General features: G+C 60.0%; 65 protein-coding genes and 2 tRNA genes (1 of these 67 cut by a window edge). 36 read left to right on the forward strand and 31 right to left on the reverse strand.

What is annotated here, in order from left to right:
- Positions 1-39: 39 nt before the first annotated feature.
- Positions 40-261, forward strand: a complete 222-nt coding sequence (locus HY247_00005) for a hypothetical protein (protein ID QQG48746.1) — start codon at positions 40-42, stop codon at positions 259-261.
- Here the strand turns inward: HY247_00005 and HY247_00010 are convergent.
- Entirely contained in the window at positions 247-1572 is a 1326-nt protein-coding gene (locus tag HY247_00010) for a site-specific integrase (protein QQG48747.1), read from the reverse strand. The genes HY247_00005 and HY247_00010 overlap by 15 nt on opposite strands.
- A gap of 203 nt (positions 1573-1775) precedes the next feature.
- Between HY247_00010 and HY247_00015 the strand changes: the two genes are divergently transcribed.
- Both HY247_00015 and HY247_00020 read left to right on the forward strand, forming a co-directional pair.
- On the forward strand, positions 1776-1994 hold the full coding sequence (locus HY247_00015) for a ribbon-helix-helix protein, CopG family (protein QQG48748.1): 219 nt from the start codon (positions 1776-1778) through the stop codon (positions 1992-1994).
- Entirely contained in the window at positions 1984-2235 is a 252-nt protein-coding gene (locus tag HY247_00020) for a type II toxin-antitoxin system RelE/ParE family toxin (protein ID QQG48749.1), read from the forward strand. Before HY247_00015 ends, HY247_00020 begins: the two co-directional genes overlap by 11 nt.
- 189 nt (positions 2236-2424) lie before the next feature.
- On the opposite strand, the gene HY247_00025 is transcribed toward HY247_00020, so the two are convergent.
- From HY247_00025 to HY247_00035, 3 genes are all read right to left on the reverse strand, one after another.
- Positions 2425-3222 carry a hypothetical protein gene (locus HY247_00025; GenBank protein ID QQG48750.1) on the reverse strand — a complete coding sequence of 266 codons (798 nt, stop codon included), beginning with the start codon at positions 3220-3222 and terminating at the stop codon, positions 2425-2427.
- A gap of 606 nt (positions 3223-3828) precedes the next feature.
- Complete coding sequence (locus HY247_00030; GenBank protein QQG48751.1) at positions 3829-4824, reverse strand: hypothetical protein; 996 nt, start codon at positions 4822-4824, stop codon at positions 3829-3831.
- A gap of 273 nt (positions 4825-5097) precedes the next feature.
- Positions 5098-5988, reverse strand: a complete 891-nt coding sequence (locus HY247_00035; protein QQG48752.1) for a cupin domain-containing protein — start codon at positions 5986-5988, stop codon at positions 5098-5100.
- A gap of 294 nt (positions 5989-6282) precedes the next feature.
- On the opposite strand from HY247_00035, the gene HY247_00040 reads away from it, so the two are divergent.
- Together HY247_00040 and HY247_00045 are read left to right on the forward strand one after the other, a co-directional pair.
- Positions 6283-7269 (forward strand): hypothetical protein, encoded by a 987-nt coding sequence (locus HY247_00040; GenBank protein QQG48753.1) that lies wholly within the window; start codon positions 6283-6285, stop codon positions 7267-7269.
- A 143-nt stretch (positions 7270-7412) separates the two neighbouring features.
- Positions 7413-7670, forward strand: coding sequence for a hypothetical protein (locus HY247_00045; protein ID QQG48754.1), 258 nt, complete (start codon positions 7413-7415; stop codon positions 7668-7670).
- Positions 7671-7726: 56 nt separating this feature from the next.
- Here the strand turns inward: HY247_00045 and HY247_00050 are convergent, their stop codons facing one another.
- The 5 genes from HY247_00050 to HY247_00070 all read right to left on the reverse strand — a co-directional run bounded on the left by HY247_00050 (position 7727) and on the right by HY247_00070 (position 12327).
- Positions 7727-8491, reverse strand: coding sequence for a nucleotidyltransferase domain-containing protein (locus tag HY247_00050; GenBank protein ID QQG48755.1), 765 nt, complete (start codon positions 8489-8491; stop codon positions 7727-7729).
- 90 nt (positions 8492-8581) lie between these two features.
- Positions 8582-9547, reverse strand: coding sequence for an NAD(P)-dependent alcohol dehydrogenase (locus HY247_00055; GenBank protein ID QQG48756.1), 966 nt, complete (start codon positions 9545-9547; stop codon positions 8582-8584).
- Between the two features lie 36 nt (positions 9548-9583).
- On the reverse strand, positions 9584-10963 hold the full coding sequence (locus HY247_00060) for a hypothetical protein (GenBank protein ID QQG48757.1): 1380 nt from the start codon (positions 10961-10963) through the stop codon (positions 9584-9586).
- Positions 10956-11513: a winged helix-turn-helix transcriptional regulator gene (locus HY247_00065; protein ID QQG48758.1), complete on the reverse strand. Its 558-nt coding sequence runs from the start codon at positions 11511-11513 to the stop codon at positions 10956-10958. The genes HY247_00060 and HY247_00065 overlap by 8 nt, the downstream gene beginning before the upstream one ends.
- A gap of 121 nt (positions 11514-11634) precedes the next feature.
- Entirely contained in the window at positions 11635-12327 is a 693-nt protein-coding gene (locus HY247_00070; GenBank protein QQG48759.1) for an RraA family protein, read from the reverse strand.
- 205 nt (positions 12328-12532) lie between these two features.
- On the opposite strand from HY247_00070, the gene HY247_00075 reads away from it, so the two are divergent.
- Together HY247_00075 and HY247_00080 are read left to right on the forward strand one after the other, a co-directional pair.
- Positions 12533-13966 (forward strand): PQQ-like beta-propeller repeat protein, encoded by a 1434-nt coding sequence (locus tag HY247_00075; GenBank protein ID QQG48760.1) that lies wholly within the window; start codon positions 12533-12535, stop codon positions 13964-13966.
- Positions 13967-14043: 77 nt separating this feature from the next.
- Positions 14044-14367, forward strand: coding sequence for a hypothetical protein (locus HY247_00080; GenBank protein ID QQG48761.1), 324 nt, complete (start codon positions 14044-14046; stop codon positions 14365-14367).
- Between the two features lie 47 nt (positions 14368-14414).
- Here the strand turns inward: HY247_00080 and HY247_00085 are convergent, their stop codons facing one another.
- Positions 14415-14765 (reverse strand): VOC family protein, encoded by a 351-nt coding sequence (locus tag HY247_00085; protein QQG48762.1) that lies wholly within the window; start codon positions 14763-14765, stop codon positions 14415-14417.
- 3 nt (positions 14766-14768) lie between these two features.
- Positions 14769-15233 carry a DNA-3-methyladenine glycosylase I gene (locus tag HY247_00090; GenBank protein ID QQG48763.1) on the reverse strand — a complete coding sequence of 155 codons (465 nt, stop codon included), beginning with the start codon at positions 15231-15233 and terminating at the stop codon, positions 14769-14771.
- Positions 15234-15471: 238 nt separating this feature from the next.
- Between HY247_00090 and HY247_00095 the strand changes: the two genes are divergently transcribed.
- Entirely contained in the window at positions 15472-15666 is a 195-nt protein-coding gene (locus tag HY247_00095; protein ID QQG48764.1) for a hypothetical protein, read from the forward strand.
- On the opposite strand, the gene HY247_00100 is transcribed toward HY247_00095, so the two are convergent.
- Positions 15653-16663 carry an AbrB/MazE/SpoVT family DNA-binding domain-containing protein gene (locus HY247_00100; protein QQG48765.1) on the reverse strand — a complete coding sequence of 337 codons (1011 nt, stop codon included), beginning with the start codon at positions 16661-16663 and terminating at the stop codon, positions 15653-15655. The genes HY247_00095 and HY247_00100 overlap by 14 nt on opposite strands.
- Before the next feature lie 136 nt (positions 16664-16799).
- On the opposite strand from HY247_00100, the gene pstS reads away from it, so the two are divergent.
- From pstS to HY247_00135, 7 genes are all read left to right on the forward strand, one after another.
- Positions 16800-17978, forward strand: coding sequence for a phosphate ABC transporter substrate-binding protein PstS (gene pstS / locus HY247_00105; protein QQG48766.1), 1179 nt, complete (start codon positions 16800-16802; stop codon positions 17976-17978).
- A gap of 63 nt (positions 17979-18041) precedes the next feature.
- Positions 18042-18986, forward strand: a complete 945-nt coding sequence (pstC, locus tag HY247_00110; GenBank protein QQG48767.1) for a phosphate ABC transporter permease subunit PstC — start codon at positions 18042-18044, stop codon at positions 18984-18986.
- A 1-nt stretch (position 18987) separates the two neighbouring features.
- A complete protein-coding gene (gene pstA, locus HY247_00115) occupies positions 18988-19827 on the forward strand; it encodes a phosphate ABC transporter permease PstA (GenBank protein ID QQG48768.1) in 840 nt (279 codons plus the stop codon).
- A gap of 65 nt (positions 19828-19892) precedes the next feature.
- Positions 19893-20666, forward strand: coding sequence for a phosphate ABC transporter ATP-binding protein (gene pstB, locus HY247_00120; GenBank protein ID QQG49497.1), 774 nt, complete (start codon positions 19893-19895; stop codon positions 20664-20666).
- A gap of 9 nt (positions 20667-20675) precedes the next feature.
- Entirely contained in the window at positions 20676-21302 is a 627-nt protein-coding gene (locus tag HY247_00125) for a phosphate uptake regulator, PhoU (protein ID QQG48769.1), read from the forward strand.
- Positions 21303-21565: 263 nt separating this feature from the next.
- A complete protein-coding gene (locus tag HY247_00130) occupies positions 21566-22429 on the forward strand; it encodes an SIMPL domain-containing protein (protein ID QQG48770.1) in 864 nt (287 codons plus the stop codon).
- 52 nt (positions 22430-22481) lie between these two features.
- Positions 22482-22589: transfer RNA gene (locus HY247_00135), tRNA-Asp, on the forward strand.
- Positions 22590-22603: 14 nt separating this feature from the next.
- Here the strand turns inward: HY247_00135 and HY247_00140 are convergent.
- Positions 22604-23026 carry a hypothetical protein gene (locus HY247_00140; protein ID QQG48771.1) on the reverse strand — a complete coding sequence of 141 codons (423 nt, stop codon included), beginning with the start codon at positions 23024-23026 and terminating at the stop codon, positions 22604-22606.
- An 85-nt stretch (positions 23027-23111) separates the two neighbouring features.
- A complete protein-coding gene (locus tag HY247_00145) occupies positions 23112-23552 on the reverse strand; it encodes a hypothetical protein (GenBank protein QQG48772.1) in 441 nt (146 codons plus the stop codon).
- 217 nt (positions 23553-23769) lie between these two features.
- On the opposite strand from HY247_00145, the gene HY247_00150 reads away from it, so the two are divergent.
- From HY247_00150 to eif1A, 3 genes are all read left to right on the forward strand, one after another.
- Entirely contained in the window at positions 23770-24249 is a 480-nt protein-coding gene (locus HY247_00150) for a cupredoxin domain-containing protein (protein ID QQG48773.1), read from the forward strand.
- A 135-nt stretch (positions 24250-24384) separates the two neighbouring features.
- Positions 24385-25611 carry a DEAD/DEAH box helicase gene (locus tag HY247_00155; GenBank protein QQG48774.1) on the forward strand — a complete coding sequence of 409 codons (1227 nt, stop codon included), beginning with the start codon at positions 24385-24387 and terminating at the stop codon, positions 25609-25611.
- 53 nt (positions 25612-25664) lie between these two features.
- Entirely contained in the window at positions 25665-25970 is a 306-nt protein-coding gene (gene eif1A / locus HY247_00160; protein QQG48775.1) for a translation initiation factor eIF-1A, read from the forward strand.
- 13 nt (positions 25971-25983) lie between these two features.
- On the opposite strand, the gene HY247_00165 is transcribed toward eif1A, so the two are convergent.
- On the reverse strand, positions 25984-27045 hold the full coding sequence (locus HY247_00165; GenBank protein ID QQG48776.1) for a hypothetical protein: 1062 nt from the start codon (positions 27043-27045) through the stop codon (positions 25984-25986).
- Between the two features lie 90 nt (positions 27046-27135).
- On the opposite strand from HY247_00165, the gene HY247_00170 reads away from it, so the two are divergent.
- A complete protein-coding gene (locus HY247_00170) occupies positions 27136-28458 on the forward strand; it encodes an FAD-dependent oxidoreductase (GenBank protein ID QQG48777.1) in 1323 nt (440 codons plus the stop codon).
- A gap of 57 nt (positions 28459-28515) precedes the next feature.
- Positions 28516-29322 (forward strand): hypothetical protein, encoded by an 807-nt coding sequence (locus HY247_00175; protein ID QQG48778.1) that lies wholly within the window; start codon positions 28516-28518, stop codon positions 29320-29322.
- Between the two features lies 1 nt (position 29323).
- Here HY247_00175 and HY247_00180 read toward each other — a convergent pair whose 3' ends face one another.
- The 6 genes from HY247_00180 to HY247_00205 form a co-directional block, all read right to left on the reverse strand.
- Positions 29324-30502 (reverse strand): MFS transporter, encoded by a 1179-nt coding sequence (locus HY247_00180; GenBank protein ID QQG48779.1) that lies wholly within the window; start codon positions 30500-30502, stop codon positions 29324-29326.
- A gap of 6 nt (positions 30503-30508) precedes the next feature.
- On the reverse strand, positions 30509-30976 hold the full coding sequence (locus tag HY247_00185; protein QQG48780.1) for a chromate resistance protein: 468 nt from the start codon (positions 30974-30976) through the stop codon (positions 30509-30511).
- Between the two features lie 61 nt (positions 30977-31037).
- Complete coding sequence (locus tag HY247_00190) at positions 31038-32489, reverse strand: hypothetical protein (GenBank protein QQG48781.1); 1452 nt, start codon at positions 32487-32489, stop codon at positions 31038-31040.
- Positions 32490-32535: 46 nt separating this feature from the next.
- Positions 32536-33756, reverse strand: coding sequence for an acyl-CoA dehydrogenase family protein (locus tag HY247_00195; protein QQG48782.1), 1221 nt, complete (start codon positions 33754-33756; stop codon positions 32536-32538).
- Entirely contained in the window at positions 33749-34192 is a 444-nt protein-coding gene (locus tag HY247_00200; GenBank protein QQG48783.1) for a cobalamin B12-binding domain-containing protein, read from the reverse strand. Before HY247_00200 ends, HY247_00195 begins: the two co-directional genes overlap by 8 nt.
- Positions 34193-34235: 43 nt before the next feature.
- A complete protein-coding gene (locus HY247_00205; GenBank protein QQG48784.1) occupies positions 34236-35993 on the reverse strand; it encodes a methylmalonyl-CoA mutase family protein in 1758 nt (585 codons plus the stop codon).
- Between the two features lie 82 nt (positions 35994-36075).
- Between HY247_00205 and meaB the strand changes: the two genes are divergently transcribed.
- Positions 36076-36987, forward strand: coding sequence for a methylmalonyl Co-A mutase-associated GTPase MeaB (gene meaB, locus HY247_00210; protein QQG48785.1), 912 nt, complete (start codon positions 36076-36078; stop codon positions 36985-36987).
- Between the two features lie 2 nt (positions 36988-36989).
- Here meaB and HY247_00215 read toward each other — a convergent pair whose 3' ends face one another.
- Positions 36990-38102 (reverse strand): hypothetical protein, encoded by a 1113-nt coding sequence (locus HY247_00215; GenBank protein ID QQG48786.1) that lies wholly within the window; start codon positions 38100-38102, stop codon positions 36990-36992.
- Positions 38102-38986 carry a methylisocitrate lyase gene (gene prpB / locus HY247_00220; protein QQG49498.1) on the reverse strand — a complete coding sequence of 295 codons (885 nt, stop codon included), beginning with the start codon at positions 38984-38986 and terminating at the stop codon, positions 38102-38104. The genes HY247_00215 and prpB overlap by 1 nt, the downstream gene beginning before the upstream one ends.
- Before the next feature lie 109 nt (positions 38987-39095).
- Between prpB and HY247_00225 the strand changes: the two genes are divergently transcribed.
- Positions 39096-39827 (forward strand): alpha/beta hydrolase, encoded by a 732-nt coding sequence (locus tag HY247_00225; protein QQG48787.1) that lies wholly within the window; start codon positions 39096-39098, stop codon positions 39825-39827.
- On the opposite strand, the gene HY247_00230 is transcribed toward HY247_00225, so the two are convergent.
- A complete protein-coding gene (locus HY247_00230) occupies positions 39817-40575 on the reverse strand; it encodes an ATP/GTP-binding protein (protein QQG48788.1) in 759 nt (252 codons plus the stop codon). The genes HY247_00225 and HY247_00230 overlap by 11 nt on opposite strands.
- A gap of 5 nt (positions 40576-40580) precedes the next feature.
- Positions 40581-41393 carry a hypothetical protein gene (locus tag HY247_00235; GenBank protein QQG48789.1) on the reverse strand — a complete coding sequence of 271 codons (813 nt, stop codon included), beginning with the start codon at positions 41391-41393 and terminating at the stop codon, positions 40581-40583.
- Positions 41394-41446: 53 nt separating this feature from the next.
- Between HY247_00235 and HY247_00240 the strand changes: the two genes are divergently transcribed.
- Entirely contained in the window at positions 41447-41899 is a 453-nt protein-coding gene (locus HY247_00240) for an NUDIX hydrolase (GenBank protein ID QQG48790.1), read from the forward strand.
- 8 nt (positions 41900-41907) lie between these two features.
- Here HY247_00240 and HY247_00245 read toward each other — a convergent pair whose 3' ends face one another.
- Entirely contained in the window at positions 41908-42126 is a 219-nt protein-coding gene (locus HY247_00245; protein ID QQG48791.1) for a hypothetical protein, read from the reverse strand.
- Between the two features lie 117 nt (positions 42127-42243).
- Here HY247_00245 and HY247_00250 point away from each other — a divergent pair, with 117 nt between their 5' ends.
- The 3 genes from HY247_00250 to HY247_00260 are packed head-to-tail and all read left to right on the forward strand — an operon-like array spanning position 42244 to position 45003.
- Positions 42244-43134, forward strand: a complete 891-nt coding sequence (locus HY247_00250; GenBank protein QQG48792.1) for a ribose-phosphate pyrophosphokinase — start codon at positions 42244-42246, stop codon at positions 43132-43134.
- Positions 43124-44080, forward strand: a complete 957-nt coding sequence (locus tag HY247_00255; protein QQG48793.1) for a hypothetical protein — start codon at positions 43124-43126, stop codon at positions 44078-44080. The genes HY247_00250 and HY247_00255 overlap by 11 nt, the downstream gene beginning before the upstream one ends.
- Before the next feature lie 2 nt (positions 44081-44082).
- Positions 44083-45003, forward strand: a complete 921-nt coding sequence (locus HY247_00260; protein QQG48794.1) for a ribonuclease Z — start codon at positions 44083-44085, stop codon at positions 45001-45003.
- Here the strand turns inward: HY247_00260 and HY247_00265 are convergent.
- The gene (locus tag HY247_00265; GenBank protein QQG48795.1) at positions 44988-45392 is read right to left on the reverse strand and encodes a hypothetical protein; all 405 of its coding nucleotides are present in this window, start codon (positions 45390-45392) and stop codon (positions 44988-44990) included. The two genes, HY247_00260 and HY247_00265, sit on opposite strands and share 16 nt — an antisense overlap.
- Positions 45382-45912: an AAA family ATPase gene (locus tag HY247_00270; protein ID QQG49499.1), complete on the reverse strand. Its 531-nt coding sequence runs from the start codon at positions 45910-45912 to the stop codon at positions 45382-45384. The genes HY247_00265 and HY247_00270 overlap by 11 nt, the downstream gene beginning before the upstream one ends.
- A gap of 90 nt (positions 45913-46002) precedes the next feature.
- Between HY247_00270 and thpR the strand changes: the two genes are divergently transcribed.
- From thpR to HY247_00285, 3 genes are read left to right on the forward strand one after another with little or no spacing between them, the layout of a single operon-like run.
- Entirely contained in the window at positions 46003-46557 is a 555-nt protein-coding gene (gene thpR / locus HY247_00275) for an RNA 2',3'-cyclic phosphodiesterase (GenBank protein QQG48796.1), read from the forward strand.
- Positions 46554-47867 (forward strand): CCA tRNA nucleotidyltransferase, encoded by a 1314-nt coding sequence (cca, locus tag HY247_00280; protein QQG48797.1) that lies wholly within the window; start codon positions 46554-46556, stop codon positions 47865-47867. Before thpR ends, cca begins: the two co-directional genes overlap by 4 nt.
- On the forward strand, positions 47827-48627 hold the full coding sequence (locus HY247_00285) for a serine/threonine protein kinase (protein ID QQG48798.1): 801 nt from the start codon (positions 47827-47829) through the stop codon (positions 48625-48627). The genes cca and HY247_00285 overlap by 41 nt, the downstream gene beginning before the upstream one ends.
- On the opposite strand, the gene HY247_00290 is transcribed toward HY247_00285, so the two are convergent.
- A complete protein-coding gene (locus tag HY247_00290) occupies positions 48628-48909 on the reverse strand; it encodes a hypothetical protein (protein ID QQG48799.1) in 282 nt (93 codons plus the stop codon). It lies immediately after the preceding gene.
- A 112-nt stretch (positions 48910-49021) separates the two neighbouring features.
- Between HY247_00290 and HY247_00295 the strand changes: the two genes are divergently transcribed.
- From HY247_00295 to HY247_00325, 7 genes are all read left to right on the forward strand, one after another.
- Complete coding sequence (locus tag HY247_00295; protein QQG48800.1) at positions 49022-49411, forward strand: VOC family protein; 390 nt, start codon at positions 49022-49024, stop codon at positions 49409-49411.
- 58 nt (positions 49412-49469) lie between these two features.
- Positions 49470-49543, forward strand: a tRNA-Pro gene (locus HY247_00300).
- A gap of 272 nt (positions 49544-49815) precedes the next feature.
- Positions 49816-50295, forward strand: a complete 480-nt coding sequence (locus HY247_00305; protein QQG48801.1) for a hypothetical protein — start codon at positions 49816-49818, stop codon at positions 50293-50295.
- Positions 50296-50485: 190 nt separating this feature from the next.
- The gene (locus HY247_00310; protein ID QQG48802.1) at positions 50486-51649 is read left to right on the forward strand and encodes a glycosyltransferase family 2 protein; all 1164 of its coding nucleotides are present in this window, start codon (positions 50486-50488) and stop codon (positions 51647-51649) included.
- Positions 51646-52341, forward strand: a complete 696-nt coding sequence (locus tag HY247_00315; protein QQG48803.1) for a hypothetical protein — start codon at positions 51646-51648, stop codon at positions 52339-52341. The genes HY247_00310 and HY247_00315 overlap by 4 nt, the downstream gene beginning before the upstream one ends.
- Before the next feature lie 70 nt (positions 52342-52411).
- Positions 52412-52822 carry a DUF1761 domain-containing protein gene (locus HY247_00320; protein QQG48804.1) on the forward strand — a complete coding sequence of 137 codons (411 nt, stop codon included), beginning with the start codon at positions 52412-52414 and terminating at the stop codon, positions 52820-52822.
- 77 nt (positions 52823-52899) lie between these two features.
- Complete coding sequence (locus HY247_00325) at positions 52900-53391, forward strand: hypothetical protein (protein QQG48805.1); 492 nt, start codon at positions 52900-52902, stop codon at positions 53389-53391.
- Here the strand turns inward: HY247_00325 and HY247_00330 are convergent.
- Complete coding sequence (locus HY247_00330) at positions 53388-56036, reverse strand: pyruvate, phosphate dikinase (GenBank protein ID QQG48806.1); 2649 nt, start codon at positions 56034-56036, stop codon at positions 53388-53390. The two genes, HY247_00325 and HY247_00330, sit on opposite strands and share 4 nt — an antisense overlap.
- Before the next feature lie 78 nt (positions 56037-56114).
- Positions 56115-56758: the 3' portion of a hypothetical protein gene (locus HY247_00335; GenBank protein QQG48807.1), read on the reverse strand. It continues 154 nt past the right edge of the window; only the last 644 of its 798 coding nucleotides appear in the window; its start codon lies beyond the right edge, outside the window; the stop codon is at positions 56115-56117.

Raw genomic sequence — 56758 nt, forward strand, 5'->3', positions numbered from 1 at the left:
AGTCGGCCGCCGTTAAATCTGGCCATGGCTTGAGTTCCCATGAAGCTGCTTGGCCAGGGAACTGTCGATTTGCGTTCCTTCAAGGAGAAGGTCCGTGCCAAGCTTCCTGCCGACAGCCCCGTCGTCTCCGACCTCCTTCAAGAGCCCGACGCCATGCCCGCCGACAGGGCCGCAGTCCTCATCCCACACTACCTCCGCAGGCTCGAGCGGGAGTTGGAAAGTTACCAGGTCTCCGGCCCTGCAGTCCTAGCCCGTCCTTAGCCCTATCACGACCTTCCCGTTCGGCAGATCCCTCTTGTAGTCCCACCCCTGCTCTATCCATCCCTCAAGCTCCTCCGCCGGGACCACCTTCTGCGTCCCTCCGTTCAGCCCGAGCATCTTCTTCGTCCTCTCGTTGATCAGCTCCTGCAGCCTGTCCATGTCGAACTTGGCTACGTCTCCCAGTTCTGCGAGCTCCTCGTCCGAATACCCGAACATCTTCAGCGCCTCGACCCTGGCCGTGCTCACGACCTCCCCTTTGTCGATGGTGGGCTGCACAATCGTCTCCAGGTGCCTCTCCGCAGCCCGCGCGTAGGCCTGCCTCATCCCGTCGAGGAGGTCCTGGGGGAGTTGCCCTTTGTTGAGGGTGTAGACGTGCTCTATGTCCCCGACGTGTCCCATCCAGAAGGTCCGGTAGTCCCTGATCACATGCCCCTCCTGCTCCGCCCCCATCATCCTGGTGTCGAAATACCTCCTGAGGACATAGGGCCTCCACCTGAACCCCGCCGCCCTTATCGTGTGCCTGACATCGTCCCCTATGTTGGTGGTCCTGACGAACTTCCCCCTGTGCCAGGGGTTCATCTGGTTCGCGGTCACCAGGGGGGAGGAGGGTCCCACCCTCTCGCCGGTTATCCTCACCCTCCAACCGATGTACTCCCTGACGTAGCCGCAACCCTGCTCCGGCAGGAAGGTCAGGTACTGCCTGCCGGACTTCGACAGGGTCCTCCTCACCATGACCATGGCCGGGGTCCTCGCGAAGGAGACGGACCCGTCCTCCCCCACGGTCAGCTCAGGAAGGTCCGAGACCCTCAGCCCGTCGTCCCCGTACATGTTCCCTATCACCCCGGGCCTCACCCCCGAGAATGCCATCAGGGCGCAGCAGACCCTTTTCTGGGGATCGGCGTGCCCGAAGATCGAGTGTAGCTCCTGCCTGGTGGGGACCCGCTCGTTGTCGTAGAGCCCCACGTACCTCGAGAGCCTGACCCTCCTGGTCACCTCCAGGTCGTTGAAGAGCCACCACCCCCTCAGGGTCTTCATGTACCCCGCGATGCTGGAGCTCCTGTTCCCCTCCTTCTCGAGCCGCGATACCAGCCTGAAGAGGAAGTCCCCGGCCTCGCCCCTGGACATCTTGGCTAGGTCCCGCTGCGTCGTCTGGAACAGCCCGCAGATGCGCCCCATCCTCCGCAGGGCGACCTCGGCCCCCACCCTGGAGCCCCGGGAGACGTTCTCGATCCAGACCGCGAACCCCTCGTCCTCGAGGAGGTCCCGGTACACGCTCCTGGGGAACAGGACTGGCTTCTCTTCTTCTGCCACGCCTTTCGTGGGCTTTTTGGCTAATAACGGGGGCGGGCTTGAACCCGTTCGGGTCCGTGTACCGTCGGGCCCGCAAAGCTCAAAATGAACTACGTTAAGCCTCATTAGCCTGAGAAAAACTATCTGAGCACCCTCGGAACGGGTCGGAAGTCCTGGTTACCGCACAGGTGTGTCCTTAAATACAAGTCTGCACTGTATGACAAGTGTTGAGCGAAGCAGTATCGGTTCGGCTCCCTGAGGACATAGCGAAGCGCTTGGACGAATTGGCTAGGTCGCTCGACCGGCCCAAGACATACATCGTAACCAGAGCCCTGAAGGAGTACCTAGAGGAGTACGAGGATTACCTCATCGCGCTGCATCGGTTGCGTGACAAAGATGATAGGATTGTTTCCGCGAAAGAACTAGCCAAGCTTGACCAGTAGAATCCTCTACAAATCTTCCGTCCGTCACGACCTCAAGAAGATTGCGCGAGGAGACCAGGAGAGGATCCTTCGTCAGATAGAAGCGACCTTGGCAAGAAACCCGAGGCGTGGGGACCAACTGCATGGCGATTTCGAGGGACTCTTCAAGCTCAGAGTGGGAGACTATCGGATCATGTATGCATTGGTTGGACAGGATGTGTTAGTGCTCAGAATCAGGCACAGGAGTAAGGCCTATGCCTGAGCACCTAGGGGATTCGGGTCCAGTTCTGGCACGGGCTCCATTTGGGTCCCATCGGGCCCGCAAAGCTTGATTTGGGCGTTTTTTGACCGAATGAGCCCGTGACCAGGTGTTCCGATATTAGAGGAAGAGTTCGAGTCCCACCGGGGCCGTTTTGGTCACACTCCAAATGGAGCAGAAAATGCTGACAAACTAACGGAGCCCAGGAATGATGCTCTTGAGGTAACTGGAAAGGAGTATTGCCGTGACAGAGAGCAAGATCGCGATTAGCCTGCCAATGATGCTGGTGTCGAAAGGCCAAGTCCCCATAGCGGCGACTTTGCGGTCTAGGAGTTCGGCTTTCATGATGTCGGACTGTGGGGCCAGTCCCTGGTCAGCCGTCCTATCAAAGATGCCTCGCAGCTTCGTGGCAAGCGCCTGTCTTTCACTCCTTTTCCGTTCCAGCATCAGCCGGTGACTTCGCGTAAGTGGCAAAAAGAACATCAGCAAACCTACGGCCGTCATCCCGATGGGGAACATTGCAGTTATTATCGTCACTGTACCTGCGGTGGAAAGGCCCGCTATCGTGAAGGCCACCAACAGACCAAAGAAAGGAGCGACCGACTGAAGTGCGAGGGCTCCCACTGGCCTGAGGCCCAGCAGCCTGTCTGTGTAGAAGGGCGACAGCCGAAGTCGCAGACCCCCCACCCGGTACAGCCCTCGAAGAGCAACGAACATAGCCCAGATTATCGACGATACAGCGATTGCGGGAAGGAGGAACCCGATTGTGAGCAGGAGGAGGGTTGGACCTTCAAGTCGTGTCAAGTCTAGGCTGTAAGCTGACACTTGACCTGAGAAGAAGAAGAGGAAGAGAAATAGGGTGATTGCGAGCTGAGGCCTCACAGCCCCGGTATCTGAGAAGGCACGACGGTAGGCATCCATCCCATCCTCTAGGAGCGGTGAGAACGACTCTTCAGCCCCGCTTATCCGTTTTCGCATGTACTTGGGCAAGTAGAAGGCAAACATGACGGAGAGCCCAGCTACATAGAATGGCAAGGTCATTGAACCTCTTAAGAGAGCACTCGGCAAATTCGTGATGTCAAATGTGCCTTGAGCCGCATAGGCGGCAGGTGAGGTGACAGCTTGCGCCACCGTCATGATTACGCACCCCGCCAAGTAGGGCAGATGGAACACCCCGACACACCGTTCCCAGAGAGTCGAACGCTCGGACCATTGGGTGCCAGTCAAGTTTCTGGTGATTCGCGTCTTTTGGTTCGAGAACTTATTATTCTTTCGAACTGGCTTCGGTCCAGACCCCGAGACAAAAGGAGAAGCAGGTGGGTCGAAATCCTTTCGTAGAAACAGTTTGGGGGGCTCCCCCATCGGCCCCGTGTTCGATTCCAAATGGTTTCAAACCCGATTACGTAACCAAATCTAGCACCAAAAACGCTGCGACTCCCGTCGGGCCCGCGAAGCTCGAAATGAACTCTGTTTTGCCTGAGAGAACCAGAATCAAGCTAGGCGCTGATTCAGGACTACTGGCGGAAGTTCGGGCGCTGCGCTAAATTCGATCAAAAGGACCTACAGTGACAATCAACGAAGATGTATTCTGCGAGTTCAGAAGTGAAGCAAGTTCCTGATGATACCACTAATTAGGATGCCTACGACTGTGAGAAGGACCGCCAAGAGCCTGGCCAGTATGCCCGTGTCGAAGGGCCAAGTGTGGATTTGCTGGGCCTCTCGCTTCAACATGTCAAGTACGCTTATCTCGTTCGCGGTTCGATCGTCGATCTGATCGTTGCCACTGGCCTTTACTCTTTGGAGGAGAACGGTCGCCCGAGGCCCTATCCACGCCAACTCTTGCTTCTTAGCGTCGACTAGCCTGGAGTGCATGCTCAAGAGCGGGAATAGGAAGAGAAGAAACCCGACAGGATATAGTATCAGGAATGCTAGAGATAGTTCAAGTGGAAGGAATCCTTGAAAGATGACAGGAATCACGACAGTACTAACAACTCCGACGTAAATTAGCGTGGAGTTCAATGACGCTTTGCCAAACGGCCTCAGGCCAAGTGTCCTGTCCTCTGTGTATGGTCGAAGCTTCAAAGGGAGCTTGCCCATCTTGTAGATTGAATACATCGAGTAGCCAAACGTCCAAAGGAATGTGGCGAAGACGAAGTTGAACCAGAAAAAGGGAACCTCCCCTTCCAGAGCAACAGGAAGAGAAATGCCAGTCTGGCCGAGGGTAAACAACGGAACTACGAAGGCGAGTGTGACCAGGTAAACCAATATCACGCGACGGGCCGACGAGAAGTGGGACAGGTCGAGCTGAGTTGAAGCCCCCGTGAGCCCACCGTGTATTTCATCAACGAATTTCAACAGGCGTGTCAACTCCCGGCGAAGATAGCTGGCTGTTTGGAAGGCGAAGACCGCGAAGACCAAATCAAAGGCGTTGAGGAAGATCACAGTCGGCGGAGGAAACGCTGAAGCCAAAGCTGGAAGCAACGAAAGCAAAAGGAAAGGTGCCCATCCAAAACAGATCGCGCCTGCCCAGTTGGGAAGCCCGACCCAATCGCTAAGCTTCTCGAACCAGAGCTCCGGTACTGAATAGCCCAATTGATGCCTCCCCAACGGCGCCCTCCAGGGCGAATAAAAGATATCTTGCCGAGCATGGCCCGAGTCAATATTTTCGACTCCATGCGGCCCGATTCTAGGCCCTGGTCCCTGAACGGCGCCGAACGTGTGCAGCCCACTAAGAACTACTGTCACTCCTAAGGTCTCCCCTGTAGGAGTCGAGAACACAGCTAGTCTGTCGGGCCCGCCTTCAACCCCATCTGAACTCGACTCTCTTCTTCAGCCCTCACCTAATTCCGCGGGAGCCAGGACTACTCACTTCTCGCGGGTCCGCTTGTGGCCTCGATTCTTCGACGGGACCCACCCTCCATCGCTCGTCCTCTTGTATCCCTGGTTGTAGTGGCGAAAGAAGTCCTCGGGCGTAATCAAGGCCTCTTCTGGAACGATGGCGCCCCACCCAGAACCACTCAAGAGGAGCTCCTTGAAGTCTGGGTTGACTATGATGTCTTTTGAGACTTGAGCCCGCTCGTGCCAGACCTCCATGTCGAGTATCCGGAGCCGCTCCCCTCGGTCGGCAATGAGCTGCGTAGCAATCTCAGGCCCGGCCGGTTTGCCGACGAGGTCTCCTGTCTTCACCTCAGTCTCCGAGCCGTTGTATCTCAGCGTCCCCTTCCCGCTTAGGATCAAGTAATACTCGTCCACGTGTGAGTGACTGTGGTATCGAGCGGCGCTCTCGTCCTTCTCGACCACTCTGACCCTGAAGAAGGCGCGCCCGGACCCGAGTAGCGGCATCAGGAATCTGTCGGTCGAGCCCGTTTCTTTCTTCGAAGTCAGCAGGCGCTCCGCTCCCTCGAGAGAGTCATCGTCGAGGACGTTGACCACCGGCCTCCTCCACATGTTCTCCGACAGAGTCCCTCCCTTTCTCACATGGACCTCGTCGGCCCAGAACGACGCCAGTCGCAGCACGAAATCCAAGGCCTCAGGGGCCAGAGGAGGGATCGTGACCGTCGCCTCCCCCTTCGAGTACTTCATCAACCGCCCTGCCCTCTGGCCCATCTCGTCCCAAAACCAGTTGGTGAAGGGGAGCAGAGGCTCACCATGTCCCTTCGGCATCTCGGTCTTCGACTTGAAGAACAGTTCCCACGCAAGATCTGCGCGGACCGACCGTTCCGTAAGTTGGTCGTCGAGCACGATCTTCATGTTCATCAATACTTCAGGTCAAGAAGAATTTAAGCTCGCATAGGGGAGGTCTAACGCCCCACCTTAGGAAGGATTTCCAGGGCCGCGAGCCATGTCTGGAGGGCAGGCAGTCCAAGGAGGGTCGAGTGCAACTCCTTCTGGATAGTAAATGTGGATGTCCGATGTCCCTACTTCGAAGCAAGAATCCTCCACAAAGAGTGTAGGGGTCGACAGTTTGGGCGGAGTCCCATGCGACAAGAACGACGGCCTAAACGGAGTCCCTGCAAGGCTTGATATCCAGCACTTCGGAGGGCAAATTCCATGGATGAGCAACCTCGGCTCTGGTTTGAAAAATTCTATCTTGGCAACGGGATTCCCAAGATCGTCTGGGCCGTCGTGGCCTTTCTCCCTTTCGTGCTCATCTACACCGTCGCAATCTACCTGGCAGGCCTCTCTCAAGACTTCTATTCGATTGTGCTGGCCCCTCTCCCGTTCTATCTCGTAGTCAACCTGTACATCCAGTACGCGTCAAGGTTCGCTGTAGCACGCATCGAAGGGCTTGCGAAGGAGTGGGGCCTCGTCGAGAAACACTCCATCGCCCTGGAACCTCTTTTTGGCCTGAAAGGGCCGACTGTCGCCTCACTGGTGGTCTACGCCGTGATGTTCCCGCTCTTCATCTCGAACAACGCGGTCGTGTTCACCCCGGTCCAAATCGTACTGGCCACGATACTCCCCTGGCTCTACTACGCATACTTCTTCGGGACCTTCTTCTGGGTGCTGGGGTACTCCGCGTACACCATCAACAAGATGGGCAACCTTCCTCTAGAGCTGAGGCACTTCACTGAAGATCGGACGCTCGGCCTGAAGGACTTCGGGTCTGTCTCGCTGAGATTCGCGGGCCTTTATGTCGTCTTTGTCGCCCTCTTTTCGGTGCCGAATACGTTCAACGGATTCGTGAGTCTTGGCTTCCTTCTCTTGTACATCGGGCTCTTCCTGTTGGCCGTCCCGCTTTTCCTCCTGCCTCTTTTCAGTCTTCACCGAAGACTTGTATCCGAGAAGCGCCTAATTGTCGGCCGTTTCGCGCCACCTTACAGGCAGTTGGTTCAGTCTCTGGAAGTGAACGGGATGGCCGGGGCGGACGGGAAACTCACCGACCAACTCACTGCCACGCGCCAGCTCCTCCAGGAAGCGGGTCAGATACACTCTTGGCCCTTCGATACGGGAATAATTGTTAGACTCTCCGCAATTGTGCTGTCGGTCGTGGCTATTCTACTCTCTCGCGTCTTGGCAATTTTCTTGCACGTGTGACGTCTCAGATAGCAGGGCGAAGGGAACCCTGCCCAGCTCTCGCCCATTCTGTCTCACCGGGCTGCCGCACCCGCGGATCCGAACCTCTCTTCGTTCGATTCCGTTCTTGAATGTTAATATGAACCCAGATTCCCCTTTGACCAATGGACAGGTTTCTCGTGGAGTCTCCTCACGACCCAGGGGACTGCAGGAAGGTAGTGAAGAACATCTATGCGCAAGGCTACCTGTACAACTGTGACTGGGGATGCAAGGGCGGAGTGCACAAGGCATGGGTCATGATTGAGGCGGAAGACGAGAAACAGGCCCTGTGGGTTGTCCCTCCTATCCTGCGAACAAACGCGAAAGCGACAAAGATAGTGAAGTTCGACCCCGAAATGGTCAAGGACTGGAAGGACGAATAGCGGATAAGGCCCTTCAGACAAGGCAGGAAGTGTTCCGGAGGGCAGTAAACCTGGAGTCATCTCGCAACGGCATTCAGAACCTCTCGGCACCAGTCGGTCGCTTCTGCGTATTTCTCTCTAAGTTCAGAGACGTCCGTGACATAGGATAGCCTCCTCAGCCGCTTCACAACGCCGGGGGGCAGCTCTGAGTCAACGTAGTGCGCCCTAAAGTCGAAGTGCACCGGGGTGTATCTGATGCGAAGTGCCTCGATGAGTGTGGACAGTGTTATGGCTCTGTAGTCCTCTAGAGCCTCCAGTTGATGACCTCGCCCAATCTCTTTCGTGACATAGTTGTTGAAGATGGCGAACCTTGTCTTCAGCCTCAGCGCCCTATCCCTCCTCTTCTTGGCCTGCGCAGAACGATCGAGGTGCCTGACCTTCGCGGCGCCTGACTTGTTGAAGTGGAAGACGTTCTTCCCGTGTACTTCCGGGGCGAGGAACATCTCTCGACTCTCGGGAGTCAAGACCGCAAGGTCCACGATTGCGAATTCCCCCGCGTCTCGAAGTTTGTAGAATTTCTGCGAAACTCCCTCGAACCCCAGTTGGACCACGTAGGTCTCGGAGATGGGCGAGATAGCCCTGAGAGCGCGCTCGATCTCTTGAAAGGTCTGGAGGACCTTTGCTCCCTCAACAAGGACGTAGAGGTCAAGGTCTGACCACCTGTCCACCCTGTCGAAGGACGCAGACCCTCCCTCCCAAAGGGCAAGGACGTGTCGCTTGGGACGCAGAGACCTGACTAGTGCCTGCACTATCGCGGACCTCGAGATGGGTTGGTTCGGCACGAGGCTTTCATCCGGGTGACAGCAGATTCAAAGGTATCGAACCATCATCTCCGAGGAATCAGTGAACCTCCCTCTCGCGCTGGTTAGAACTCAGATAGTTAAGACGACCTTGCCCCGAGTGTGCCTTCCCTCCAGATATAGGAGGGCGTCTGGGGTCTCACTGAGGGGATAGGTCCGGTCTATCTGCGGGGTCATCTCTCCGGACTCCATCATCCCCTGCAGGATTTGCAGGTCCTTCTTGTTGATCTTTGCGATGTGGAAAACAACCTTCTTGCTTGACACCCGCGAGACCAAAATCGCCCTTAGCAGGCGAAACACGAATCCTATGAACCCCCGCCTGGGCCCGGCGTTCATGACCAGTGTCCCGTTGGGGGTCAGCACCCGCCTCAGGTCTGACAGCGAGCGATTCCCCGCGTTGTCGATGACGAGGTCGTAGAACCTCCCGTCCTTGACAAAGTCCACTTTGGTGTAGTCTAGGACGAGGTCTGCACCGAGTTTCTTTACAATCTCGACATTCCCGGTGCTGCACACGCCGGTCACGTTGGCCCCGAGCGACTTCGCAATCTGCACTGCGAAGGAGCCCACTCCTCCTGACGCGCCGTTGATCAGGACCTTCTGCCCCGCACGCATGCCACCCCAGTCGCGGAGGGCTTGGAGCGCAGTTATGCCTGCGATGGGGACGGCCGCAGCCTGTTCGAACGACACCCGTGCTGGCTTCGGCACCAGCCTGTCCTCCCGGGCGCTTGAGTACTCGGCCAGGGCCCCGAGACCTGTCCCGAAGACCTCGTCGCCCGGATGGAACTGGGTCACCTTGGCGCCCACAACCTCTACGACCCCGGAGAGGTCGGACCCCAGCGGTCCGCGCTTGGGTCGGAGCAGACCGTTGCCGAACATTCGGACCATCAAGGGGCCCCTCACCGTGTACCTCTCGACCGGATTGATCGACGCAGCCTTGACTTTCACCAGGACGCGCTCTTCGGTGGGCGCCGGCTTCTCGACCTCTCTGAGCTCGAGGAGCTCGGGCGACCCGTACTTTCGATGGATTATCGCCTTCATGCTGCCCCTACCCTTCCCTCCACGCGCGCGAGAGCCTCAGGCATATTTCTTCAACAACTCCTCGGTCCCGCTCATCATCTCGTCAAGCTCGATCGGCAGCCCTTCGAGCACGTCGCTGACCTGCTTCTTCGCCATTTCCGCGAGCAGCGTCCTGAGGTCCCTCGCCAGCTCTGCCGAGTCTGTGCTCTTCGACCCGTCCTCTGTCCTCAGGACTACGCGCGTCCCGACGACGTCCAGCGTGAACCTCTTGGTGTTGAGCGTCACCTTGCTCTGGGTTACCCTCAGCGTGTGAAGGGGGGTGTTAGTCTCGAGCTCTTGAGGCGAGTAGGAGAAGCCATCCGACCCTACCTTCAATTTCATGGTGTCCTGCTTGAGGTCCAGCGAGCTCCCATTCCACTTCGCCTTGATCCCCCCGCCCGATGAGCTGATGTAGCTCGAGTCCCGGATTCCCTTGACAGACCACCAGGACGAGAACCTTCCGTGCTTCCCCCACTGGCGGCGACCGAACCACTTCTCCGAGGCCTCGTCCGCGTTGATCAGGATTGGGCCTATCTTGACCGTCTCACCGTTGGGCCCGCTCCTCACGCTCAGGGGGCCTATGTCCACAGAATCCTGGTACGGGTCCATCTTGACATGGACGAAGGGGGGAAGGTCCACCTCGAACTCTGTCTCCCCGACTATCGAATTCTCAACCTCAGTCTCCTTGATCAGGTCGCGCAGCTTCTTGCCCGTGAGCTTCTCCACCTGTTCCCCGGTCGCTTTCATGCCCCTGAACGGAACTCCGAAGCTCGTTACAGGTCCTGCGATAGTCGCGGTCACGCTGCCCATCGGAGTTTCGAAGACCGCATTCAGGTCACCGGAAACTACGCATCCGACCGTCCTCTTTGACTTCCTCACCGGCAGGCCTATCGAATCGGCCTTGACCGTGAGCTTGATCTCGCCCATGGTAGTGGAGGAAGTCGACTTGAGAAGCAACGCAGGTCCGGTGGCCTGGAGCTCTCTGGTCCTAGAGGAGCCTTGGCCGACGATGATCGATACCAGCCATAGGAAGATCGCGGCGATGGCCAGGTTGGGAATCTCCATCCCGAAGACCGCCGGGTAGGCGTTGTCGCCTTGTAGAATGGCAATCCAGCCAAAGAACCAGATCAGGATAATGATGAGGATGCATTGAAACCCCATGTTCCCAAGTAGGGTCGACACAGCCCGCGCGGCCCCCCTGCTCGTGTTCGTCCGGAATGCACTCGCGAAGAAGCCAGCGCCGAAAGACGCGGCCAGGAGCGTCTCCGAATACTGAGAAACGGCGAGGTACCCTCTTAGGAGCCAAACGAGGACTAGGACCGCCCCGATGGCATAGAACGCATTTGCTGTCCTTCGGGCGCCGTGGGCTAGGGTCCGCTCCTTTCCTATCTCAATCAACGCTCTCCCCTCCAAGGGCCTCGTTCATCAGCGCAAGCGTCCTGACCAGAAGCCTGCCCCGCTTGGTCAGCTGGTACCCTCCCTCGTCCGCGTGGGCGACGAGCCCCATCCTGAGGAGGCTCTTCAGGTGATGAGACACAGAGGCAGCCTCAAGGTTCGTTGAGGCCTTCATCTCCGAGAACGTCCTGTCAGAAGAGTAGAGCATCTTGACTATCCTTATCCTCTCGATGTTCGCCAAAGACTTCAGAACGTCTGCGGCCGTCCCTTCGGGCATCCCCGACACTAGGTCATCGACGGCACGTTCCCCCTTCTCCACCAGGCTGGACCTCACGTTGTCGCGGATCAGCTTCACCAGGTCTTTGGCCACCACTGAGGACGGCTCCGCATCCCGAAGATCCCCGCTTCCGATATCGACCCTGATTGAACTCGCGGCGTCCCCGGATGACTCCCGCGCCTCGCGAAGTGCTTCCCTGAACTCGTTCCTGATCTCCTCCCGCAGGTGCTTGATCTCGTTCCTCAGGTCTTGGCTCAATTCCTTCTTGTCTTCCAAGTAAACTCGCCTATACTCCCTCCCCTATTGGGATATATATTTCTTTACTTAAGACGCTTGTCGAGATAAATCAAGATTTACCTCAATCAGGCATGGCCTCCCTACAACTGTTGAAGGAAGTTCACTCTTCGATCGCACCCCCGATCCTCTGGAGGTGCTTCCTGAAGGTGTAGCTGGGGTCAAGTGCGCGCTCTTTCAGATAACCCGCGACCTGCAGCTGGTCCTGTAGCTTTCTCCCGCCTCTGATCTCGTCGGCCTGCTTCCTTTCGGTCTTGGAGATTGCTTGCGCGACCGAGAGCACCTCCTCGATGTCGTCGCCGGAGGCGAAGACCAGGCCGTCGTCATCCCCGAAGACGACGTCTGCCTTGGCCACAGTGAAGCTTCCCACCCTGGCGGATTCGAGGGCGTCTGACTCTCTAGAATCAAGCCTCCGAGGTCCCGAAGGGCAGGCGCCTTGGCTGAAAATCGGCAGTCCAATCCTTCGGAGCTCTTCCGTATCTCTGTGGAGCCCCCATACGACAATCCCAGCGAGTCCGCCGGCCTTCGCCTCCAGGGCAGTCAGGTCTCCGATGCATGCCTCGTCTGTCCTACCGCCGTTGTCTATCACCAGGACTCCCCCTCGCCCGGACGAGGCCATCGCCTCGAGGAACACGTCGACGCTCCCATAGTGTTTAGCCGGGACCACGCTCCCTGAGACGCGGCTCCCAGGGATCAGCGGCCTGATCGTATCGGGAGCAGCCCGATAGGGCCGCTTCAACCGGAGACAAGCATCGGCTACGAGCGCCGACGACAGGCCAGAGAATGTCTCTACCAATCCCCGGCTTGACATCCCCTCGTCCCCGAACCGCTTGAACTAAAATGGGTTTGCCATGAACAGAGATAGCGCGCGAACCCCACCACAAGTTCTCTTCAACTATCTTGATGAGCAACGACAGTCTAGGGGATCTTTCCCGCAAGTCATTGTGGGGATTCGGCGACAGTCCCAAATACCGTCTTCCCGACGAGCCCATCAAAGTGTTTTGGAGATTCTAACCCCGAGGATTGGTCGCAGCTCTTCCCTTCGCCTCGCCCTCACGGCGCTGTTCGCTGTCATGCTGTCCTCCCCCCTTGCATATGCTACTACCGCGCCGACGTCGATCGCTCCGGTGTGGACGGTCTTCAAGGGAGGGCCACACTCGGACGTGGGTTGGGGAGTCGCGACGGACGATTCAGGCTCCTCATACTTCGTCGGCAGCACGACGGTTCCGGGCCCGTTGGCTGACATTTTTGTCAGCAAGGTCGGACCGAACGGGGCCTCCATCTGGAATGCTTCCTTTGACGGCGGTGGCGACGACGCTGCGTATCAGGTAGTCTGGCGGGCCGGGATGCTCTATGTAGGAGGAAGGTCCTTCGTATCGACCGACCACGAGCTGAACATGCTGGTGCAGGCCTACAACGCCTCCACCGGAGAGCTCGCCTGGTCGACTACGTGGGAGGTCTCTCCGGGTGCCGGATACAACGAAGTCGATGGCATCGTCCTTGAGGGAGACGACCTCTATGCCGCCGGATGGGCAGCCGTGCCCGGGCACTCCGAGGACCTCGGCCTGCTCAAACTCGACGCGCCCACGGGCCATGTCGTCTGGAATTCGACCTGGGGCACGAGCGGGTGGGACGAAGCTAATGGCGACATCGTTTTTGACTCCGCGCACGTGTACGTCGCGGGCCGGTACAATTCCCCGAACCTCCTCTACGGGGGCCGGGCCTTGATTGCTTCGTTCAACAAGTCTGACGGGGCTTACGTGAAGAACGCCACGTGGTGGGAGGGCTCCGGAGAGGCGGACTTCCTAGGGATGACGGGCGACTCGACCTCCCTTTATCCCGTGGGGATCTCCGCGACCACGGGCGACAGGATAGTGCTTCAGAAGTACGACCACGACCTGAAATTGGCATGGAGTTCGTACTGGGAGGGCTCGAAGTCGGAGTCGTCGAGAATGGTGAGGTTGACCGCCAACGGCACAGGCCTTGTGGTAGCTGGACAGACATCAAGCTTCGGGAACGGGGCTACCGACGCTCTCCTGCTCGGCTACGATCTTGGCGGGAACCTGAGATGGTCAAGGACCTGGGGAGGAATCGGGAACGACCAGCCTCAGGGTCTGGCAATCGCTGGGGGGCTAGCGTTTGTCTCCGGGCAGACGACCAGCTTTGGTGCGGGCTCACAGGACGCATTCCTCGCCAAGTTCACTTTACCTGACCAAGGAAGTTCAACTACCTCGACAACTTCATCAATCCACTCTGTCACCACGAGTTACGGATCGAGTTCGACCACTTCGACCGGTACCTCTTCATCCAAGGGCGGGGTCCCAGAATTCTCGCCAGGGTCTTACCTGCCACTTCTCATTGCCGCACTAGTAACGATCTCATACCTGTTCGCCCGCGCGCCAGCCAGGAAGCGCCGGAATCAAACGGTGACTTGACCTCTTATTGCCTGTCTCCCTCGACCAACACCAAAAACCGGGAAGCCTCTTCTACGCGTCCTAGCGGGTCGCCCACGATGCCACAGTACGCGATAATCCAGAGCCACCCACCGGGCAACTGCCCTATCTCCGGCAAGGGCGCAAGAGACTGGGCAAACGAAACGCTCCCAAAGAGCGAAGAGCTTGCCAAGAAGATGGGAATTCGGATGGTTGTCCCATACATGCACCTCGACCCTGCCCACAAGGGACTCCTGCTCCTTGAAGGTCCGAGCGGAGAGACCGTGCGCGACTTCCTCATCCAGGGCGGGTTCTTCCACCTCCTGGACAGCGAGTTCTATTTTGTGACTCCCATCGCCGACCTCCTGAAAGCATCCGCGGGCATGCCCACGATCTTTCCATAGGGCCGCAGGCCTCTCTCCTTTTTCGAAACTAGTAAGCTCGCAGGCGCTTACTTCTGGACTATGCAGAAGTGATTTCCTTCCGGGTCTGAAAGGATCACGTAGTCGTGGCCCTCCCCGGGGTCTTTGACCAGGGTCGCTCCCAACTTCAGGAGCCTCTCCACTTCTGCCTTCTGGTCGTCAGCGTAGAGATCAAGGTGCACCCTGATCCTCCCAGAGACCGGCTTGTCCAGAAGGTTGAATGAGACGTTCGGGCTCTTCCCCTCGGGGTCCCTAAGGATGACCCATCCGTAAGCTGGGGGCCTCTTCGGGTCGTAGTGGAGCGCCTCCTGCCAGAACGAGTGCATCCGGTCAAAGTCGTTGCAGTCGAAGACGACGGACCCTATCCTGATGTCTGGCATGGCCTACTGGTGCTCGTGCGACGCAATCCAGGACTTCTCTTCTCTGTTTGGAGCCAGTGGATAGCCTGCCAGCCACAGGAACATCCTCGCAGACGAAGGCCCGATGTGGTGGAACCTCTCCTGCAGGTCCTCCTGCAGCCTGTCCTCCTCCTTACCGAAAGAGTCTAGGTACTTCTTGAACGACCCGAACTCTTTCTTGAGCTTCACGACCTCCCCGGCGTTATGAATCGTAGCCCTGACTTTCTTCTCGTTCCTCACGATCCCGGTATCCTTCATCAGCCTGCTCACATCCTTCTCGGTCATCTTCGAAACCGCGGCAGGGGAGAAGCCCTCGAAGGCCTCCATGAAGTTGGGCCACTTGTTCTCTATCATCCTCCAGTTCAACCCCGCAGCGAACATCGCGCGAGACATGCGGGCAAGGTACTCGTCGTCAGTGGACGCCGGCTTCGTCTTCCAAGATGGAGGCATGCGCCCAGCCATGGGGCCGCGCCCTTATCAGACTATCCAGCTCCAATAGTTTCACTGCCCACAATAATCCCATTCGGCAAGCCCCTTATCCCATCCTCGGTCTTAGAAATGCATGAGACAAGAAATAGAACTGACGGAAAGAACGGAGCCTACGCGAAGTGCCTTCACGAGGGAGACCTTTGACATCCTCTTCGCCCTGGCCAAAAGGTCGACTTCAGCTGCAGAGCTCAGGGATTCATTGCCCATGAGCCAGCCCGACTGCGAATCCCTCGTCTCGGAGCTCCTGTCGGCCGCGCTACTGGACATCGTGCCGGGGCCACTGACTTCAAGAGAGGCGCAGAGGTTCTGCCTGACGGACAGAGGAGGCGCAGTCCTCCTGAGGATTCTCGAACAGACGTGCGAGATTCCGGAAGCCTCAGCTACGGTTCCCTGACCATCAGGTCTAGGGCAGTCTCCGAAATGTCAGCTCCGTACTCGGCGATTCTGCGGATGCTCTCAAGGACGAGCCGGACTGAGCCCACCTGGGCCCCGTTCATCCTCGCAGCGAGCATCTCTCCGCTCAGCTTCTCCTCGATCCTGGACACTTCGCCAGCCTTCCCTATCGCCTCTTCCGCGAACTTCGGGTCAAGGCGTAGTAGCGCGGTGACAGACCCCTCGAAAACCTTCCTCGAGAGTTCTGCCAGGTCTTTGATCCGCTTTAGTGAGCTCTCCGGGAGGGAGTTCAAAGCCTCGGCCTGCGATGCAATCTGGACCGCGTGGTCCCCGACCCTCTCGACGCTCTTCGCGACTAGCCTGTAGCCCAGACAGTCCCTTGCAGAGCCCAATCCCATCTCCTGAATGACTGATCGGTCCCTGATGGCGATATTGAGCTGTCTCAGGATGAAGTGATAGAACCTGTCCACCTCGTCGTCCCTGTCTATCACCTCCTTGGCGAAGCCAGACTCGTCTGAGCGCAGTGCGGCGACGGAGTCGCTGACCATTCCGGAAGCGATGATCCCCATCCTCTCCACTGCCTTCTTCAGCGGCAGGTCGGCGTACCCTGAGAGGCATTGCGTGAGCAGGGCCGTCGGGGACTCCTCGATTATCTCCACTCCCACCAGCTTTCTTCGTATCCCGTCCCTTATCGCTCCCCTGAATGCGGCGTCTGCCTTGCCCAGGTTGACCCGGACGACGTCGTACCCGGTCAGATAGTGCGAGATATAGTGTCGCAGCACACCGTCCCTGTCCATACCCGAGACGACGTCAATCGCGGCCTCCGGCTTGGAGACCTGCCTAAGGTCCCGCCTGGGGACTATTAGGAGAGAATCGTCCGGCTGCGTTATCACCGCCACCGCATCCTTCGGTCTGAGCCCGACTTCCTTGACCCAACTCTTGGGCAGTGAGACGACGAAGCTGTTACCTCCCGTGACCTGAACCTTGCGAAAGTCCACGGTCCGGAGCAGGCAAGGATGTATATATGTGTGTCCGAAATCCACTTCGTCTCTATACTTCCTGTCGTCCACAATATGGACACGTGGAATACTTCGGCGACCCCTAAAACCGGCGCGCCTGCGGGAAGGCTCGAAAATGAACACCGAACGGAAAGCAGTAAGCACAACTACAATCGCAATTGTCGTGGTGTTGATCGTCGTGGTAGCGGGTGCCGGGGCGTATGCGCTCTACGGATCCAACTATGGCGGGAACACTACCTCATCCAACACGACAACCTCGGCCCAGGCCGAAACGCTGGGCGGCGCCGGCTCGACATTCGTCTATCCGCTGATGTCGGCGATGATAACCCAGTACTCGGGCCTGCACACGAACATCCACATCAACTACCAGGCAGTAGGCAGCGGGGCAGGAATCACCGACCTGGAGAGCCACACCGTCGACTACGCAGCCTCGGACGCGCCCCTGAAGGCAGCCGACCAGGCAAAGGCTCCAAACGCCCTGACGATTCCCGTCACAATAGGCGCAATCACTGTCGCCTACAACCTCCCGCACATCGCGACGGGCTTGAACCTCACGGGTGACGTGATCGCCCAGATCTACGCAGGGAACATCACCATGTGGAACGACCCCAAGATAGTCAACCTCCAGACCAACGCGACCCTCAAAGCAGCACTACCAGCCCAGCAGATCATAGTGGTCCACCGCTCTGACAGCTCAGGAACCACCTTCACCTTCACAGGCTTCCTCACGCAGGACAGCCCGGCCTGGGCAAAGGAAGTTGGGCAGGCGAAAGCACCCTCCTGGCCGACTGGGTACGGGGCAAACGGCAACGCGGGCGTCGCAGGGTTCGTCCAAGGGACACACCTGACGATAGGCTATGTGGAACTCGCGTACGCGCTCACGTCCACGCCGAAGCTGACCCTGAGCGCCGTCCAGAACCCTGCGGGCAAGTACGTGGTCCCCAGCCTCCAGACCTCTGCAGCGGCAGCGTTGGCACTTAGCAACCTCCCCGCGGGCAACGGGGACTGGTCCGGAGTCGACCTCCTGAACAAGCCTGGAGCCACGACATACCCAATCGTCACTTTCACCTACATCTTCGTCTACAAGGAGCTGAGCGTAAACACGGCGCAGACCTCAGGCAAATCGATTGCAGGGGCGACCGCCCTCGTGCAGTTCCTGTGGTGGGCCGTGCACGACGGCCAGCAGCAATCCCAAACACTAGACTACGTCCCGCTGCCACAGAACGTGGTAACGCTGGACGAACAGACTATCCAGACCATCACCCTCAACGGACAACCACTCCCAACATCATAGGCATGGTGCCGGGCTTCCGACACCAGCCTCTACCCATTTTACAGACCATAGGAATCGTCACTTATGAGGAGCCTCCCAAGCGGCGATACAGCGTTCAAGGTCGGGGCCGCCCTTCTTGCTTCATCCGTCGTACTCATAGTCTTCTTGGCCGGGTATGTCCTAGTCAGCGGCTCGACTCTAGTCCTCTCGAAGTTCGGAACCTACTTCTTCACAGGGATTGAATGGAACTCGGCCGAAGGGCACGAGATCTACGGCGCGCTTCCCTACCTCTTGGGGACGCTCGCCACATCCGGGATCGCTATCGTAGTAGGAGTCCCGATCAGTCTCGGCATCGCCATCTTCCTCTCCGAGATGTCTCCCAGGCGACTGCGAATCCCGGTCTCGAACCTGGTCGAGTTGCTCGCCGCTGTCCCCAGCGTGATCTACGGGCTCTGGGGATTCTTCGTCTTCCGCTACTTCCTGGCCGACTACATCGAGACCCCGCTCTCTGCCTACTTGGGATGGCTCCCTGGCCTAGGCGGTTCTCCCGTGGGGGTCGACGTCCTCTCGGCTGGCTTGATACTGTCGATCATGATCATACCCACGGTCTCCTCCGTGAGCCGCGAAGTCATTTCTGCCGTCCCCAACTCGATCCGCGAGGGCGCCTACAGCATCGGCGCTACCCGATGGGAGGTTACGCGCCACTGGGTGCTCAACTACGCACGCTCCGGTCTCTTCGGGGCCGTCATTCTGGGCCTCGGGAGAGCGGTGGGCGAGACCATAGCGGTGAGCATGGTGATAGGCAACGCGGTCGGCCCCCTTGCCCTGCCTACTTCACTGCTCAAGCAGAGCCAGACGATGTCGTCATACATAGTCAACATCTTCTTCGACGCGACCCCGGGGACCTACGAGTTCTCTGCGATTCTCGGCGTTGGCCTCTTCCTTCTTGTCTTGGCCCTCGTGATTAACGTGCTAGCGCGACTCATGGTCACAAGGCTGCTGAAAGTGAAGGGGGGCGCGGTGGAATAGCATGGACCACTATGCCGCGCGCAGGCTGAAGGACAGGGTCTTCACGATACTTGGTGGCCTCTGCGTGGTCCTCGCTGTCATACCCCTCGGGAGCATCTTGTTGGGTGTCATCGCGAAGGGCCTCCCTGCGATGAGCTGGGCCTTTCTCACCACGGACTCTCTTCCGAGCACGACTAGCCCCGGGGGAATAGGGCCGGCGATACAGGGGACGCTGATGCTCGTAGGCCTCACCAGCCTGATCGGAATTCCGATCGGCATCATGTCCGGGATCTTTCTTGCAGAGTATGGGACCAATCGCTACGCGTCAGTCCTGAGGCTTCTCAACGACGTCCTAACCGAATTCCCGTCGATAGTTGCAGGGATCACGATTTATCTTACCTTCGTCCTGATATTCGGCTACTCGACCATCGCCGGAGCACTCGCCCTGTGCTTCATCCTGATTCCCATCGTTTCGAGGACCACGGAGGAGTCGGTCAAGCTCGTGCCCAACTCCCTAAGGGAGGCCTCTCTGGCTCTGGGGATAAGGAAGTGGAGGGGGACGGTCAGCGTGGTCCTCCGTGCCGCACGGTCGGGGCTCATCACCGGGTCCCTTCTGGCCGTCGCAAGAGTAGCCGGAGAGACGGCACCGCTGATTTTCACTGCGTTCGGAAACAGCTACTTTGCCACAGGTCTGAACGGGCCTGTGGGCTCGCTTACCATGTACATCTTCTCGGACTGGAAGCAGCCCTACCAGGGTTACCAGCTTCAGGCGTGGGGCGCCGCCCTTGTCCTGATCCTGATGGTACTGCTGATCAACATAGCCGTCAGGCTCGCGACCAGAGGAAGAGGAGCCAGAAGGTGACCCTAGTCTTGCAGGAGACCCTTGAGATGAAGACAAAAGAACTACGGCCGCCAGACCCGTTTCCGATGGGCGCTCCCGGCTCCAGCGAGAAGATGAGGAGCGAGGGGCTCAGCGCATGGTATGGGGGAAAGCAGGCCCTCGACGGCGTCAGCCTTGGGATAGCGTCTCACGCGATTACGGCTATCATAGGGCCTTCGGGGTGCGGAAAGTCTACCTACGTCAGATGCCTGAACAGGATGCACGAGCTGGTCCCCGGAGCCAAGACCGAAGGGCACGTCTTCCTCGATCGGAACGACATCTATGGGCCAAAGGTGGACCCGGTCCTCATTAGACGAAGGATAGGAATGGTCTTCCAGAAGCCCAATCCATTTCCCACGATGTCAATCTATGACAACGTCGCAGCAGGGCTGAAGCTCACGGGAGCGAGAAAGGGAAAGGACCTGGACGAGGTAGTACGAAGGAGCCTTGAGCTTGCCGGTCTGTGGGACGAAGTCAGAGACGACCTGGACAAGCCGGGGACGAGCATCTCCGGGGGGCAACAGCAGCGACTCTGCATCGCGAGGGCAATCGCCCTCGAGCCCGAAGTGATATTGATGGACGAGCCTTGCTCGGCCCTGGACCCTGTGGCTACCGCTAAGATCGAGGGCTTGATGACCTCCCTGAAGAGCAGGTACACCGTGGTCGTCGTGACCCACAACATGCAGCAAGCCTCCAGGGTCGCGGACTATACCGCCTTCCTCTACCTGGGGAAGCTGATCGAATATGATGACACCCCCAAGATTTTCGAGAACCCGAAGGAGGAGCTTACTGAGAGGTACATCACCGGGAAGTTCGGATAGTGGTATGGATTGACTAGGCTCATGGACATGGGGCTCGAGCGGCTCAACGGGCTCCTCCTGGAAATGGCCGCCCTCTCTGAGAACGCCGTAGCCTCGTCCATAGAGGCGTACGCCAGCGGCGGAAAGGCCGGACAGGTGCGTGAACAGGCTCAGAAGCTGCAAGGCCTCCACCGCCAGGTCAGCGACCTCACCATGGAACTGATCGCAAGGTTCCAGCCGGTCGCCTCGGACCTCAGGTTCATCAAGGCCTGCTTCGAGATTTCATACGGCTTCCACAGATTCGGCCGATATGCCCTGGACATAGTGGAGGTGCTCGAGATGTTCGGGGACCTTCGAAAGTGCGACCACGAGGCCGTGGTTAAGGCAGCCGCCACGACGAAGGAGATGATCAGGATGAGCGTGGACGCCTTCGCGAAGAGGGACGTCGGGCTGGCGAGGCGCATTCCAAAGCTGGACGACCTGGTCGACGAGAGCTACAGGCAGCACTTGAGGGGAGTCATGGACCAGAAGAAGGACGTCAGGTGCGCACTTTCAGCCAGCCTCATCCTCAGGTACCTGGAGAGGATCTCGGACCACGCGACCTACATCGGCGAGTCCGTCGACTACATCGTGACAGGTATCGAGCCCTCGGCTTGACACCCGGTCGACAGGACAGGTCGACCAAATCCGTAACTATCACCGGTTCTGGAATCCCGCGTGCCTAACTGCCCGAAGTGCGGGAAGCTGATCAGCGGGAAGAAGTACAAGAGGCACCTTGCACGATGCGGACAGAAGCACAAGATGCCCCCGAAGCCCCTGGACCACCCAGAGAATTTTTACATGAAGATTTAGGATTCTTGGGACATTCCATCCTGTTCTGGTAACTATTCTAATTAACGGCCCCCAATACTTTGTAGCCGTTGGCAAAGCCCGCCCGGCCCGGCGTCGCTGGTGCGACCGTCGTCCTCCTGATAGCTGTAGCAGTCCTGGCGACGTCGACCGGGTTCATGTCTTACCTCTACTTGCAAAAGACCACGGAGAGGACCGGTCCGATTCAGATTGGAGATGGTTCGGTGACCTTTCCTCCCTCGTCAGGGCCATATTCTTCTCAGTCTGGGAACTTCGATCCAACTTACACAATCTCTGTCTCTGGCTCCGCCCAAATCCAATACACTCCCAACGAAGCGCTAGTTGGCATCTCCGTGGTCGCGAAGAACGCAACCGCCCTGGGTGCCACCAAGGAGGATGCGATTCTCACCGCCAAGGTGATCAAGGCGCTAAATTCGATAGGCATAGCCAACACGAGCATGCACACTCAGGGGTTCTCTCTTTATCCGAACTACTACGAATGCTACTGCTACAATCCGAATCCGCCGGCCATCGTGAGCTACACAGTTTCAAACAGCCTTACTATCAACATCACCAACAGTGACCCGGCAGCTCTTGGGCTAAAGGCTGGCCAGGTGATAGACACGGCTACAGGGGCCGGCGCGAACCAGGTCAATCTGGACTTCTCCGGGACTAGGTCGATGGTGCAAAAGCTTCAGAACCAGGTCCTTAGCTGGGCTGTCGATTCGGCTCATCAACAGGCCACTTTGATAGCAACCGAGGCTGGAGTCAATATCACCGGAGTCGTCAGCGCGAGTAGCGGGTACTCCTCCTACTGCTGTTATTCAGACTACGCACCCAGAGGGATACAGGATGCAAGCGCATACCTCACTCCGATCATCCCGGGAACTCAGACGCTCTACTCTTCAGTCCAAGTCGTCTACTCAATCGACTGACTTGGTCAGTTCTGGTAAACTAAATAGCCGACATCGGGCGGGGTCTTTCGACGCCCTGGTAGTATAGAGGTCAGTATGCTGCCCTGTCAACGAGCGCGTCTTGGCAGAGCGGCGGCGACCCGGGTTCGAAATCCCAAGGACGAAAATCCCGGCCAGGGCGCTTTCTTAATTCGGTCATCGGGCCGGAGTTCTGTCCCACGGGAACGGGAGAAGTTGAGAAAGCCTGACCTTCTTGGCCTCCCTCGTGCTACTCCCGACCTGAAGAATCACGTACGGATTCCCAAAACCTCTGACAAGGTCTCGACACTTTCCGCACGGTGGCAAGACTCTGTAGCCGCCTCTTCCTTTCTCAGCTACCGCCACGATGGTCCGGATTCGCTTCTCGCCACTTGAAAGCATCGTCCCGACTGCGGAGTACTCTGCGCAGGAGCCGAGCGTCGCCGTCTTCAGATCGATGCAAAGCCCGAAGAACTCCGTCCCCTTACTGGTCTGAATCCCGGCCGCGACATTGGAAATCTCCGAGCCGTACTTCTTCAAGTGAAGCCTTGTCTTCTCGACCAGCGACTCTTCTTGGTCGTCAAGCCCTAGCAGTTGCATCGGAGCACCGAACGAGCCCGAGAAGATAAGGCTGTTCCGTTCATGATTCCCAAAGCCTTCCCCGGCCGAAGTAGCTGACTGAACTCTAATTGTCTATGTAGGCGACCACGTTCGGCCTTCTCAGGTAAAGCCATAGCATCGCCAGGGATCCGCCACCCACGGCGAGATTAACAAGGACCAGCGGGGTCCTCAAACCAACGATTACTGGAACTGAGTAGTAAGCTAGAAACAAAGAGGTGTAGGCGAGCATGACCAAGACCGAGATTAGAAGGCCTGCATAATGGGCCCACACCCTTCCCTTCATGATCGCAAACGCCGTTACTATCTGAAATACCGAGAGAACTTGGATCAATAGCCTGAGCGCGACGTCGTCGGTCACTACATGAAACCAAGGGCATGCGACGCACCCAACGTAGAGATTCTTGCTATCGCTCGGCCCGTAGAGATACAGGGTGACCCACAGTCCATAGGCCGCCGCGGCAGTCCACAGCAACATCACAGGGATAATCCAGGTAGGCCTCTTCATGGGAGTGAACGTAGTTCGGCTGACCGGAGGCTGCCCGGATTCGCCCCCCTGTCCGCTTCCAGTGCCACTCTCTAAGCTCAACTTCTATGACCACCCCGTACCTAGAGCGATTTTAACATCTTGGAGCCGGCTGGAATGTTGACAACCCCCGAAACTGCCCCAATCCTGAAGACATCCTGAAATAGCGTTAAATCGAATTTGTCTCAAAATCCGCTGCATGCGACCCAGGGGCGCCTACCTCTTGGCAGCCCTGCTCGTCTCCCTCTCGCTCCTGGCCGTCCTCGCCTCATCCCCGCGAGTCATCGCGACCGTATCTCCAGTCTCCGTGAGCATCCAGGACTTCTCGTTCAATCCAGGCACGATTCACGTGGTTATTGGAGTAAACAACACCATCGTCTGGACTAACAATGGGGCGGAGCCCCATACTGTGACAGCGAACGGCGGCGCCTTCTCGGGAAGCAGCACGCTGTCGCCTGGGGAGAACTTCACACACACCTTCTCGACACCGGGCACCTTCGGATATCACTGCGCGATACACACCTTCATGACCGGTACTGTCGTCGTCATCGGCACGGGGACCACGTCGACCTCCAGCTCTGTGACCACCACGACATCAACAACGACGACCACCACGACTGTGATCCTCCCAAGCCACTCTGGTGCCGGAAGGGTCGATGAGCCCCCCGAACTCATGTAGCCGGCCAGCCAAGCCAATGTCAGGTCTTCTCCCTTTAAATACGGGGCTCCAGGCGTAAAGTCGTCAATCTCTGCGTCTCATGGCGCCACTCAGCAAGGCCGCCAGCGGACAACGAATTGTTGAGTAGTGAAAAAATTGGACAGCTTCATGGAGTTGCACCTGAGCCCGGCCGTTCGAAAGGGCGTGGACGAGGCAGGGTACCGCAGGCCCTTCCCAATCCAGGCCCAAGCGATAGGCCCCCTCCTGGAGGGAAGGAATCTGATCGGACAGGCGAAGGCAGGCTCGGGCAAGACACTCGCATTCGGGATACCCCTGCTTCATTCCATAGACACGTCCTTGCCGGTCATCCAGGCTCTCGTGCTCGCGCCCACGAGGGAGCTAGCCGTCCAGATCACCAAGGAACTGATCAAGATCGGGTCCTTCACGGGCGTGAGGATTGTCACAATCTACGGAGGCCAGTCCATGAACCTCCAACTCGACGCTCTTCGCCGAGGACCACACGTCGTCGTGGGGACTCCCGGGAGGACGATCGACCATATCAAGCGCGGGACGCTGAGGCTCGGGTCCGTGAGGTTCGCTGTCCTCGACGAGGCCGACACGATGCTGGACATGGGATTCATCGACGACGTAGACTTCATCCTGGGCAAGACCCCCAACTCGAGGCAGCTGAGCCTCTTCTCGGCGACGATGCCGAGCTCCATCATGAGGCTGGCGGAGAAGTACATGCCCCAGTCGACGCACATCATGGTCGACCAGAACGAGCCCTCTCCTGAGGCCCTCGAGCAGTTCTACGCAAGGGTCGACGCTGACAAGCGCCTGGAGCTCCTACTCGACATCCTCTCCAAAGAGAGGCGCGGCTCCGCAGTGATCTTCTGCAGGACCAAGTGGGGCACGGCCAGGCTGGCCCGCGAACTGGAGAGGAGATTCATGAGCGTAGTGTCGCTCCACGGCGACCTCTCCCAGAACCAGAGGGACCACTCGATGAGCCTCTTCAGGTCGGGGAAGGCGGACATCATGGTGGCCACCGACGTCGCCAGCAGAGGCATCGACGTCAGGCAGATCGGGTGCGTGGTGAACTACGACGTCCCCGAAGACCCGGTCGTATACTTCCACAGAGTTGGAAGGACAGCGAGAGCAGGCGACCCTGGAAGGTCGTACACCTTCGTCACTCCCTTCGAGGAGGGGGACTTTGCGCGGATCCTAGGCCAGGCAAAAGCGGAGATCAGGCCCCTGAGACCTGGCGACGAAAAGCGCAGGCACGTCGACAAGGGGCAAATGAGGCACGCCGGAGGCAGGCAGGGCGGGCGGTGGGCCAGGAAGGGAGACCGCGGTGCCCGACAGAAGTGGCGGAGATACAGATAAAATGCGCCCGAATTCCGCAAGGATGCGAATGAAGGTAGAGCCGGTGAGCCTAGTTGGGTAAGCGCAAGGTTCTCAGCGAATCCAACCTCAAGGAACTGGTCATGCCCCAGCAGGGCGAGATCCTCGGCCGGGCGATCAAGATGACCGGGGGCGACCAGGTGATCGTAAAGTGCGTGGATGGCGAGACGAGGCAGTGCCGGATCAGGGGCAAGCTCAAGAGGCGAATGTGGATCAGGGAAGGCGACATCGTCCTTATCGCTCCCTGGGACTTTGACAACCGGAAGGCCGACATCCTCTGGCGCTACATCAAGGCACACGCAGAATGGCTCAACACCAACGGCTACCTGAAGAACGTCTAGCCTGACCCGGCGGTCAGATGTGCAGGGTCCCTGAGATTATCCTCGAAAGGAGGATCGCCACGACCGATAGCACGATCGCTGTGAACCGTCCGAGGACTCCAGTGTCGAAGGGCCACGTCGGGACGGCCGAGACCATATCCCTCCTGAGCTGAAGCATCTGCACTTCCTTGATGTCCCTGAGCAGTGAGTCTGCGTCTCCCGCCGGACCCGATACCCTCGCCAGGCCCTCAGCGATCCTCCGCCTCTCCTGTCTCTTCCCCGCGAGCATCATCTTGTGGACACTATTGAGCGGGAGGAAGAGCATGATGGCCCCGACCACTTCCAGTACCAGGACTGCGGCAATCGAGAACGGGTCGGCGATGATCACAACCACGGCCCCGACAAAGAGGATGACGGCCGTGTACGAAATGAAGAGAGTAAAGGAGATCGAGCCGATCGGCCTCACGCCGAGCATAGGGTCCACTTCGGCCGAAGTCAGCTTGAGGTCCTCCTTGCCGAGCCTATAGAGCCCCCAAAGGGTTCTGAAGTAGACCCAGACGAAGACCCCGAAGACGACGCTGACGACTGTGTTGCTGACCGCGACATAGATCTCCATGAGGGGCCCGGTCGCAAGGCCGAGGAGGCTGTAGACGTACTCGACTGAGGCCAATCCAAGGACTGCGGAGACGACGAGCATCGGCTTCAGGCTTGAAATCCCCCCGAAGACCTTGCGGAGCGTCCGAGGCCCATCGGGCGCAAGCGCGGTCAGCTCGGCCTCGTACTCCTCGACCTTGGTCCGGACGAACTTCGGCATGTACATGACCGTGAAAGTGCTCAAGGTGAAGATGGTCTGCGCTGCAACGCCAGACTCAACGGAAGTCGTGACCACGGAGAACGAAGAGTATCCAGTCAGGAAGGTCAGCTTGAACGCTGCATCCAAGCTCCCTGTATCTATGAAGATCGCCACAAACTGAGCCGGCGGCCCCAGCAAGACCGCAAAGACAGCACAGAGCACGATGTAGGGGATGTGGACGCTCTTGGCGACCCTCTCGAAGACGGTCAGCCCTACGGAGGTTGAGACTCCGGCAGACTCCAAACCAACTCATCGCCTCTCCCTTGGTTAATATCCGTTCAGTCAAATCACCAACTCGACAATCCTATCAAACCCTCTCCACGAGACGCCGTCGTGCGGTCGTCCAGATGGAAGGAGTACGACCTTCTCGTGGTCGGGGCGGGGGTGCTGGGGGTCTCCATCGCCTACTGGCTCTCAAGCGTCTATGACTGTTCGATTGCGGTCGCCGACTCTGCCGGCGGCGTGGCCGCCCATACTTCTTCGAGAAACACGGGTGTAGTGCACAGGCCCTTCTACCTCGACCCCGACCGGAAGAAGGTCTTTGCACGCTCCGCCGCCGTCTCCTACCCTCTGTGGAGGAAGTTCTCGAGGGAGTCGATGCTTCCGTGGGTGGAGACCGGAACCCTCGAGGCCGCTCCGACCGAGTCGGGCATCGCCGTCCTTCACAAGTACCTCGGCTGGGCAGAGAAGAATGGGATGGAAGAGGCCGAAACCGAGTTGCTCGACGGCAGGGAGGTGGCCTCGCTCGAGCCCGAAGTGCACTGCGCCGCAGCTCTGCACTCGAAGACCGACACTTCAGTCGACTTCGGACTGATGACCAGGAGACTCTTCGACCACTGCGACAGGGCTGGCGTGGACCTCCTCTCGACGAGTCGGGTGGAGAGAGTCTCCACAGGCCCAACTGGAAGATGTCTCGTCTCGTTCTCCCCCGCTGCAGACTCGAGCGGCGTCTCCTGCCGCTTCCTGGTCAACGCCGGAGGTGCGGGTGCTCTCACCCTTGCTCACAAGGAGGGCCTGGCACGGGACCTGTCGGCCCTGTACTTCCGCGGGGACTACTGGAGGGTCGCGGGAGGCTTCGCCAAGAAGGTCGGGAGGAACGTCTACACCCCTCCCCGGCACCCGGCGTTTCCATTCCTCGACCCTCACTTGGTCGTCCGTGCGGACGGGACTCGCCAGGTCGGCCCGAACGCGGTCCTGGTCGGCGGCCCCTACGCCTACCAGGGTTTCGGTTTCAGGCATGCACCTTCTAGCTTGGAGAGGCCTCTGGGCCCCAAGCTGAGGTTGGCCATGAACACAGAGTTCCTCTCCCTCTTGGCTGGCGAGTGGCGGAGCTCCTTGTCCAAGGATGCCATGGCCCGAAGAGTGAGGAAGTTCATCCCCCGGTTAGACACTTCTCTCCTGGAGGAGCGCGGGCTCGCAGGGGTCAGGGGGTCGGTCGTGAGCTCGAGGGGGTTCGAGCCAGAAGCAATACTCGTCTTCGGGGAAGAGTCTTGTCACGTCCTGAACTACAATTCACCTGGCGCGACCGGAGCCCCAGCGTTCTCGGCAAAGGTCGTAAAGGACCTCCAGTCCGAAGGCCGCCTCGACGGACTCAGGAAGAGGCCGAGGCTCACAGAGTCGCCCTGGTCCTTCGACGAGGTCGCCTCCTCCATCTAAGCCGCCCAACTCCCTCGCTTCCCAAGGATAAATACGCCCACACGGGAGCGTTCACAATTGTCCGCTGAAGAGACCCACACTTCACGCTGGTGGACGGTGCCCGAGGTCCTGGTACCCTTCGTGGGCCTTGTCTACTCAGGCCTCTATCTGATCTCCGTGGTCGTTCCGATCCTCATGGCCGGCGGGGCGAGCAGTCCCTTCGTCTTCATCCTTGTGCCGTTCATCATACTCTTCTTGGCTCTTGGTTTCGGCGTATGGAAGAGGAATAGGTTCGCATATGTCGGCTCCATAGTCCTGAGCGTCGTGTTCCTGTTCCTTGAAGGCTCCTTCGCGTCCGACGCGCTCGCAAGCCCCTCCGACTACGTCACCTTCTTCGGAGTAGTGACAGTGATCCTCTCCCTCGTTGCCGTGCTTGTCTACTCGATCGCGGGTGTCAGGATGTTCTGGAAGAAGCCCTCTGCCATCCCGCAGCGGAAGATGATGGCCTCCTCTGGCTCCCTAGCTCTCGTGATCGTCGGTTTCATAGTCGGGGCGCTCGTAATCGGCGCCCTCGCCGGCGCGACAGAGTCACGGCTCCTCGGCGGGGCCACGGGCGACATTGCAATTGTCTCAGGGGCATCCAACACGAACAACGCAGAGTTCTATCATCCGGGGACGTACAGTGTGGCGGCCGGGACAACCGTCAGCTGGGTCAACAGAGACGGGACCACCCATACAGTGACCAGCAACGTAACAGGTTCGTTCGACTCGGGCGTAATGCAGCCAGGGGGCACATACTCGCTGAAGTTCAACACACCTGGGACGTACTCCTACTACTGCACCATCCATCCGTGGATGAAAGCCAAAGTCGTAGTCACGCCCTAGGCTACCTGAACTTCTTCCTGTACGCAGAATAGATCGCAAGGTCGTATCCTATCTTAGTCAGGCCTCCTGCGTAGAGGAGCCCTGAGTACGCCCCCAAGGCTATCAGCCCCGTGGCAACCGGGCCACCTCCAAAGGTCCCTAGGCTCCTGACTACGTTTGTAGCTGCATAGGCCTGGACCCGGTCGTCCTTTTCGAACATCTCCGCCATGAGGGCCTGCCTCGTCGGGACGTCCATTTGGGAGAGGCTTTGCCTTAGGAAGAGGACGGCCACGGACCCGACGAGGGAGCCGGCCAGCGGCGTCAGTAATAGGAGTACGCCGGAGGGGATGTGGGTGAAGACCATCGTCCTCAAGTTGCCAATCCTCTCAGCGATGAGCGCCGCGCCATAGGTCGAGGCGGCCGAGATGAGGCTGGATACGAAGAAGATCGCGGCCAGTCCCGTCAGAGGGACTCCGTACACAACGAAGAACCAGTACGAGAGGAGGTACTGAGATACGAAGGCGCCCCCGAACGCGTCCACCGAGAAGAAGGCCGAGAGCCTGACGATCTGTCCTTTAGCTTCCTTGCTGAGCTCTCTTGCGGCAGGTTCCTCTTTGGGCCAGGCCAGGGTCGCATAGATGACGAGCAGGAGGGCACCCGCCCCGGCGAATGCCAGGAAGAGGGCCCTGAAGGCCCAAAGGCTCCCGCCGAGGAGCCCGGGCACTGACAGGGAAGACGTCCCGAACGCGGCCGCCAGATACCCCACGAAGTTGTACCTCCCGAAGGCCCTCACTATCTTTCCCTCGGGGACCAGCTCTGGCAGTATTCCCGCTTCGGCAGATTGGAACGGTCCCGCCTCGGTGCCAGTCGTACTGACGTTGCCCATGAAACAGGCCAGAAGAATCGCCCACGGAGAGGCGGTCCAGGCAAGGATCACCCCGGCGATGACCATCAAACCGCTGAACCCCTGAAGGATCTTCTTGGTCGGCGCCTTTCCCCTCAGGAAGTTCAGGACTATGTTCGAAGCCGCGTTCCCGGCCAGAATCGCCGCCAGTGCCACCCCGACGAAAAGGCCCCCAGATCCTATCGCCTGCAGATAGGCGGGGATGGAGACGCTCATCAGTCCTGAAACAAAGACCCTGGAGCCCTTTGCTGCGTACAGCAGAGAAGGGCCGTTCCTGCCTGCCCGCGCGCTCTCCAACAGGCGCTACTTTCCTGCGTGTTCGAGCTTCGCAGTTCCGGCGAGCCTCCGTGCGCAATACTCGTAGAGCGCGTCGTACGCCGGGAACTGCATCTTCATGTTCTCGAAGTCGTCCTTTGCAAGAGACCTGAACCCCATGGCCGCCGCTTCAAGCCCGGCCGACTCCGGGGGCGCGTCAGGGATCTTCGCGTCTGCCCCTCGCACTATCTTCGCGAGTTCGAGCAGCGCCGGATCTTTTAGCACAAACTTCTTGATGATCGCATCGAAGCTGACATACTCCTTTCCTGCCTCGACATAGTGCGTGAGTTCTATGTCCTTGGCGTCAAATGGAGTCGCACCCTCTCTCCTTGCGACCTCCTTGACGGTCTCAGCGGGGACAAAGAGGAACTCGGCCTGGGGGTCCACGAACTTCTTGATCAGCCAAGGGCAGGCGATCCTGTCCACTTTTGCTTTTTCCCTCGTGACCCACTTCATTCGCGCATCGGCCGGCGACTCGAATTATGTAAGGGCTCCGCACTCGCCCGTCCCCATGCCGCTAGGTCACCGTCACGAAGAGGTAGACCGTCTCAAAGATCAAGCCGTCCGTGAGGGTTACCCCGACCGTATACCTGCCTGCGGGCAGGTTGCTCGCCGCAGTAAGTTGGACCGTGAGAACCTGTTCTCCAGACCCGGCAGGAACGCTGGTCTCCGACGATACCGCAGAGAGAAGGCGCGGCACCGAGGTCTTGTTCTCGGAGTCCGTGACAATCACTCCTTGTGCAGGCCAACTCCCGCTCCCCGGACTCGCTGCGATGTCCACCTGGACGCTCGTAGCCACTCCCCTTGCCAGCTCTACTTCGTTCCCCCCTGCTACGGACAAGGAGAAAGGCCCATTAGCGCCAGCCCCGACGAACCCTACGTATCCTCCTGACATCGAAGTGAACCACACGCCCTCCTGCGTCGCCGCGATCGTCAGGTCGTTCTGGACTTGGCTTCCGGACTCGGGAGGAGGGTCAGACTCGCTGAACTCCACCGACGTCCCGGAGATGGGGTCGAGCATCCCGACCCTGTTCGCAAAATGCTCGTTGAACCAGACTTGGGAGGACTGCGCCTCGACGAAGTAGGGCAGCGTGGTCCCCGTGTAGCTCGGCTTTGCGAGAGGGAAGACGGTCCACGTCCTCGAATCGGTATCGTACCTGACTATGGAGGAAGGCCCATGCTGCGCCACCCACACGAATCGCCCGTATGAGGACACGCTGTCCGGCTCTGAGAGGTCGAGTCCTCCGACCTTTGCGACTCGGACGTCCATCTGCCCCGGGTCCACGTTGAACCTGTAGAGCCCTTGTTCCCCCCCGGGGTTCGAGGGGGTGAGGCCGACGAGATATCCCGCCGTAGAGTTGGTGAACTCCAGCTGAAGCGGCTCGAACCCTTCCGCCGCGAGCACGTCGAAGTAGGAGAGCGAGAGGTCAGGCCCGATCCTTCCCACCTTCGGCGGGTCCGAGAGAGAGGTGAACCAGAGGGACCCATCCGGGGACGCGGCGAAGGTGTAGGGGATCGGAGCTAGCTCGGTCACGTTGAGGACGGTCAACTGGCCCCCAGACGGGTCGACCCCGACTATCAGGCTGTTCTCCGAGTCGGTCCCCCAAACCTTCCCGTTCCATACTGCGACTCCCCAGATTCCCGTCCTGGGGCTGTTGTTGCTCCCGGTCTCGAAGGGTTGCGCCCCGGGCCATCCGTACTCGACCACAGTCCCGTTCGTCATCAGCCTGCCGAGCCCGGGCAGGGACTGCTCGCCGAACCAGACAGAGCCGTCGGGTCCGACCGCGACTCCGTTGGCCCACCGCGAAGGAGCCCCCAGGCAGTACTCCGTAACCGGGCCAAACGCGATCTTCTGGGCCTGATATCTCCCGGCGCTCCCGACTACAGGCGGGTTGCACGCGGTGGCCCTTCCCGTCGTCTGCAGGGCAAAGAGTCCTCCGGCCACGACCAAGGCAGCGACTACCATCAAAGTCAGCGCTCTCTTCGACGACGCCGTCCATCTCACCTCTTGAGAGTCAGGAATATGCCTCGAAGTCCCTTCCGAGAGACCCGACCGCGATCTTCTGCTCCAGGATCTCATTGGTTCCCTCGTAGATGGTGGTGACCCGTGTGTCCGCAAGATGGCGCGCGGGCCTGTTCTCGTAGGAATACCCGTTCGCCCCGAAGACCTGGACCGCCCTGTTGGCTGCGTCGAAGGACGCGTTCGCCGCGAAGTACTTCGCCTTGGTTATCGCCAAGTCGGCCACCTCCCTGAGGCCCACGTCCCTCGGGCTCTCCTCGAACTTCTGCTTCAGGTACGCAGCTCTGAGCAGAAGCCACTTCGAGGCCTCGAGGTTCGTCGACATGATCCCGATGTGCCTCTGGACGAGCTGGTGCTTCCCTATCCTCCTGCCGTGCTGCTGTCTCACCCCAGCGTACATGACCGCTTCATCCAGACAGTCCTGTATGACCCCAACGCAGCCTGCCGCAACGCTCAGCCTCCCGCTCATGAGCCCGTAGTAAGCTACAGAGAGCCCCTTCCCCCTGGGGCCCAGGAGGTTCTCCTTCGGCACCTCCACCTTGTCTAGGTATATGGTGGAAGTGTCGGCCGTGGGCAGGCCCAGCTTGTTCTCGATGGGCTTTGCCGAGTAGCCCGGGCTCTCCTTGTCGACCACGAAGGCGCACATCCCCTCCTTCTTGCCCTTGGGGTACGCGAAGACGAGCGTGCTGTCCGCGATCGAGCCGTTGGAGATCCACATCTTCTGCCCGCTCAAATAGAACTTCCCGCCCCTCTCCTCGAAGGAGGAGCTCAGCGAGGCTGGGTCGCTTCCTGCCCCCGGCTCAGTGAGCCCAAACGCGAGCAGCATCTCCCCTCTTGTCGCAGGCGCCAGAATCCTGCGCTTCTGTTCCTCGTCTCCCCAGTGCTGGACCGTCATCTGGCAGAGCGCGATGTGGACCGAGAAGAAAGTCCTGACGCCCGTCCCTTCCCTTCCGATCCTCTCTATGGCCAGAGCGTAGGTCACCATGTCGGCCCCCTGCCCGTCGCCGTACCTCCTCGATATCGGGAGCCCGAGCATGTGCGCCCTTGCGAAGACGGGCCCTACCTCGTCGTTCCTCCTCCTCTCCAGGTAGCACTTGTCCTCGATGGGCCTGATCTGCTTGCAGGCCCTGTCGACCTGCTCCAGGATCAACTTCTGCTCCTCCGAGATGTCGAACTCCATCTTGGAGAGGCTCGCGAACTCGTCCTGCTCAAGCATGAGCGCGCACCCCCCAACGCTCCTTCCTAACCCTTGTCCTCACGTGCTCCACTATCTCATCCAGAGAGCTGCCGGGGCCGAAGAGCCCGGTGATGCCCATCTTGACGAGCTTGGGCTTGTCCTCCTCGGGGATTATCCCTCCTCCTACCACGATCACGTCGCCTCCCCCGGCCTTCACGAGCAGCCGCTTGACCTTGGGGAATGCGGTCATGTGCGCCCCGTTGAGAAGCGAGAGCGCCACGACGTCCACGTCTTCATCGACTGCCATCTGCGCGACCTTCTCCGGAGAAGGAAGTAGCCCGCTGTAGATCACCTCCATACCCGCGTCACGGAGGGCCCGAGCCAGTACTAGGACGCCCCTGTCGTGCCCGTCGAGCCCGGGCTTTGCTACGAGCACCCTGATCTTGCGCTGCGCCGCCACGGCCTTGCGCGCCATCTCGTTGCTGGCGAGGCCCGGCCGGTTTGAAAACCTTTGGGGGTCAGACGATTACAGGCTCTTCCCAAGTCCCGAAGATGTCGCGTCCCACCTGGACGATCTCCCCTAGCGTGGCATATCTCATGACCGCCTCGAGCATGGGGTAGATCGAGTTTGCATCCTCGTTTTCAAAAGCCTTCCCGATTTTCGCGAGCGCCTGCCTTACCCTGACCTCGTCCCTCTCCTTCTTCACGCCGCGAATCCGCCTGACCTGTCTCTTCTGGGCCCTGAAGTCGATCTTCAGAGTCTTGATTGGCTCTCGCTCCTCGACCTCGTACCTGTTGACTCCCACTACGTTGTCCTTTCCGTCCTCTACCCTCCTCGAGAGCCTGTACGAGTTCTCCGCGATCTCCCTCTGTAGGTAGCCCGACTTGATCGCCTTGAGGAGCCCGCCCGCCGAGTCAATCCTGTCGAAGTACTTGTAGGCCTCCTCCTCCATCTGTTCCGTGAGCCACTCGACGTAGTAGGACCCGCCCAGCGGGTCGATCACGTTGGGGGCCCCGGTCTCCTCGGCGATTACCTGCTGGGTCCTCAGGGCCACCTGGACTGCCTCCTCGGTTGGAAGCGCCCACGCCTCGTCATAGGAATTCGTGTGGAGCGACTGCGTCCCCCCGAGCACCGCAGCCAGCGCCTCGATGGTTGTCCTGATCACGTTGTTGAGGGGCTGCTGCCAGGTGAGGGAGGCGCCTGAGGTCTGGGTGTGGAACCTCATCAGGAGGCTTCTCTTGTCCTTCACGCCGTACTTCTCCCGAAGTACAGTGGCCCAGATCCTCCTGGCGGCCCTGAACTTCGCTATCTCCTCGAAGAAGTCCATAGTCGAGTTGAAGAAGAAGCTCAGTCGCGGGGCGAACTGCTCGACCTTCAGGCCAGCCTCGAGCCCCAGCTCGACGTACCCGAACCCGTCCGCGAGCGTGAAGGCCAACTCCTGGACCGCGCTGGACCCGGCCTCCCTGATGTGGTACCCGCTTACGCTGATGTAGTTCCACTGAGGCATCTTCTTTGTGCAGAAGACCATGAGGTCCCGCACCAACCTCAGGTGCGCCTCGGGCGGGTAGACCCACTCCTTCTGCGCGATGTACTCCTTCAGCATGTCAGCCTGCACGGTCCCCCTTAGCTTTTCCATCGGGACCCCCTGCCTCTGAGCCACGCCGGCGTACATGCATGTCAGGATCGTCGCAGGCGCGTTGATCGTCATTGACGTGCTCACCTTGTCTAGTGGTATCCCGTCGAAGATGACCTCCATGTCCTTCAACGAAGAAACGTTGACCCCGCACCTCCCCACCTCGCCGTGGGCCCTCTCATGGTCGCAGTCGTATCCGTAGAGAGTGGGCATGTCGAACGCGATGCTAAGGCCCGTCTCTCCATGTTCGAGGAGGAGCTTGAGCCGATTGTTGGTGTCCTCCGGCGTCCCGAACCCCGAGAACATCCTCATGGTCCACTGCCTCCCCCTGTACATGTTGGGGTAGACCCCCCTCAGGTACGGATAGACTCCGGGGAAACCCTGGTCCGCATAGTCGTGGTCCGTGACGTCTCCGGGGGTGTAGAGCGCTTTCACCGGTATGCCGGAGGCGGTCTGATACTCTTTCTCAGACTCTGGATGTTCCCTGACCCATCGGCCGTGGACAGATTCCTGCCACTGCTTGATCCCCTTCCTGACCTCCTTCATGGCGGGCCTGTCGTACAGGGAGCCGGCCTTCGCCCTCCTCTCGACGATAGACTTGGCCTTGCGCCTCCAGTAAGCTTCGCGGCCGTTCCTGAGCATGCCGATGCGCTTGAGGACGGCCCTGTCATAAAGGATTCATCGAACCGATAAAAATGGCGGACATGGAAGGTGCACTTCGCACTTGGCATCGGCTTCGCTCGCATCTCGGGTAAAGAAGGGGGACCGCAGGGCCCTAGCAAAGGCGATCACCCTGGTCGAGAACGGGGGGCGCGGCTCTTCCGAGCTGTTGGACTCGATCGGAAGGACGGGCAAGGCGTTCGTAGTCGGGATAACCGGGCCGCCCGGTACCGGCAAGAGCGCCCTCGTCGACCGCCTGGTCACCGCCTACAGGCGCAAGGGGCTCAGGGTCGGCGTCGTCGCAGTAGACCCCACGAGCCCGATCACAGGTGGAGCCCTGCTCGGAGACCGGGTCCGCATGACGAGACACGCGGGCGACAGAGGGGTCTTCATCAGGAGCATGGCCTCGCGAGGCTGGCCTGGGGGCCTTTCCACGGGGACCTCCCTTGTCATACAGCTCCTCGACGCGTCCGGCTTCGACGTCGTGCTCGTCGAGACCGTCGGCATAGGCCAGTCAGACATCGAGGTGGTCGGGGTCTCGCATGCGGTCCTTGTCGTCCTCATGCCGGGCCTGGGCGACGACGTGCAGGCCTCCAAGGCAGGCCTGATGGAAGTGGGCGACGTCTACGTTGTAAACAAGTCCGACCTCGAGGGGGCGGATGCCATGGTGGTGAACCTCCTCGGGCTCGTCCGCGGTCTTAGGACTCGCAGCCCGGCAGTGGTCAAGGTCAGTGCCCTGAAGGGTGAAGGTCTGGACAAGCTTGAGGCTGCACTCGAGCGACTGAGGGAGCGGGTCGCATCCGGGGACCGCGACATGCTACTGAGGAGCATCAGAGGGATGATCGTCGAGACTGCCAGGGGACGGCTCGTGGACGCCTATGGGCGCTTCGACGAATCGAAGGTCCAGGCCCTCTCGAGGAAGGTCCTCTCCGGGGAGCTGACGGTGTCGAAGGCTGCCGCCAGGCTTCTACCCTAGGGCTACCTCTCAGCGAGGGGCACATACTTCAGGTCGGAGCGTCCCACGTAGGTCGCATCGGGCCTGATCAGCTTGTTCTCCGTGACCTGCTCCGAGTAGTGCGCCATCCATCCAAAAGCCCTGCTCGCCGCGAAGATCGGGGTGTAGAGGGGGATCTCGATCCCCAACAGGTAGAAGATCGGTGCCGCATAGTAGTCCAAGTTGGGGGGGATCTGCTTCCTCGCCCACATCTCCCTCTCGACCTCGTCGCAGAGCCTGTACAGAGTGTCGTCCCCTCCCCTCCTCTTGAGAATCTCCAGAAGGTAGTCCTTGCACAGTCGCGCCCTGGGGTCGAACTTCTTGTAGACCCTGTGCCCGAAGCCGATGACCTTCCTTCCTTCCCTGAAGGACTTCTCTATGAACGCCGCAGCCCTCTCTGGCGAACCGATTTCAAGCAGCGTCTGCATCGCCACCTCGTTCGCGCCGCCATGGAGAGGACCCTTCAGCGCTGCGAGGCCCGCGGAGGCAGCTGCATACGGGTCGGCGAGGGTCGAAGCAACCACCCTTACCGTGAACGAGGAGGCGTTCAGGTCGTGCTCCATGTAGAAGATCAGCACCCTCTCGAAGGTCCACCTCTCATACTCGGTCGCCTCCTTTTTCGTCAGCATCTGCAGCAGGTTGTCCGAGTATCTCAGTCCTTCCGTGGGCCCTCGCACATCCTCGCCTCGCGGGACCCTGTAGCAGTTGGCGGCGAGGACCGCCATCTTTGATTCTATGGAAGCCTGCTGAGCTTCGACCCCCGAGGCCCTGTCCAGACTGCCGAGTGCGGAGACCGAGGTCCTGAGGGCGTCGATCGGGTGGGCCTCGGGTCCAAGCTCTCTCATTATCTTGAAGACCTTTTCAGGGACCTTCATCCCCGAGGTCAGCCCTGTCGTGAAGGCGCTCAGCTCGTCCTTCTTTGGAAGCCTTCCCTTCAGGATAAGGTACGCCGTCTCTTCAAAACCGGCGTTGCCTGCGATCTCACTGATGGGATACCCGCGGTAGACGAGGGCCCCGTCCGCATCCGACTTTGCAATCGCAGTCTCAGTAACTGAGACTCCAGCCAGCCCTCTCGGCACCTTGAGCTGCCCGGGCACTAACTCCCACCGTGAACTTTCTTGGCTGCGTCCATCGTCTTCTTGTCCGCCTCTTGATACCGGTAGTAATCGATCAGCTCGTAGAACTCCTCCCGCGTCATGAGCCACCCCAACATCGGCTTCTGAGTCCCGCCCGCCTTCAGGCCCTCGAAGACCTTCTCCACAGCCTTCATCGCGGCTCTGAACGCGGTGACCGGGAAGAGCACCATGTTGTAGCCGAGTCCCTGGAACTGCGCAGCTGTCATGTAGGGGGTCTTTCCGAACTCTGTCATGTTCGCGACCAGGGGCGCATTTACCTTCCTCCTGAACTCTGAGAATTCGGCCTCGCTTTCGAGGGCCTCGGGGAAGATCGCGTCTGCGCCCGCCTTCTCGTAGAGAAGCGCCCTCTCCACAGCGCCGTCGATTCCTTCCACGGCCCTGGCGTCCGTCCTCGCCACGACGAGGAGCTCCTTCCCGGCCTCCTCCTTGGCGGCGATCACCTTCTTGACCATCTCGTCCGCCTGAACGAGCTCCTTGCCGTCGAGGTGGCCGCATCTCTTGGGAAGCACCTGGTCCTCGATTTGCATCCCGGCGGCTCCTGCAGCCTTGAGTTCGAAGGCCGTCCTGCCCACGTTTAGGGCCTCGCCGAAGCCCGTGTCCGCGTCGACCAAGAGAGGGATCTTGACCTTGGAAGTGATTTCACGCGTAGCTCTGGCGACCTCCGAGAGCGTCGTGATCCCCAGGTCAGGGAGCCCAAGGAGTCCGGAAAAGCCCGCCCCTGAGAAGTAGGCTGCTTCGAATCCTGCCTTCTCCGCCAGCCTCGCCACCGACGGGCTGAAGACCCCTGGGGCGACGACGATCTTTTCTCCTTCGAGTAGCCTCTTCAGGTTCTCGGCGGGCGACATGGTTCCCAATTCGAATTGCCGGGCCTTCGCTTCTGTTTTATCTGTATTCCCGTCCTCCGCCTCTCGACCTCACGCCACGATTAAATCGGGACCTGACGACGAAGGGGCGTTGCTGGACCACTTCGTCCACCAGGCTCCTGCGAACTGCGTGTTGATTCACGGCGCAGGAGGGACCAACCTCATCTGGCGCGGGGCGGTGCGCGAGCTCGCGGGGACCGGTCGAGCGTTCGCAGTCAACCTCCCCGGGCACCCGTCTGGTGACATCACCTGCAAGACCGTGCACGAATACGCGGCCTCGGTTGGCGGGTTCATCGCCGAGATCGGAGTGGAGAGACCCGTCGTGTGCGGCCACTCGATGGGTAGTGCCATCGCCCTCCAGTTGGCGATCGACCACCCGGAGAGTGTGGGCGGCCTGATTCTCGTCGGCGCTGGCGCGAAATTGGGGGTCGACCCGAAGATAGTCGAGGGCCTCAGGACTGCCCCGATGAAGACAATCGAAGAGACGATTACCCCAATGAGCTACTTCAAGATCGACGTGGGCCTCGGAAGGGAAGCTCGGGCCGCCCTTTCCTTCTCGAACCTGCCCGTCTTCCTCAACGACTACCTCGCGTGCGACGGGTTCGATGTCAGGAGACAACTTCCTTCGATTGGCGCCCGAACGCTCGTCGTCTGCGGCGAGGACGACAGGATGACCCCGCCGAAGTGGTCGGAGTTCCTCGCGAAGAATATGCAGGCCGCCTCTTTGGAGCTCGTCCAGGGCGCCGGTCACATGCTACCGCTGGAGAAGCCTGCCGTGACCGGGAAGATCCTCCAGGACTTTCTTCTGAAGCTCAGTCGGTGAGTTCTTCCCCGCCCCGCCCGATCCTGGCCAGTTCCCCGACCAGAGCGATGAGCCCCTCCTGGGTCACCGAGGACACCGGGTATAGGTCCGCTCCGAAGGAGAGCCTCTTCATCCCTCTGAAGAGCTCGGAGTAGAGGCTGTACTGCTCGCTGTCCTTGGTCGCCGCAAGCGCGTCCTCGAAGACCTTCGCGTCCCGGCTCCACTCGATTATCCTCTTGACGCTTTCCTTCGCGATGTCTCTCTTCGTAAGCACCGTCAGCCTCGGGACCTTGAGCCTCAGCCCGACGGACGCGGAGAGCAGCGCGAGAGAGAGGAAGTTGGTGGGCGTGGTCGCTAGGAGCGGGTCGATGAGGAAGAGAAGGGCCTTCGACTCGGCCGCCATCTCCTTCACAATGAATTCCCCGCTCTCCCTGAACGCGAAGAGCTCTGTCTGACCGGGCGTGTCGACGACCACGTACTCGGGCTTGAAAGCGTCAATCTCTTCCTGGATGGCCGCAAGCTTGGTCGCGACCAGGTCGGCAGAGAGTATCAGGGCCCCGTTGGGTCCCAGCTCGTAATCCTCCATGACCTGCCTAAGGTCTATGGTGTCCCTGATGTCGATATCAGGCTCGTAAGGGAGGTTCAGGACTCCGGGGTCGAGGTTGAGCGCAATGGCGTCCTCCCCCCGGCCCACATACCAACTCTTCAGGGCGCCCGTCAGGAGCGACTTCCCGGACCCCGCCGTTCCCGCGATGAAGATCAGGTCCACGAGCCCTACAACCTCGCCTTCACGGGCCTGGCCCTTCCTCCTGCTCTGCGGACGGCACGGACGATCTCCATGACCACGGCCTCCACCTCGGACCTCGAAGCGACGGCGTCGTCCGAAACAACAGCGACGTCGAGCTCGATCATCGAAAGCCCTCCCTCGATGCCCCTCGGGTGGGACTTGATGTAGGTACCGGGGCGCGCTTTGAGCTGCCTTTCTATCACCGGCGCCAGGGCGGACTCCATCACTCCTTCCAGCTTGAGAGTTGCCGCATGACGATAAACCCTGCCGAACGCCTTCTTCAGCTCGGGCTCGACGCTCCTCCTGAACATGCGGCGCATCTCGAGCGGGACCCCCGGGAGGCAGAAGATGACGGCCCTTCCAGACACCACCCTGACTCCAGGGGCCGTCCCCGTCTCGTTTTCAAGAGGTTCGGAGCCCTCCGGCAAGAGCGCCATCTTCCTCCTTGCGGCCGTCATCGGGACGCGGCCCAGACCCGCGCCCTCATAGTGGCCAGCGATCATAGCCATGGCCCTCGGGTTGGTGCGAAGTCCGAAGCCGAGCCCGGCGGCAACTCCTCTCAGGGTCATGTCGTCAGGGGTGGGCCCGAGTCCTCCGACCACGATTGCAAAGTCCGTCCTCCTTTCCATGCTCTCTCGCAGCGCCCCAACGATCTCGCCGAGCTCGTCGTCGACTGTGGAAGTCCTGCTCAACTTGGCCCCAAGGGTCGCGAGCCTCCTTCCGACCCAGTTGGAGTTCGTGTCAAGCGTCCGCCCGATGAGAAGCTCTCTCCCCACTGCAAGCATCTCCACCCTGACCAACCCGCACCTCGTCTCTCCTCAGGCTTAAAACGACTCCAGGGCCCTCGAAGCTCGTGAAGGTAAGGAGGGTCTATCCATCCGCACCGCTCGTCGGAGCCGGAGCGGTCGTGTACCGGGGAAAGAAGGTCCTTCTGCTCCGCAGGAGGTTCCCCCCGAACGAGGGGAAGTGGGCGTTGCCTGGAGGACTTGTGGAGCTGGGCGAAGGCGTCGAACAGGCGGTCCTGCGAGAGGTCGAGGAAGAGACGGGCCTCCGGGTGAAGCTCGAACGACTCCTAGGCGTCTCGACGGACATCCACCTCGACGGTGCCTCCAGGCCAAGGTACCACTACATCCTTGTCGACTATGTAGCTAGGGCTCTCGGGACGCGCATCGAGCCGAACGGCGAGTCCTCGGATTCGGGGTGGTTCTCAAGAGCTGAAGTGAAGAAGCTCAGCATGACCAAGGGGACGAGAAAGGCCTTGGAGCGGTTCTTCTCGGGTCCACGAACTGCACCCTGGGCCAGGTAAGGGAAGCTCTACTTGTCCTTGTTTCCGCTCAGCCACCACTCAAGGTAGTCCGATTGCTGCCTGGCTCTCTTCCTTCTCTCATCGTCGACCGGAGCCTTGGCCTTGTACCTTGCGTCAGAGAGCTGGTCCCTCGTGAGGAAGGCGCCGCAGTTCTTGCAGCCGAATCTCTTTGTGGGGATGTCGTACATCATTATCCCGACATTGCACTCGGGGCAGATCTGGTCCACGATTCGGAACACGCTAACTCCGACGTATCCTTAACTTTTCTCCTAGAACCTTCGCGACCGGCGTTTCCGAGCGTAATCCGTTAAATATGGATGAGAGAGGGCAAAACAAGGAGCGAAGTGGTCGAGAAGCTCGTCCTCGGCGGGCCCGCCTCCCAGGACCTCGCCAAGGCTGTAGCGGAGAAGCTCGGGCTCGGCGTCCTGAACGCGACGTTCAAGGCTTTCCCAGACGGGGAATCGAAATTCACACTGGACGAGAAGGTCTCAGGCAAGAGCATCTTCCTCATTCAGTCGACGCATCCACCCGTCGACCAGCACCTCTTCCAGCTCTTGACGGCCTCTCACAAGCTCAGCGAGGACGGAGCGAGGGTCACCGCCGTGGTCCCATACTTGGGCTATGCCCGCCAGGACAAGGAGTTCCTTCCAGGAGAGGGTGTGACGCTAGGGATAATCGCCCACTTAATGCGCTCCGCAGGAGTGAGAAGGCTGGCCACCGTGGACATCCACTCCGCCGAAGGCCTGTCCCTCTTCTCCTTCCCCACGTATAGCGTGTCTGCGATACCCAGCCTGGTGGAGTATGCGAGGTCGCACGTCCGCGCCAACGACCCGGTTGTGATCGCGCCCGACTTCGGTGGGTCGAAGAGGACGGAGGCATTCGCACAGCTCTACGGCGCCAAATTCCTGCAGCTCTCGAAGACCCGCGACAGGAGCAGCGGCGAGGTCAAGGTTGACGACTCGAAGATCGACGTCAAGGGGAAGGACGTCCTGATTGTGGACGACATCATCAGCACAGGAGGCACCGTGAAGGCAGCCGCCGAGCAGGCACTGAGGCAGGGCGCCAAGAAGGTCTCAGCGATCTGCGTCCACGGGCTCTTCGTCGAAGGAGCCGAGAAGAAGCTCAAGAGCGCGGGGATAGACCAAATCATCAGCACGAACACTGTGCCGGGAGAATTCAGCAAGGTCGACGTCTCAGAAGCCATCGCGGCTCACCTCGGGACGCTTGACGAATAGATCCCTCGTCCTCCTTTCCGGAGAAGGGAGCACCATCCCTGCTGCGGAGGCGAAGGCTCTCTTCTTTGCCTACGACCCGCAAGCGAAGTTCGAGGAGCCCGAACCGAGAGTACTCCTCTCGGAGTCCGACGCCGCTCCTGACTTGGTGTCCAGGAGGGTCGCCTTCTCCAGAAGGGTGGGGAGGCTCCTCTCGAGCCCCGGGGAAGCGTCGGAGTTCCTGGAGGGCCGGACGTTCCGGTTTCGGTCCTTCGACCTCTCTCCAAAGGCGACCCAGGTCGACCCAAGGAAGACCCTCGAGGGGATCGAGGGTCGCATCGACCTGAGGAGTCCGGACTTCGAGATTACCCTGGTCCGGGGCCGACGGGAGTACCTGGCCCTCACGCGGCCCATGCAGATGCTCCAGGACTGGTCCCTCAGAAGGCCGCGCAAGCGAGCCTTCTTCCACCCCTCGGCAATCTTCCCGAAGCTCTCTCGCGCCCTCTTCAACCTGACCCGGTGTACCGAAGGCCAGGCCTTCGTTGACCCGTTCTGCGGGACCGGAAGCATACCGTTGGAGGCCTTCATCGTCGGGGCTCGGGTCCTTGCTTCAGACAGGGACTCGCGAATGACGAGGGGAGGGCTTGCCAACATGCGGCGCTTCGACCAGCAGTGGGAGGGCGTCATCAGGTGCGACGCGATGTCGCTCCCGTTGACAAGGGTCGACGCGGTTGCCACAGACATCCCCTACGGCCGTCTGTCAAGCACTCGCGGCTCCGACGCATCCAAGGTCGCGGAGGGCTTCATGGGAACGCTGTCTGAGGCCCTAAGGCCTGGGGGGAGGGCCGTTGTCATGCACCCTCAGCAGGTGCCGCTTAAGGGGAGCGGGTCCGTCTCGATTGATGAAGAGCATCATCTCTACGTTCATAAGCTCTTGACCAGGACGATTACAGTCCTGAGGAGGAGCTAACAATGGTCAATCTAACAGTCACCTTCCTGGGGACCAGCTCTGCCGCACCCACCAGAGACCGCAGCCTCCCTGCGATTGCGATTCAACGAGAAGGAGAGGTCATTCTCCTCGACTGCGGAGAGGGCGCACAGAGGCAGTTCCTCGCGCAGGGCCTCGGCCTGAACAAGGACATGACCGTCCTCGTCACGCACCTCCACGGAGACCACGTGACCGGGCTCCTGGGCCTGCTTCAGACAATGAGCCTTGCGCAGAGGACCAAGCCGCTCACCGTGGTCGCGCCGGCGGCCCTCTCGAAGTGGCTCAAGGTCACCTCGGAGCTCCTCAACGTCGGGCTCACCTTCAAGATCAACTTCATCACCTCCAGGCCAGGGGTCCTGGCGAAGACGAAGTCGTTCAGGATCAGAGCTGCTAGAGCTGACCACTCTGTGGAGGCCTACTCCTACATGGTAGAGGAGCACGAGAGACCAGGAGTCTTCTATCCCAAGAAGGCGAAGGCGCTGGGGATTCCCGAAGGCAAGCTGTGGTCGAGGCTCCAGGGAGGCAGGACCGCCTCGTTCGCCGGGAAGGTCTTCCGGCCAACTGATGTCACAGGACAACGGCGCCACGGGAGGAAGATCGGGTATTCCGGCGACACCCGCCCGAGCCCGCGCCTTGCAAGGTTCTTCCTCCGGTCCGACCTCCTGATTTTCGACTCTACGTTCAAGGGGGCCGACTGGGCGAAGGCAGTCGAGAGAAAGCACAGCACCTGCGTCGAAGCCGCTAAGCTGGCCCGAAGTGCCAAGGTGAGGAAGCTGGTCCTCACACACTTCAGCGCCAGGTACTCTGACGTCTCGAGCCTTGTCTCCGAGGCGAGGAGGGTCTTCCGACGGACCGTAGCTGCCTCTGACGGGGCCCGCGTCGAAGTGCCCTATCCGCCTTCGTAGGCCGTGAGCCAGTCTACAATCTCTTCGATCTTGGGCGACGATATCCTGATGCGGATAGCTCCCAGCGGCGACTCTTCCTCGTTCCCGCAGAGGGCCACCACTCCGGCAACTGCAGCCTGCTTGTTGAGGAGGATCGTCGCGGTCCCTCTGTCGATGCTCCTCAGCAGGATCCTCCTCCCTGCGGCACGCACGTGCCTGTCTCTCAGCTGGTCGTGTATCTTCTCCAACGCCGACAGGTCTCCGACGTCCATTCTAACCTCGCTCTTGCCGATGTGGAACTCGCCGCCCTCGCCGAGGACGTTCTGCAATGCCCGCAAGACCTTCTCGGGATCCTCGGAGGGCTTGAGCGGTGCCCCTACCGTGACCCTGGCCCTGACTTCAGGCCTCAACGTTGTCTGCCCAGGCCACGACGATCTCGAGCATGCTTGCCGAGAGTTGCGATGCCGTCGAGTGTTCGTTGGAAACCATCTCGTCCGCCTGTGCTATCGCGCTTCCAATCCCGACCCCGAGCTCCCTCCGATCCCTCTCCGCGAACATCTCGCGGGTCAGCGGGTCGTCGGCCCTCCCTCTCTCCCTGAGGAGAGAGAACCTCCTTGCGGGCGACGCGTGGACGGCGACGAGCAGGACCTTCGCCCACTTCCTGAACTCTTCGACTTCGGAGATGGACCTGATCCCGTCGACTACGACCCTTTCAGACCCGGCCTTCTCCACCGACTTCATGCAAAGCTCGGCGACTGCTGCCTCGCCTCGCTCAGCGCGGAGCTGCTTCATGACCTCTCCTGTGTTCTTCGCATCAGGCTCCAGGCCCCTGCGCTTCGTCTCCTCTCTTATCACATCGCCCATCACTACCCTCGTCCACCCTCCCGCCACCAGGGCCTTGGCCGCCGTGGACTTTCCTGCGCCGGGCATCCCAGTGATCGCAGCTATGTACACGCCGAAGACCTTCGCCAACCTCCGACGAATAGCGGATTTAAATCAAGTTCCCAAAAAAGGGATACGTTGCGAGTCTTCGTCGCCCTCGAAATCTCCGACCCCAAGGCCCTCGATGCGATCGGAGAGGTCCAGAGAGAGCTAGTTGAAACCGGCGCGGACCTCAAGACCGTAGAGAGGGGCAACATCCACTTTACCCTGAAGTTCTTGGGGGAAGTGAGCGAGGCGCAGGCGAAAAAGGCAGCGGCGCGACTGAAGAAACTTGAACTGAAGGGCGCGGCCCTCGAGGTGAAGGGAGTGGGCGCTTTCCCCCGGCCGGCGGACGCGAGGATAGTCTGGGTCGGGGTGGGAGAACCCGGCAGAACCAGCGTGACCGCCTTTGCAGCCGCAGTAGTCGGAGCACTCGCAGGGATTGGAGAGACAGACTCAAGGCCCTACACTCCCCACGCGACGGTCGCCAGGATTCGCTCAAGCCGCGGGGTCAGCCGTCTGGCAAAAGTGCTCCGGGAGCACGCTGACACTCCATTCGGCGCCTTCACCGCAGGAGAGCTCAAGCTAAAGTCGAGCGTCCTCTCGCCGGTAGGCCCTTCTTATCGAGACCTGGGAGTGTATCCCCTGCATTGAAGACCTTAACGAGGGTGCTCAAGCAAGTACGCCTGGAGGTAGAGCCGACCCCTCAGGAGGAGTCGCGCGTGAGGTCCCTCTCGAAGTCTTTGCTCTCCAAGACCAGGGCGGCGGCGGCGCTGCATCCCGAAACAAGGGGGGTCCTGCTCGGAGGCTCGCTGGCAAAGGGGACTTGGCTCCCTCAGAACGTGGACATCGACATCTACGTGAAGATCGACCCCTCTACGACCGAAGAGAGGTTCGAACAAGTTGGGCTCGAAGTGGGACGAACCGCGACCCGGGGCCATGCGAGGGGCAAGAAGTACGCCCAACATCCATACACAGAGGCGATCGTCGACGGGGTGAGGGTCAACGTCGTGCCATGCTTCGACGTCCGCAAGGGGGAGTGGAAGAGCGCAGCCGACAGGTCGCCGTACCACGTCAGTCTCATCCGGAGGCTCCCGGCCAAAGTCAAGGCCGAGGTCAAGGTTCTCAAGAGATTCATGAAGGCCGCCGGGGTCTACGGGGCTGAAATCGAGATCCGCGGCTTCAGCGGATACGCGGCAGAAGTGCTGGTCTACAAACACGGGTCCTTCGAAAGGGTGCTGAAGAGCTTCGCGACGATCAAGCCTCAGGACCCCAAGAAGCTCTTCGTCCTCCCAGATCCCGTCGACAAGAAGAGAGACCTCGGCATTGCAGTCTCCGGTGAGAAGCTCGGGGTCATGGTCATGGCCTCCAGAGAGTTTCTAAGGCACCCGGAGGCGGCCCAGTTCGAGCCGATGAACAGGAAGAAGAGGTCCGGCCTGGCTGACGACGTAGTCGCCCTCACTTTCTCGCACCCACCCCTCAGCGAAGACACCCTATGGGGGGAGATCCGGAAGACGATGAAGCACGTAGTCAGGCACTTGGAGGTCAGTGGGTTCCACGTTGCCAGGGCGATGGGGGCCTCTGACAACGCCCGCAAGAGCGCGATCCTGCTCCTTCCAGAGTTCCGAGAACTGCCCCACCTGGAGCAGAGGATCGGGCCCACCGTCGACAGGTCGCGCGACGTGTCGGCCTTCATCTCATCCAACAGGAAAGAGGCCAACCTCTTGTGGGTCGACGACGACGCGAGGGTCAGGTTGGTTAGGCGCCGGAAGTATATCCGGGTCACCGACCTCCTCGAACATCTCATGGCGGGCGAGGCTGGTTCCTTCGGGGCCTCGAAGGACCTCGAGAGTTCACTGAAGAAGACCGGAAGGGTTCTTCAGGGGCCCGGACTCAGGAAGGCTGCTGCCGCAAGCCCATGGCTTGAAAGTGGAATCAACGAGCTCCTCACCAACGCATTCTGAGCGCGCGACCCTCGCGCAGCTGACGAGCACGCCCTACATCCGAGTCCTCACCTACCCGAGGATATCCCTCAGCCACGCGAAGAGGAGGGTAAAGCAGCTCGAGAAGCTCGGGGTCGAGGAGTTGGTCTTCCAAGGGAAGACCAAGATCGGCAGGCTGGGCCTCCTAGGGATAGGGACAGTCGGCGTGGTCGTGAGGGCAAAGACCGAGAGAGGGGTCGAGGCATTGAAGGTCAGGCGGCTCGACGCGAACAGGCCCAACATGGATGGCGAGGTCCGCGTCGCTAGGATGGCGAACAGACTCGGAATCGGGCCCGAAGTTCGCGCTCACTCGAAGGACTTCATCCTCATGAAGCTCCTCGAACACCAGGAGGTAGAAGACTGGGTGCGCGGCCTTAAGGGTACGGGCACCAGAGATGCGGTAAGAGAAATGCTCCACGCCCTCCTGAACCAGTGCAGGAAGCTCGACATAATGGGAATCGACCACGGGCAGCTGAGCAACCTGAGGAAGCATGCAGTCATGGCGGAGGGGCTCCCCTGGATCATCGACTTCGAGTCGGCGGGGACGGCCCGACGGCCAAGGAACGTTACCACGGCAGCCCAGTACCTTCTGATAGGGGGCAAGGTCTCGCCACTGGTCCGAAGGGTCCTCGGAGTCCGAGACACATCAGGGATACTTGAGGCCCTGTCAGCGTACAAGTCGGAAGGCTCAGACTACTCTTACTCAAAGCTCCTGGAGGAGCTGAAGATCCAGGCCGCCTAGTCAGACTTCGTCCAGCCGGAAGGACTCGACCTCGACCTCCTCCCATTCGTCGAACCGGTCGTTCTTCGTGGACTCTTCCATCCTGGGCCTGGCTGCGACCATTGAGTCGAAATCGTCCCAGAGTGCGATTCCCACCAGCCAACCTGTCCTCCGGTCCTTGTAAGTCCCAACAGACCTGAATCCAGGGCTGCCCTTGAGCGCCTCTTGGAACCTGTGCATCGAATCGACCACCAGGGCCTCCTTGCCAGGCCTTGGTCTGTGTATCGACATCTGGACGTACATCGCAGGCTGAATCGACGAATTGGTATTAGGGCCTTCACTTTCACACTCGCCTCCGTTCTGGCCCGACGCATCGGAGATGGCTTAAATTACGCCGGACAAACGCCGGGCAGACATGAACGGACGAGTTGTGCACTTCGAGGTGCCAGCAAAGGACATGAAGCGCGCGAAGGCGTTTTATTCAAAGGTCTTCGGGTGGAAGTCCAACGACGTCGAGATGCCCGGAATGGAGTATTCGCTCGTCAGCACCAAGGGTTCCGATGAGAAGGGCAGGCCGACCAGCCCAGGATCGATCAACGGAGGGATGATGAAGCTGGAGAAGCCCTTCACCGGGCCGGTCGTGACCCTCCAAGTCGACGACATCGCCGCCTCTCTGAGGTCGATAGAGAAGAACGGGGGCAAGACCGTGACCAAGAAGACGTCGATGGGCGACTTCGGGGCCTACGGCTACTTCAAGGACAGCGAGGGGAACCTGATGGGCCTCTTCGAGTCTCCGAGCAAGTAGAAACACGCCCGAAGGCTGCCAACCTTTAAACCGACTAGGAGGTCGGCCGACTTCGCCTGGGGCCGTCGTCTAGCTTGGCAGGATACTTGCTTGGGGTGCAAGTGGTCGTGGGTTCGAATCCCACCGGCCCCATCCGAAGCCTACAGCCAAGACGCCCTCAGTGTTCATGTCTCGCATTACAGCCTTATCAAACGCTTTCCTACCTTAGAACGCAGGTCTATCTCTTGCTCCCCCTTGGATCTCCAATGGTAGTTGCAGTGGGAGCGACCTTAGGCCTTGTCTCCGTCCTCCTTTTCGCACCAATCGTTCCTTTCGAGAGGCAAGCCTACGTTACTGTGCCAGCGGAGACGACCCAGTGTATTCCTACCGAAGTCATTTGTCCTACAACCACTTCGAAAGTCTGGGTGCGGAGTTATGCCTCGCTCACCTATGACGCCTTCGGCTTCGGGACCCCGCCATTCAACTCTCCCATCTCGGTTGAGAGAGGCGGAATAGTCACGAGGTTCATCTTCGACGGAACGGAAATAGCCCATCAAGTTTCTTACCCAGCGACCCTCCAGCCGGAACCGATACCCTCGATCAGGCTGAACCAATTTGTAATACTTCGGAACGGGGCTCAGTTCGGAGGGACTGTGGCCCAGGTCTCTGTCACGAATGTGGGCTTCAACGAGACCGCAGGGGTTGACCTGTGGTCCAGCTTGGAGAGCTTCCAGACTCCATTGATATTGGGGTCGGGGCAGACAGCCCTCTTGAACTCCACAACCTGGACCGGGCCGGTCCCGGCGCCCGGGACCGTCATGAACATCACCCTCTATTCTAGGCTGCAATTTGCTCACTTTTGGTTGTATTCTGAGGACACCTACCATGTCCAAGTCCTCTCCTGATCATGACTGGGGTTGTTACGTGGGTCTCCAAGCCAGCCGGACATTCCTAGTCTTTCGAAGACTGCCAAAGGAAAGAGTCCCAAACTCCGTTCACTCTGTTTGAACATCCACCCTTCAGGCGTCGCATACCGGTAGTTCAAATTGGTCGGCAGCCATGAAGTCGCCGGGGAAAGGAAGGGAACATGCTAGGATGAGTACGCTAGTCCTGATATTCTATGCGCTCCTGGTGGTGGCGCTCTTCCGGGTCTTCAGCCTCTGGATACTCTCCATAGGGTACTCCTTTAGGCATAGACCCCAAACCGCCTCGTCATCCAGGGTCTCTGTCATTGTCCCAGCCTACAACGAGGAGAAGTCGATCGAGCCCGCCATCAAGTCTCTTCTCGAGCAAGACTACGCCAACTACGAAGTGATCCTCGTAGACGATGGGTCCACGGACGGCACCGTGGCCGTCGCGAGAGGACTTGAGGGGCCTATCCTCAGGGTACTCAGTACTCCCAACAGAGGGAAGGCGGAGGCCCTCAACACCGGCATCGCAGCAAGCAACGGAGACATCGTGGTCACGGTCGACGCGGACACGCGCCTCAACAAAGGGGCTCTCACCAGCCTTGCTGCCCGGTTCGAGGCGGACTCTAAGATAGGGGCGGTGGCGGGCAACGTCAAGGTGGACCGACCTTCGGGCCTCCTGCAGCGGCTCCAGGAGGTCGAATACACGACCGGCATAGGCCTCACACGGAAGGGCCAGTCGATGCTCTCCACGGTCATGATCGTGCCAGGCCCAATCGCCGCGTTCAGGAGGGCAGCCGTCGCCGAAGCCGGAGGGTTCTCTTCAGACACATTCGCCGAGGACTTCGACATGACGCTGGGCATCTTGAAGAAGAGACACAGAGTTGAATACGAAGACACTGCGGTAGCCTACACGATAGCCCCCCTGGGAATCGAGAACCTCATCAAGCAGCGGAGGCGGTGGTACCGTGGCATGATGCAGGTCCTGGGCAAGAACGAGGGCATGCTCTTTCGTCCGAGGTATGGCGTGGCAGGCCTCTACGGTATACCGTACATGTGGTACGACACCGTCGCACCGCTGGTAAACCTCTTTCTCGCCCTCTTCGCCGTCCTCGCAGGGTCCGTGACAGGAGACTGGGCTCCCGTGGTCCTCGGGCTCGGGTCTTACTGGGCGCTCCAGACCGTCGTCGCCGTGTCTGCCATACTCCTGGACAGAGAGAGGAAACTCAGGCAGATCCTCGTCAGCCCGCTGCTGATGCTCTACAGCACCTTCCTGGACGGCGTCCGGACGGGGGCGTTCATCGAGGAGGTCCTGAGCCTGAAGATGAAGTGGGAGAAGCCGGGAAGATGATTGCACTGGCCGCAACGGACTACACGATAGTCGGGACCGTGCTCGCCATCTCCGTCGCCATCATACTGCTATCCGGCATCGCCCTCTACGTGTCCTTCCGGGTCAAGGAGGCCCTGAAGGAGGAAAGGGGCACTGCTGCGCGCACCGCCAAGGTCGCCCTCCTGATCGGCCTTCTTTTCCTCTCCGGGGGCGTCTTCTACTTCTTCGCCGCCGGGTTCTCCTCAGGTGGTCCGACCTCGACGCTCTCCTCATCGTCGGGTTTCTCTACGACAGTCTCCTCAACCAGCACTTCTGTAACCTACACGACGGCCTCCCCTCCCGGGAGCCAGGTCACCATGCAGGTCTCCTTCCCTGACCGGGTCGTCGCCGGCTCCTCCTTCACGATCTCCTTCACAATCGACAACAATGGGCCTGCCACACTGACCGGAGGTTCGCTCGACGTGGGGAACCTCTTCTACACCTTCTCGGTCAATTCAGCCGAGAAGTGTGCGCCAGCCTGCGCCTCGACCACATGGTCTGGAAGCGTCGTCCAGATCGGGGACATGACTCCGGGGGTCACCGTAGTCACGTTGGGACTGACCGCTCCCTCTCAACCTCAGCAGTTCTCAACCTCGGCAACGCTATACTACGTCGGCATGCCGCAGCAGATCTCAGCGACGATTTCAATCCAAGTGGTCTCGGGGCACCCTTGAGGCCGGGACGCACCGATCCGCTCTTTCCCCCTTAAATACGAACTCCGCGGAGACGCCCGCAGGGACAGCTTTGATCGAGATCATCATGCCAAACCTCGTGGGCGTCCTAATCGCCACGATAGTCAGCTTCGTCATCGGCGCGGTATGGTTCGCTCCTCAGGTCATGGGGCGCATGTGGATGAACCTCCTCGGCAAGAACGAGGAGATGCTCCGGAAGAACCGCAACAAAGCCATAGTCTTCGGGTTCCTTGCAAACCTGCTCACAGCATATCTTCTCGGGGTCTTCGTCAAGGCGTTCTTCGCCGCCGACTGGCTCGACGGGGCAGAAGTAGGCTTCCTCGCCTGGCTCGCCTTCTCTTTCACCATCCACTTCACCTCCTACATCTTCGAGGACCGCCCTGTCAAGCTCTTCGGCATCGACGCCGCACACCAGCTCGTCATCTTCGTGGTGATGGGCGCAATCCTGGGAATCTGGGCCTAAGCACAGGCGGGCCTGCCCGCATAGTCTGAGTACGACCCTCTCAATCGGTTATATCTGAGTGTCCCGTTCGAGGGGCCGTGGCCCCCCGCAAGGTCCATCACATGGACCTCCAAGTTGTCGTCTCGATCAACAAGGAAGTAGTCTCCATCACCAACGAGCCACACGAAATTTCTCAGCCCGACAGCGACGCCCTGGCGACCCTACTGGGGGACGTGGAGTCCAGGGCCACGAACCAGGACTTCGAAGAAGCCGTCCCAGAGAAAGCCTCTCTCCTTGTCTTCAGAATCGCGAGCGGCCAGCACTTCAAAGCTGGCAACAAGCGAACCGCACTCGTTGCTGGCCTGACCTTCCTCCGAAAGAACGGGTACGCTTTCGACATGCGGAGGCCTGAATGGGTCAACGTCGTGGACAAGGCCGGCGTCGCCGCCGCGGACCTGGACGACCTGGCCAACGTCTTGAAGTACATTGTCAAGAAGACTCCGACAGAGCGGAAAGGCTGGGACAACGCGCTGAAGCAGGTGGTAGAGACCAACCGCCGCTTCCTTCGCGATGTCGGCCTACAGCGCTAGACCGTAGACGCCAAAGCCGCCTTCCCCATGGCCGCGTGAGCCGCTGCGAGCCTTGCGATCGGGACCCTGAAGGCGGAACAGCTCACGTAGTCGAGCCCTACGTCGTGGAAGAACTCTATGCTCTTGGGGTCGCCGCCGTGCTCACCGCAGATCCCCACTTCAAGGCCCGGGCGGGCCTTTCTGCCCGCCTCGACCGCCATCTTGACGAGCCTGCCGACACCCGCCCTGTCCACCGAATCGAAGGGGCTGCTGGTCAAGATGCCCATCTCCAGGTACTTGGGGATGAACTTCGCCTCGACGTCGTCCCTGCTAAAGCCGAAGGTGGTCTGAGTCAGGTCATTGGTGCCGAACGAGAAGAAGTCCGAAGTTTCCGCGATCTCCCCGGCCGTGAGGGCCGCCCTTGGGGTCTCGATCATCGTGCCTATCTGGAACTCGACCCGCTTCCCCCTTTCCCTGAAGACCTCCTCGGCGGCCCTTTCGACGACCCCTCTGAGGAACCTGAGCTCGCCCGCGTGGGCCACCAGTGGTATCATGACCTTCACCTTGGCAGATTCTCTTTCCTCCTCTGCTACCTCCATGGTAGCCTGGACTATCGCCTTCGTCTGCATCTCGTATATCTCCGGGTAGGTGACCGCGAGCCTGCACCCTCGGTGCCCGAGCATCGGGTTGTGCTCTGCGAGCTGGCTGACCCTGTTGAGGACCCTGGTCAGCTCGGCCATCCTCTCTCTCGACGCGCCCTCCTCCTTCATCTTCTCCGCCTCCACCAGCAGCTCGTCGACGGAGGGGAGGAACTCGTGCAGAGGCAGGTCTAGGAGTCTGACCACCACCGGCTTCTTCGCCATCGCGGAGAAGATCCCCCGGAAGTCGGAGAGCTGGAAGGGGAAGAGCCTGTAGAGGTGCCTCCTCCTCTCTGCTTCGTCCTTGCTCATGATCATCTCCCTGACTATCGGGAGCCTCTCGGGCGCGTTGAACATCCTCTCAGTCCTGCAGAGCCCGATGCCTTCCGCGCCGAACTCCCTGGCCCTCTTCGCCCCCTCGGGCGTGTCGGCATTCGCCCAGACCCTGAGCCTTCTGACCTCGTCCGCCATCGAGAGGAGCCTCCCGAACTCGGGAGAGAGCTCCGGCTCCACCGTCCTGATTTCTCCCCTATAGACCGCCCCAGTTGTCCCGTCGATCGTTATCGTCTCGCCCTTGACCACCTTCTCCCCCGACTTTGTCGAGAATGACTGCCCGTCGGAGGAGATCTCGATCTCCGAGCAGCCAACAACGGCAGGCTTCCCCATCCCTCTGGCGACGACCGCTGCGTGTGACGTCATGCCTCCGCGCGCGGTCAGGACCCCCTGCGCGGCTATCATGCCCTTGATGTCCTCAGGCGTCGTCTCGGGCCTGACCAAGATCACCTTCTCACCCCCTCCGGTCGCGGCTGCCTCGTCCGTGTCGAAGACCGCCCTCCCGAAGGCCGCCCCGGGAGATGCGTTGAGTCCTTTGGCGACGGGTACGTCGTTCTCTGTCGGGTCCAGGCGCCTGTGCAGCAGCGCGTCTAACATAGCAGGCTCCACCCTTCCAAGTGCCTCCTCTCTGCTGATCAGGCCCTCCTCAGCCATGTCCACAGCCACCTTGACCGCAGCCTGGGCCGTCCTCTTGCCGTTCCTGGTCTGAAGTAGATAGAGCCTCCCGGCTTCGACCGTGAACTCGAAGTCCTGCAAGTCTTTGAAGTGCGACTCGAGTAGCCTCGCGAGTTCCTTCAGGCGGTCGACGAGCCTGCCTTCAATCTCTGCGATTCCGACCGGGGTCCTGACTCCCGCCACCACGTCCTCCCCCTGGGAGTTGGGCAGGTATTCGCCGAAGAGCGCCTTCTCCCCGGTCGAGGGGTTCCTCGTGAAACCGACCCCGGAGCCGGAGTCCGGCCCGAGATTCCCGAAGACCATCGACTGCACGTTCACCGCAGTCCCGATGTCCTCTGCGATCCCGTAGTACTTTCTGTACTCCTTCGCCCTCCCGTTGTTCCATGACTTTAGCACCGCCTCGATCGCCATCTGGAGCTGAACGTACGGGTCCTGCGGGAAGTCCACGCCAGTCTGCTCCTTCACCATTTCCTTGAACCTCGAGACAAGCCCCATCAGGGCCGCAGGCTGTAGTTCGATGTCCGTCTTGACTCCTGCCTCGCTCTTCCTACTGGACAGCTCGCGTTCGAAGCTCTCTCCTTCAGCTCCCATGGCCACCTTCCCGAACATCTGGATGAGCCGGCGGTAGGAGTCGTATGCGAAGCTTTCGTTCCCGGTTGCCTTTGCGAGCCACTCCACCGCCTCGTCGTTCAGCCCGAGATTGAGGATCGTGTCCATCATCCCCGGCATCGAGAAGGGTGCTCCCGACCTGACAGAGAAGAGCAGGGTCTCTTGATGGGCCCCGAACCTCTTGCCCGTGCGCGCCTCGACCTCCTTCACCTTGGCCGCGACCTCGTCCATCAAGCCACGGGGGAGCTTGGAACCGCTAGAGTAGTACTCCTTGCAGACCTCTGTGGTGATCGTGAATCCCGGGGGAACAGGGAGCCCGATCGAGGTCATTTGGACTAGGCCGTACCCTTTGCCGCCAAGGCGGAACTTGTCGGCCCCTAGGGCCTCCTCGAAGAGCAGGACCCGGTCCATGTACGACTCTCTAGGGGGGCTCTCGGGGACTATATTTGTACGGCTGAAGACTCAGTCTACCAGGAGCTACGTCGTCGGCTAGGGGCCGGCGGACTTCCAAGTGACAGAGAAAGTCGACTGGTCGGTGGCCAGCGATGACGGCAATGCCTTCACAACGCCCCCGCTCGTGACCATGGTTATCTGCCACACTGTTGAGAAGGCTCCGATGTTCTTCGTCACACCCGAAATCGTTGCCTGATTGGTGGAGCCGAAGGAGACAGTCCCGAAGTTGGCCAACGGGAGGACGCCGCCGCTGCTCGATGGTGCTTCTGCGACCCATTCCGCCGAGGACCTCTGGGCGGAGTTCACCCTTGCTGAAGTGCTCGAGCTCTGACCCGTTGTGGTGTCAGTGATCGTTGTCACAAACTTCAACCCGTTGTACTGTACTTGCGCTGTGATCTGGTCGCCCGCGCTGACCGTCAAGCCGCTGATGATGAACGAAGGTCTGGGGTAGAATTCGTACCAAGCGTAGTACCTGGGACTACCGCTGGAGCAGTCCGAGTCCGTGCCTGTCTGCTCGACTGTTCCTGAGTTGTACCCGTCGATCCCCACCCAGAACGAGGAATAGGCTGTGTTGCTATCGCAAGTGGCCGTTGGCACTGTCCAAGACCCCTTCACGAACGTAACGGTCCCCGCTCCTGAGGTAACCGCGTATCCGCTCCAGTTGGTGCTGCAGCTGTTTG

The sequence above is a fragment of the archaeon genome, from assembly GCA_016432545.1.
In the GTDB taxonomy this organism is placed as follows: domain Archaea; phylum Thermoproteota; class Nitrososphaeria; order Nitrososphaerales; family Gagatemarchaeaceae; genus UBA183.

Excerpts from the sequence above, each read along its gene's own strand:
- HY247_00005 (QQG48746.1), top strand. The coding sequence starts at position 40 with ATGAAGCTGCTTGGCCAGGGAACTGTCGATTTGCGTTCCTTCAAGGAG.
- HY247_00035 (QQG48752.1), bottom strand. The coding sequence starts at position 5,988 with ATGAACATGAAGATCGTGCTCGACGACCAACTTACGGAACGGTCGGTC.
- HY247_00040 (QQG48753.1), top strand. The coding sequence starts at position 6,283 with ATGGATGAGCAACCTCGGCTCTGGTTTGAAAAATTCTATCTTGGCAAC.
- HY247_00045 (QQG48754.1), top strand. The coding sequence starts at position 7,413 with ATGGACAGGTTTCTCGTGGAGTCTCCTCACGACCCAGGGGACTGCAGG.
- HY247_00055 (QQG48756.1), bottom strand. The coding sequence starts at position 9,547 with ATGAAGGCGATAATCCATCGAAAGTACGGGTCGCCCGAGCTCCTCGAG.
- HY247_00080 (QQG48761.1), top strand. The coding sequence starts at position 14,044 with ATGCCACAGTACGCGATAATCCAGAGCCACCCACCGGGCAACTGCCCT.
- HY247_00085 (QQG48762.1), bottom strand. The coding sequence starts at position 14,765 with ATGCCAGACATCAGGATAGGGTCCGTCGTCTTCGACTGCAACGACTTT.
- HY247_00090 (QQG48763.1), bottom strand. The coding sequence starts at position 15,233 with ATGCCTCCATCTTGGAAGACGAAGCCGGCGTCCACTGACGACGAGTAC.
- pstS (QQG48766.1), top strand. The coding sequence starts at position 16,800 with ATGAACACCGAACGGAAAGCAGTAAGCACAACTACAATCGCAATTGTC.
- pstC (QQG48767.1), top strand. The coding sequence starts at position 18,042 with ATGAGGAGCCTCCCAAGCGGCGATACAGCGTTCAAGGTCGGGGCCGCC.
- pstA (QQG48768.1), top strand. The coding sequence starts at position 18,988 with ATGGACCACTATGCCGCGCGCAGGCTGAAGGACAGGGTCTTCACGATA.
- pstB (QQG49497.1), top strand. The coding sequence starts at position 19,893 with ATGGGCGCTCCCGGCTCCAGCGAGAAGATGAGGAGCGAGGGGCTCAGC.
- HY247_00140 (QQG48771.1), bottom strand. The coding sequence starts at position 23,026 with ATGCAACTGCTAGGGCTTGACGACCAAGAAGAGTCGCTGGTCGAGAAG.
- HY247_00145 (QQG48772.1), bottom strand. The coding sequence starts at position 23,552 with ATGAAGAGGCCTACCTGGATTATCCCTGTGATGTTGCTGTGGACTGCC.
- HY247_00150 (QQG48773.1), top strand. The coding sequence starts at position 23,770 with ATGCGACCCAGGGGCGCCTACCTCTTGGCAGCCCTGCTCGTCTCCCTC.
- HY247_00185 (QQG48780.1), bottom strand. The coding sequence starts at position 30,976 with ATGAAGTGGGTCACGAGGGAAAAAGCAAAAGTGGACAGGATCGCCTGC.
- HY247_00195 (QQG48782.1), bottom strand. The coding sequence starts at position 33,756 with ATGCTTGAGCAGGACGAGTTCGCGAGCCTCTCCAAGATGGAGTTCGAC.
- HY247_00200 (QQG48783.1), bottom strand. The coding sequence starts at position 34,192 with ATGGCGCGCAAGGCCGTGGCGGCGCAGCGCAAGATCAGGGTGCTCGTA.
- HY247_00205 (QQG48784.1), bottom strand. The coding sequence starts at position 35,993 with ATGCTCAGGAACGGCCGCGAAGCTTACTGGAGGCGCAAGGCCAAGTCT.
- prpB (QQG49498.1), bottom strand. The coding sequence starts at position 38,986 with ATGTCGCCCGCCGAGAACCTGAAGAGGCTACTCGAAGGAGAAAAGATC.
- HY247_00260 (QQG48794.1), top strand. The coding sequence starts at position 44,083 with ATGGTCAATCTAACAGTCACCTTCCTGGGGACCAGCTCTGCCGCACCC.
- HY247_00270 (QQG49499.1), bottom strand. The coding sequence starts at position 45,912 with ATGCCCGGCGCAGGAAAGTCCACGGCGGCCAAGGCCCTGGTGGCGGGA.
- HY247_00290 (QQG48799.1), bottom strand. The coding sequence starts at position 48,909 with ATGTACGTCCAGATGTCGATACACAGACCAAGGCCTGGCAAGGAGGCC.
- HY247_00295 (QQG48800.1), top strand. The coding sequence starts at position 49,022 with ATGAACGGACGAGTTGTGCACTTCGAGGTGCCAGCAAAGGACATGAAG.
- HY247_00310 (QQG48802.1), top strand. The coding sequence starts at position 50,486 with ATGAGTACGCTAGTCCTGATATTCTATGCGCTCCTGGTGGTGGCGCTC.
- HY247_00315 (QQG48803.1), top strand. The coding sequence starts at position 51,646 with ATGATTGCACTGGCCGCAACGGACTACACGATAGTCGGGACCGTGCTC.
- HY247_00330 (QQG48806.1), bottom strand. The coding sequence starts at position 56,036 with ATGGACCGGGTCCTGCTCTTCGAGGAGGCCCTAGGGGCCGACAAGTTC.